Genomic DNA, 56850 nt, shown 5'->3' on the forward strand with positions numbered 1-56850 from the left:
CGCCGCCCTGGCGGGCGCGGTGGGGCAGGGGGTGGTCTACCTGGTCGCGCTGGCCGTACTGGTCTCCCTGGTACTGCGCTGGTGGCGTGCCGACGTCGCGGGGCGCCGCGTGCTCCGCTGGATGATCGCCGGGCTCACGGGCACCCTGGGTGGGTTCCTGCTGATCACGTTCTTCGGGCCCAGCGATTACGGCGCCGGCCTGGGGCTGGGGCTGTTCACCTCCATCGCCGCGCTGCCCATCGTGATCACCATGACCGTGTTCAGGCACCAGCTCCTCGACATCAGGATCGGCATCAGGGGACACCGGATCTTCCTGGTCTTCGACCTCAGGCCGACGGTCGACGAGCTGCTGACCGAACTCGGCCCGTCGCTTGAGGAGACCGAGCCGGTCGAGCAGCTGGGCAGGCTGGCGGGGGCCGTACGGGCGGGGCTGGAGACCAGCTGGGCGGCCGTGGAGCTGGCGGACGGCACGCGGGTCGTCGCGGGAGAGGAGGACGGCGAGGCCGCGCTCACGGTTCCCGCCGGGCTCGGGCGCATCGTGTGCGGCCCGAAGACGGTGGGGCGGCTGACCTCGGAGGACCGCAGGCTGCTCGGGGCGCTGGCGGTGCCGGTCGGCCTGGCGATCCAGAGCGTGGGGCTGGCCGCCAGGCTGGTCAACGCCCAGGAGGCCGAGCGGCGGCGGATCGAGCGCAACATCCACGACGGGGTGCAGCAGCAGCTCGTCGCGCTGATCGCGGGCCTGGAGCTGGCGCGGGCGACCGGCGGGGACGCGCGGACCATGACCCTGCTGCGCGAGGAGGCCAGGCAGACCCTGACCGACCTGCGGGAGCTGGCGGCGGGCATCCATCCGTCCGTGCTCAGCCAGGGCGGGCTGGTCGAGGCGGTCGAGGAGCGCTGCTCACGGCTGCCGACGACCACCACGGTGATCGCGGACCCCGGGCTGCGCGCGCGCCGCTTCCCCGACGAGGTCGAGGGCGCGCTGTACTTCACGGTGAGCGAGTCCATCGCCAACGCGCTCAAACACGCCTCCGCCTCCAGGATCGAGGTACGGCTGTCGCTGGAGGAGGGGAGGCTGCAGGCCGTGGTCTCCGACGACGGCAGAGGGTTCGAACCGGCCACGGCGGACCGCGGGGGACTGGCCGCGCTCGCGGACCGGATGAACGCCCTCGGCGGTGGGCTGAGGCTGACCAGCGCCCCGGGGGAGGGCACGGCGGTACGGGCCTGGGTGCCCGCCTGAGTTCTCCGGCCGAAGGCCCCGGCCGACGGTCTCAGCCGAAGACCTCGGGCGGCGGCACCGGCACGACCACCGGGTCGCCGTCACGCAACGGCCTCGCCCCGGCGACGAACCTGGTCAGCTCCTCCCCGGACAGGCAGCGGGCCACGGTCAGGCCGCTCGCGGCCCTGCGGGTCAGGTCGGCGTACGGCAACGCGACGCGGGAGGCGGCGACGATGAGGTTGCCGAAACGCCGCCCCCGCATGATGCCGGGCTCACCGAGCAGGGCGACATGACCGAAGGAACCGCCGATCGTGGCCAGCACCCTGCGCGCGAAGGCGAGCCCCTTGCCGTCGGCGACGTTGACGACCAGCGTCCCCGCGGGCCGCAGGACGCGCGCGACCTCGGCCATGTACTCGACGCTCGCCAGGTCGAGCGGCATCGTGGCGCCGCTGAACGCGTCGAGCACGAGCAGGTCGGCCGAGGTGTCGGGCAGGGCGGCGGTGGCCGTACGGCCGTCGAGGATCCTGACCTTGAGCCGGGGCACCGACTTGAGCCGGAGCTGGTCCCTGACCAGCTGGACCAGACCGGCGTCCGGTTCCACGACGATCTGCCGAGACCCGGGCCTGGTCGCCGCCACGTAGCGGGGCAGGGTGCACGCGCAGCCTCCCACGTGCACGGCGTCGAGAGGTCCCTCGGGAAGCAGGTCGACCACGACGGCCATCAGCTGGACGTACTCGAAGTCGAGGTAGGTGGGGTCCTCCAGGTCGACGTAGGACTGGGGCACGCCCTCCTTGGAGACGACCCACCCCGAGGGCCTGTCCAGGTCCTCCAGCAGGTCGACCTCGCCGAAGCTCACCGGATAGCGGCCGGGCATCGGCCCCTCCGGTTTCCGCCTGATCACTTTTGCCCCACTTTCCACTTCTGTTCCTGTACAACCGAGAGGACACATCTGGGAGAAACCGTATGCGTACTCGACCGGTCCTCGTGCTCGTCGCCGTCGTGCTCATCATGATCGGCGCGGGCGTCTACGTGCTGCTGCGGCCGACCGGCGCGCAGGTGCGCGCCGTGGGCCCGGGGCCCGAGGAGACGGGCCGCGCCTACCTGGCCTCCTGGCAGGACGGCGACCTCAGCGAGATGGGCCGGATGGTCGTCTCGCCGCCCGCCGACTTCGCCCAGCGGCACCTGGACTTCGCCCAGGACCTGGACATCGAGTCGGTGAGACTCGTCCCGGGCACGCTGGTGCGCGGGGACGGCCTGCACGCGGAGTTACCCTTCCACGGCGTCAGGAAGGTCAGGAACCTCGGCGACTGGCCGTTCGAGTCGACGCTGCGGATGGTCCTGCGCGAGGGCCGCTGGAGGGTGGTGTGGCTGCCGGAGACGCTCCACCCGGCGCTGGCGGGCGGCGGCAGGATCGCCTTCAAGGAGATCCCCGCGCCGGAGACCGAACCGGTCACCGGTTCGGGGGCGCCGCTGCCGCAAGACAGCGGGGCGGAGGGCTACCGCGGGCTGTTCGGCGCGGGAGCCGAGGAGACCACCGGCTACGCCCTTGAGGCGACGGCGGCGGACGGGAGCAAGAGGGAACTGGCCGTCTTCCGGCCGCCGCACGTCAAAAAGCTCAGGACGAGCCTGTCCCGCCCCGTCCAGGCCGCCGCGGCGCGGGCGCTCGACGGTGTCGGCCACCCCGCCGCCATCGTCGCGGTACGGCCAGGCACCGGGGAGGTCCTGGCGGTGGCCGACCGGCTGGGCGAGGGCAACGGCGGGCAGAGCGCCTTCCGCGGGCTGTATCCCCCCGGCCCCGCGTTCAAGGTGGTCACCGCGACCGCCCTGCTCTCCGAGGGGCTCACCCCGGCGACACGGGTCGGCTGCCCGCGGACCTACACGCCCCCCAAGGGCAGGATCTTCCGCAACGCCGCCGACCACCCGGCCTCGGAGGCGGTCACCCTGACGACGGCCTTCGCGCTGTCGTGCGACACGGCCTTCGTCGAGCAGGCGGCGGCCCACCTGCCCTCGAACGGCCGGGGCCTGGTGCGGGCGGCCGAGCTGTTCGGTTTCAACGCGGAGGTGCCCGGCCTCGGCGAGTCCTGCGGCAGGATCACGCCGCCCGGCGACGTCGACGAACTGGCCTCGGACGCCATCGGGCAGGGCTCGGTCGTGGCGAGCCCGCTGTGCATGGCGCTGGTCGCGGCGGCCGTACAGGACGGTTCCTGGCACGGGCCGGTGCTGGTCCCCAGCCGGTCGTCGCGGGTGCGGCAGGTCTCCCGGCGGGCCTCGTTACCGGAGGCCACGGTCACCGCCCTGCGGTCCATGATGCGGGCGGCCGTCGCCGACACCACCGGGACCTCCGACGGCGCCGTGTCCGCCGACGGAACCCGCGGCCTCCCTCCGGGTACGGCGGGCAAGGCGGGCACCGCGCGGGCGGCGGACGGGCGGGAACACGCCTGGTTCGTCGGCTACCGGGGCGACCTGGCCTTCGCCGTCCTCGTCGAGAACGGCGGGGAGGCGGCGGTCCCCGTCGCGGCCAGGTTCCTCAGAGCCCTGTGACGATGTCGGGCAGATCACAACCTACGGAGACGTAACCTACGCTAGCGTAGGTTCATGGTCACGACCACCGCCGAGGGCCTCGCTCTCCCCGGGGCCGCCAAGCCCCGCCTGCGGGGCTGGTTGCACGCCGGAGCCCTGCCCGTCTCCCTCATCGCCGGATTCGTTCTCGTCGCCCTGGGGCCGACCCTCCAGGCCCGGCTGGCGGCGGCCGTCTACGCCGTCACCTCCGGCCTGCTCTTCGGCGTCTCGGCCACCTACCACCGGAGCACCCTCTCCCCGCGCCTGGCCGGGGTGCTGCGCCGCCTCGACCACGCCAACATCTTCCTGATCATCGCGGGCACCCACACGCCCTTCGCGATGCTCGCCCTCGACGGCCCGGCCAGGACCGCGGTCCTGGCCGTGGTCTGGACGGGAGCCCTCGCGGGCGTGCTGTTCAAGGTGCTGTGGACCTCGGCCCCCCGCTGGCTGTCCACGGCGCTCTACATCGCCCTCGGCTGGACGGCCGCCCTCGTCCTCCCCCAACTGCTCGCGGGCGCCGGGGCCGTCGCGGTCGCCCTCATCCTGACCGGCGGCCTGCTCTACACCGCGGGCGGAGTCGTGTACGGCACACGCCGCCCCGACCCCTCGCCCCGCTGGTTCGGCTTCCACGAGGTCTTCCACGCCCTCACCGTCGCCGCCTACCTCGTGCAGTACGCCGCGGTCTTCCTGGTGGTCTACACAGCGGCGTAGGGTGCCGTACATGACGACGATCAAGGAGCTCGCGGCCGAGCGCTATGTCTCCGTGACGACCTTCAGGAGGAACGGGGCCGCGGTTCCCACCCCCGTGTGGGTCGCGCCGGACGGTGAGGGGCTGGTCGTCTGGACGGTCGCCTCCTCGGGCAAGGTCAGACGCCTGAACGCCGATCCCCGCGTCGTCCTGGCGGCCTGCGACGTGCGGGGCAACACGCGGGGCGAGCAGGTCGAGGGACGGGCCTCGGTGCTGCCCGCGGAGGAGACCGAGCGGGTGCGCCGGCTGATCCTGCGGAAGTACGGCCTGTTCGCCAGGGTCCTGATGATCGTCAGCAGGTTCCGCAGGGGCGAGCACGGAACGGTCGGTGTCCGGATCGTCGGCGAGGCCTGAACCGGTCACAAGAAGGCGGCCGGTCCAGGCCACTGTTTGAGCCGCTGCTCAGACCGTGGCACCGGCCAGGCGGCGCGCCGCGAGTTCGGCGTAGAGCGCGGCCCCGTCGGGCAGCACCGCGTCGTCGAACTCCGCGTCCGGGGCGTGGTTGTAGGCGGCCCGCTCCGGATCACGGTCGGCCGGGCACGCGCCGAGCGCGACGAACGCCGAGGGGATCTGGTCGCAGACGTAGGAGAAGTCCTCGGAGCCGGTGAACGGGTTCGCCGCCTGCCGGAAGCGCTGCTCGCCGTAGACCTCCCTGACGGTCTCGGCGACGAAGCAGGCCTCGCCGGCGTCGTTGACCGTGACCGGATAGATCCCCTGGTAGTCGGCCTCGACGTCCAGCCCGTGGGCCGCGGCGATGCCCCTGACCAGAGTGACCGTCCGTTCCTGGAGCCGCTCCCGCGCGGACGGGGAGAACGACCTGATCGTCACCGCGAAGCGGGCCTCCTCGGGAATCACGTTGCTGACCGTGCCCGCGTGGAAGCTGCCGACGGTGACCACCACCGGGTCGAAGACGTCGAAGCTCCGCGTCACCATGGACTGCAGCGCCAGGACCATCTCGCACGCGGCGGGGACGGGGTCCTTGGCGCGGTGCGGCGTCGAGCCGTGACCGCCCGCGCCGCGCACGGTCACCGTCAGCTCGTCGATGGCCGACATCATCGGGCCACCCTTGGTGAGGAACGTCCCCTGCGGAAGCATCGCGCTGGTCACGTGCAGGGCGTAGGCCGAGACAGGACGTTCGCCCGCCGCGTCGAGCGTTCCCTCCTCGATCATGAGTTTGGCCCCGTCGTGCCCCTCCTCGCCGGGCTGGAACATGAAGACCACGTTCCCGGCGAGCCGGTCGCGCCCCGCGGACAGCAGGTGCGCGGCCCCGGCCAGCATGGTGGTGTGCAGGTCGTGACCGCAGGCGTGCATCCTGCCCTCGAACCGCGAGGCCGTCACCCCGTCCGCCCCGGGGCGTTCGGAGACCGGCAGGGCGTCCATGTCACCCCGCAGCAGGACGGTCGGGCCGGGAAGGGCTCCGCGCAGCACCGCGGTGACGGAGCTGAGCCGTTCGCCGAGCCGTACCTCCAGAGGGAGACCGGAGATCGCCTCCAGCACCTTCTCCTGGGTGCGCGGCAGGTCGAGGCCCAGCTCGGGCTCCCGGTGCAGGGAGTGCCTGAGGCGGACCAGCTCGTCCCGCATGTCGGCGGCGGATTCACGAAACGACATCGATCATTCCTTCTGGCGGCTCGACGAATTGATCGCACGATAACCCGATTTAACCGGCCGGTGGTCTCGTCTTGTCCTGTTGCCGGATAGGAATCCCCGAGGAACGGGGAGGTCACATGGAAGAGCTGGCACGCACCTGGTGGGTGTATCTGGTCCGTGGTGTCTGCGCGATCCTGTTCGGCGTGCTGGCGCTGATCTGGCCCGCCATCACCGTCCTCACCCTGGTCGTCGTCTTCGGCGCCTACGCCATCGTGGACGGTGTCTTCGCCCTGTTCGGCGCGGGCAGGGGAGCGGGCCTCGGTTCCCGGGGATGGATGATCTTCTACGGCGTCGTCAGCATCCTGACGGGCGTCGCGGTCTTCGTCTGGCCGGGCATCACGGCCCTGGTCCTGCTGTTCTTCATCGCGGCCTGGGCGGTCGTCACCGGCGTCCTGGAGATCGTGGCGGGGATCAGGCTGCGCGGGACCGCGGCGAACGAGTGGATGTTCGTCATCAGCGGCGCGCTCTCGGTGCTGTTCGGCGTCCTGCTGTTCATCCGGCCGGCTCCTGGCGCGCTGGCCCTCGTCTGGCTCATCGGCATCATGGCCATCCTGTACGGCATCGCCCTGGTGGCGCTGTCCTTCCGGATCAAGGGGCTCGCCTCCCGGTGGCGAGGGCCCTCGGGCACCCCTCGCGTCGTGTGATCCAGGACAATCTCCCGAAAAATCGGCTTCTCCGCGTAATGTCTCCATATAGAAGTGTCATTTACGGGGAATAATCCCTTCGAATCGCTATGGGGGAGACCTGTGGAGGGGACATGGACGTGCACGACCGCCTCGCTCGACATCTACTCGTGGACGGCTACCGGCTGGTCCTCGACCTCGACCGGAGCAAGGGCTCCCGGCTCGTCGACGCCCGGACGGATCGCCGCTACCTGGACTTCTACACCTTCTTCGCCTCGGCGCCGCTGGGCCTGAACCCCTTCGACGACGACCCCGAGTTCCTGGCCCTGCTCGGCAGGATCGCCGCCAACAAACCCGCCAACTCCGACCTCTACACCGGCCACCTCGCCGACTTCGTCGAAACGTTCGACCGCGTGCTCGGCGACCCGGAACTCCCGCACCTGTTCTTCGTCGAAGGCGGGGCCCTGGCCGTGGAGAACGCGCTGAAGTGCGCCTTCGACTGGAAGAGCCGGCGCAACGAGGCGGCGGGCCGTCCCAGGAGCCTCGGCACCAGGGTGCTCCACCTCACCCGCGCCTTCCACGGCCGCAGCGGCTACACCCTCTCCCTGACCAACACCGACCCGGTCAAGACCGACCGCTTCCCGATGTTCGACTGGCCCAGGATCGAGGTGCCCGCCATCCACTTCGGGAACGTCGAGGCGGCCGAGGCGCGGGCACTGGCCCAGGCGCGGGCCGCCTTCGAACGGCACCCGCACGACATCGCCTGCTTCATCGCCGAGCCCATCCAGGGCGAGGGCGGCGACAACCACATGCGCCCCGAGTTCCTGCAGGCCATGGAACGCATGTGTCACGAGTACGACGCCCTGTTCGTCATGGACGAGGTGCAGACGGGCGCCGGGATCACCGGGACCCCGTGGGCGCACCAGCAACTCGGCCTGCGCCCCGACATCGTGGCCTTCGCCAAGAAGATCCAGGTCGGCGGGATCATGGCCGGCCGCAGGGTCGACCAGGTGCCCGACAACGTGTTCCGCGTCAGCGGCCGGATCAACTCGACCTGGGGTGGCGGCCTGGTCGACATGGTCCGTTCCCGCAGGATGCTGGAGATCATCGAACGCGACGACCTGATCACCCGCGCGGGCGAACTCGGTCAGGACCTGCTCACCTCGCTGCAGAAGATCCAGGCCCGCTTCCCCGGCCTGGTCCGCAACTCCAGGGGGCGCGGCCTCATGTGCGCCTTCGACCTGCCGGACACGACCGCCCGCGACCGCCTGGTCGCCAGGCTCAGGCGCGAGGAGGGCGTGCTGGTCCTGCCCTGCGGCGACCAGTCGGTACGGCTGCGCCCCGCCCTCTCGGTGACCGCCGAGGAACTCGCCGAGGGCACGAACGCCCTCACCAGAGCCCTGGAGGCCTCCCAGGACCTTCGCCTCTCCGCGTGATGGTGTCTCTTTGCGCCCTGCCTCTTTGCGACGCCTTCGGCGTCGCGGGCTTGGACGCTTCGGGTCGGCGCTTTCCCTCGTCACTCCGTCGCTGCGCTCCTGCGTTCCTCAGTCCAAGCGCCGACGCGCCCAAGCCGTGTCTCTTTGCGACGCCTTCGGCGTCGCGGGCTTGGGCGCGTCGGTGTCTTCCCTCGTGTTCGTCCGCTGCGCTCCCTCACTCCTCAGTCCAGACACCGACGCGCCCAAGCCGAAGCCCTTCACGCACGGCACCGGGAAAGCACAAGATCAAACCCTCACTCCGGGCGTCGAAAAGGTCGGACCGGCCCCTCGGCCCCAAGCGTGAGGAGTTTCGGCTTGGGCCTTACCGGTGCCGTGCGTGAGGAGTGTCCGGCTTGGGCGCGCCGACGCTTGGACTGAGGAGCGAAGGAGCGAAGCGGATGAGCGACGAGGGAAAGCGTCGGCTCAGGGCGCCCAAGCCCGCGACGCCGCCAGGCGTCGCAAAGAGACACAGCGCGACCTAGTCCTGGGAGGTACGGCTGCGCCACAGTCCTATGGCCGTCATCCGGGAGTCGGCGCCGAGTTTGGCGTAGATCCGGTTGACGTGGTTCTTCACCGTCTTCTCGCTGAGGAACAGGTGCTGGGCGATCTGTGAGTTGGAGCAGCCGGTGGCGATCAGCTCCATGACCTCGGTCTCACGCCTGCTCAAGCTCGCCGCGACTGTGGGTTCGGCGTCGAACGGTGCGTCGTCGACTCTCATACGGCCTCCGTTGCAGCAACACGTTCAGGTCGCCGAAACCCCCCGTCTAACGGCGTAGCGATAGCAGCGAGCATAACCCGCGACATCCGTCTTTGGTGGACAAGTCCGGAGTGATGAAAAACGCAGAACGGCCGGTCCCCAAGGACCGGCCGTTCTCATGGGGTGAGCGAAGGGACTTGAACCCTCGACATCCAGGACCACAACCTGGCGCTCTGCCAACTGAGCTACGCCCACCATGTCTGCCGCAGCAGCACATGAAAAGTGTAGCGGTCTTTGGGAGTCGTTTCGCCCCTGGTTTTCGCGCGTCGCTCAGGTGGCGGTGGCCGAGATCGTCTCCGCGAGCTCACGGGCCGTCGCGGAGTCGGGTCCCGGCTGGGGCACGAAGACCGCCGCGCGGTAGTAGCGCAGCTCGCGGATGCTCTCGGTGATGTCGGCCAGCGCGCGATGACCGCCCTGCTTCTCCGGCGAGGCGAAGTAGACGCGGGGGTACCACCGCCGGGCGAGCTCCTTGATCGAGGACACGTCGATCATCCGGTAGTGCAGGAACGTGTCGACGGCCGGCATGTCGCGCGAGATGAACGAACGGTCGGTGGCGATGGAGTTGCCGCACAGCGGGGCCCGCTTGGGCTCGGGGATGTGCCCCTTGATGTAGTCAAGGACCATGGCCTCCGCCTCGGCCAGCGTGACGCCCGTGCTCAGCGTCTCCAGCAGACCCGAGGCGGTGTGCATCTCACGGACGATCTGCGACATCTGCTCCAGAGCCTCGGGCGGAGGCTTGATGACCACGTCAACGCCCTCGTCGAGCTGGTTCAGCTCACCGTCCGTGACCACACAGGCCACCTCGATCAGCGCGTCTCGGCCGAGGTCGAGCCCGGTCATCTCACAGTCGATCCAGACCAGCAGGTCACTCATAGCCTTCAGGGTAGTACTCCCGTCAGGAGACCTTGAGCGACTTGACCACCCGGTCGGCGAGAGAAGTGTCCAGATTGTCGGGGATGGAAAGGTACATAAGCGCGGGCCTCCTGCCCTCGCCCCGGTCCACGATCACGAAGGCGGCCCGTTCCTTCTTCCACTTCCAGCCGTTGGCCTTGGACTGGGCGGAGAAGTCGAGGTCGAACATGAACAGCCAGCCGTCCCGGCCGCTCACCTTGATCGCCTCGTCCTTGACGACCTTCCGATCGTGTTCGGGGCTGTAGTAGGCCGCCTCGGTCGCGTGCAGCAGTGTCGCGGCGATCCCGCGCATGCTGGGGATCCCGTCATAGCCGTATTTGTCGGGGAGCTCACCGGTGAGGATGTTGCCGAGCCACCTGCCGCCCTTGCCGTCGTAGTCGTCCTGGGCGACCGCCAGGGTCCCGCTGTTCCAGGTGAAACCGAGCGGGTCGGTGCCCGCGTTCGCGGGGATCTGCCAGGGGGAGCCGGGGAAGGCGTAGGACATGCCGCTCACCGGGTCCTGGATGCGCCCGTTCTGCGGCCGGGGGAAATCGGACGCCTCCGGCGCGGGAGTCTCCTGCGGAGGCTCGGTGGTCTCGGGCTCGGTCGGGAACGGGGTGGGCTCCTGCGTGGGTACGGCGGGCGGCAGGGTCGGGTCGTCCGCGGTCGGCCTGGACGTGGGGTTCGCCAGGAACATGACCGCGGCCACGACGACGGCCACCAGGATCACGACTCCGCCGCCTCCGAGGATCCAGGGCCACGGGCTGCTCTTACGCGGAGTGGTCCCCGGCGGGAGGCTGTACCCCCCGGCGGGCAGCTGCATCGTGTTACCGCCCCCGGGCCCGCCGCCCCAGGAGGGCTGCCCCTGCGGTGCCTGGCTCTGCGCCCCGTTCCACTGCGCGGTCTGGCCCACCCCCTCAGGGGGTCCCGAGGGGGGTCCCGAGGGGGGTCCCGAGGGGGGTGAGAAGGAGGGCGTCTGGCCGGGCGGCGTCGCGAAGGGGCTGGTCTGCGGCCCGGTGGGCCCGGCCGCGGGACCGGTGGGCCCGCCGGGAACGGGGGGACCGGCAGGCGGTCCTGCGGGCTGGGCGGCGGCGCCGGTCTGCGGGTGCGTGGGCTGGGGGAACGGGCCGGTCTGCCCCGTCGGCTGGGCGAGGGGCGCGGCCTGCCCCTGGGGAGAGGTGTCCCTGGGGTGCGTGGCGTCGGTCCACTGGTTGCCGTCCCACCACCGCAACAGCGGTGAACCGTAGGGGTCGGGGTACCAGCCGGCAGGGGTCTGCGTGGTCATGGCCGTCAGAGTAGTAAGAACCGGTTAGCAGTGCATTGCGGTGGCTTGGGAGGCTTAGGGGCACTTGTAGGTGAAACTTGCCTTGTCCTGGACCTTCTGCCCCCCGGCCAGCGGGGAGAGCAGCCGCAGCGTCGCCGTTCCACGGAAGCGGCCCTCGCCCTTGACCGTCCACTCCAGGCTCACCTCGTGCGAGGCCGCCCCGGAGGGAACGGTGTCGGTCTGCTCGATCGGGGTCTTGCGGTCGCTGCGCCGCCACTCGTAGCGGATCTCCCCGCCGGAGCCGTTCGTGGCGAAGACGCCCGTGATCCTGACCGTCGCGTCGCACGCCTGCTGCTTCTTCGGCGCGCTCACCTCGACGCCGGTGACCGCGAGCGGGGTCGCCGAACCGCGCAGCAGCCAGACCGCCAGGACACCGACGACCATCAGCGCGAGGACCACGGTGGCCAGCGCCGTACGGCGGCGCCTGCGTCTGGCGGCGGTCCCGAGCGCCCGCAACCCGTCGGAGGGCTGTTCGGTCCGTTGCCGGTCACGGCCCGCCCGCCAGATCTGCGCCGCCGTGGTCTCCGGCGGCACGCCGGGACCGAAGCGCATGACGACGTTCTCCTGGGCGGCGGTCGGCACGTCGGCCCGCAGCAGCGTGACGACCTCGCCCTCGTCGGGGACGGGCACCGGCGGAACGTTCGCGGGTAGGAGGCCGGGAGCGGGGCGCAGCCGTACGGCCTGGGCGAGACCGTTCCTGGTCAGAGAGCCTGCGGGCAGCGTGTCCTGCCCGGAGAGCAGCACGTCACGGGCCCGGCCGAGCCCGTCCGCGTCGGCGACGGCCGCGGCCCGCTCGAACAGGGCGGCGGCTCCGGGGTCGGCGGCGCCCCAGTTCGCGGCCAGGCCACGGGCGAGCGCGGCCCAGGCGGCCGCGTCACGGCCGGGGTGGGCCGGGCGTCCGTGCAGCGCGTCGGCCAGCCCCCGTTCGGCGAGCAGGGCGGACCCGTCGGCGGAGATCACCACGGTGTCCGGGCGCAGCGCCCCGTGGGCGAGCCCCGCGGCGTGCAGGGCGAGCAGGGTCCGCGCGGTCTCCAGCAGCACGACGGCCGCCTCACCCGCACCGGGACCAGGAGCGCCCGCGGGCACGACGAGCAGGTCGGCGAGGGTGGGGCTGACCGCCTCGCCGGTGAGCAGCCAGACCTCCCGCCCGGCCGAGACCAGGTCGGTGACCGGGACCAGCCCGGTCAGGCCCGCCTGGATCAGCGCGCGTTCGGCGAGCACCGCGGCGACCAGCCGTTCCCGCGCCGCCGGGTCCGAGGTGAAACGCGGGTCGAGCCTGAGCGCGCCCGCCTGCCGTCCGCCGGGCGCGGTCGCCGACGACCACGTTCCCGGTTCACCGGTACGGCTCTCGCCGGTCAGCAGGAACCCTGCGACGTTCCCCCGTTCGATGTCCATGACCTGTTCCGCCGTTCTCTAGCGCCCGCGCCGCCTCCGGTGGCGACCGGCCATCCCGCGCCTCACCGCCAGTGTGATGGGCACGGTGCCGCTCGTCACCAGGCCGAACGCCAGCAGCGTCACCGGGGAGGTCTCGGGAGGCGTCGGAGACGCGCTCAGGCTCGGAGGCGTCCCCCCGTCTGTCGAGGTCTCCGTCGGCGACGGGCTGCTCGGCGTCGGCGTCGGGGTCGGAGTCCTGGTGGGCCTGGGGGACGGCGACGACGGGGAGGCCGTCTTGGTCGGCGTGGGGGTCGGCGTCGGGGACTTGGACGGGGCCTTGGTCGGAGTGTCCGAGGTGTCGATGGAGGAGGTCTCCTCCTCCTCGGAGGCGGTTGGCGTGGGCTTCGGAGCCGGGCTCTTGGTCGGCTTCCTGGTACGGGTCGCCGACGGCTTCGGCGTGGGTTTGGGCGACTTGGACGGGACGGCCGCCTGGGTCGGCTGGACCGGTGGGGGAGGCGCGGCGGTCGTCGCGGCCGGAGTCGGAGTGGGGGCGGGGCTTGAGGCCTTGTGCGTGGGTTTCTTCGACGGCGTCGGAGTGGGGTCGTCGGGCTGGTTCTCGGGAAGCAGCGACTCGTCCGTCTCGGGGGGCGCCGAGTAGACCAGGCTCTGCGGCGTGATCGCGGTGCTGCTCGCGGAGTTGACCAGCACGGCGGTCACCCCGCCGATCACCGCGACGCACCCGACGCCGACCAGGATCTTGACGCCCATCTTGCCCAGGGACGACGACGCCCTGCGGCGCGCGCCGCCGCTTCTGAGGTTCGTCTCGGCGACGGAGGAGGAACCGGTGCCGGTCTTGGGGGCCTCGACAGGGAACAGGGCGGGCAGGAGCGCGGCGAGACCGGCCAGGCGGCGGCGCCCCTTCTCCTGCCAGTCGCTCCCGTAGGCGTCGGCGGCGACGGCCTCCAGTTCGGTGATGAAGGCGGCGGCGGTCGGCGGCCGGTCCGCGGGGTGCTTGGCGAGTCCCCGCTCGACCAGGCCCTGCAGCGCGGGCGGCACCTCCTCGATCGGCGGCGGCGTGACCTGGTGCTGCCTGGCCAGCGCGGCGACGTTCGACGCCCGGAACGGCCGGGCGCCCGTCAGGCACTCGAAGAACACGGCCGTCGCGGCGTAGACGTCGGTCGAGGGGCCGGAGGGGGAGCCCGTCCACTGTTCGGGGGCCATGTAGGGAGGCGTGCCCGCGGGGGTGTCCCCGTCGCCCGAGCGGATCGCGATGCCGAAGTCGACGAGCTTGCTCGTCCCGTCCGCCTCGACCATCACGTTTTCCGGCTTGAAGTCGCGGTGCACGACGCCCGCCATGTGCGCGGTCGACAGGCCGAGGAGGGCTCCCTTGAGCACGACCAGCGCCGCCTCAGGCCCGGTCGGCCCCTCCGATCGGAGGATCGCCCGCAGCGGGACGCCGTTGACCAGCTCCATGACGATGGCGGCGCCCTCACCGGTCTCCACGTAGTCGTAGAGCCGTACGGCGTGCGGGCTGTCCAGGGTGTTGAGCACCCTGGCCTCGTGCCGGAAACGCGCGACGAACCCGACGTCACCCCTGAGTTCGTCGGACAGGTACTTGATCGCGACCTGCATGCCGTCGACCTCGTGCCGCGCCATCACCACGCGTCCGCCGGCACCGGCTCCCAGCTCGCGTATCTCGGTGTATCCGGGGACTCGCCAGCCTGATGACGTGCCGTACATGCGGTCTCCTCAGTTGCTTGGGCCCCCACCCACAACAGGCGAACCGTAGCTTAGCCGGAGATCGCGAAAATTTACTCATGAATCACAAATCAGTCTCGGAAGGCTGGGAGACCCGGTAGGTCGCGGCGAACGGCCCCCGTTCGCCCGCCTTCCTACCGTCCCGGCGCGGGCCGGGAGGAGACATGCTCGGGCACCTCGACCTCGGACGTCATGGCCGGATCGGTCTCCGGCGCGCCCCACGACAGGCGCAGCGGCAGCACCCCGGCCCAGACCGGCAGCGCGTAGTCCTCGGGCTCGTCGCTCGGCGGGCCCTGCCGTACCTTGACCGACGCCTCGGTCAGGGAGAGGGCCACCACGGCGGTCGCGGCGAGCTCCTTCCTGGTCGGCGTGCGAGCCGCGTCCCACTGGCCGGGGGCGAGCTGCTCGGTGATCGCGCGCAGGGCCGCGAGGCGCTCGTCCTCGTCGAGCACGAGACGCGGGCGGCCGTAGATCATCGCGGACCGGTAGTTCATCGAGTGGTTGAAGACCGACCTGGCCAGCACCACGCCGTCCACGTGCGTCACCGTCACACAGACCTCGCCGGTGCCGCGCAGGGAGACCGAACCGGTCGAGCCGTGCAGGTAGAGGGTGTCGCCGACGCGCCCGTAGCCGGTCGGCACCACCCGGGGAGCTCCGTCGACCACGACCCCCAGGTGACAGATGAGCCCGGCGTCGAGCACGGCGTAGAGATCCTCGCGGGAGGTACGGCCCCGCTCCTTGGAACGGTTGAGCGTGGTGCGTGAGGTCGTGGAGAGCATGCCCTCTACCCTAGGAAGAAGTGGATATCGAAACCACGTCCACTTCGTGTCGCCTCTGGGAGACCACTTTGCCGCGCATCCCCGTTGACCTGCCCCTGTCGGTTGACCGCCAGGCTCCCGCCGCACTCATGACCCAGCTCGGCGACCTGCTGCGCACCGCGATGCGCGACGGCACGCTCAAGTCCGGGGAGCGGCTGCCCTCCTCCCGGGCCCTGGCCCGCCAGCTCTCGGTCAGCAGGACCGTCGTGACCGAGGCCTACCAGCAGCTCTACGCGGAGGGCTGGCTCGAAGGCCGCCACGGCTCCGGAACCTACGTGGTCGATCTGGCCCCGCGCGAGCCGGAGGTCCCGGTGGACCCCTCGCCCGTCTCCGCCCCCACGCGGGAGGCCCCCGCCGGGCCCGTGATCGACCTGCGCCCGGGCAAGCCGTGGGTGCGTGACTACGACCGGGCGGCCTGGCGCAGGGCGTGGCGCGCCGCCGCCGACCTGCCGCCGGGGAGCAACCCCGACCCGTACGGCCTGCCCAGGCTCCGCCGGGCGCTGGTCGAGCATCTGCGCAGGACCAGGGCGGTCGCGGCCGGTCCCGAGAACGTCATGGTCACCCGGGGGACGGGCAACGGCCTCGACCTCGTCGCGGCGACCCTGCTGCGGCCCGGCGACCGGGCGGGTGTCGAGGACCCCGGCTACCGGGTCGCCAGGAACGTCTTCGCCGCGCGGGGCGCCGACGTCGTGTCGTGCCCGGTCGACGAGGACGGCGTCATCGTCGAGGCCCTCCCCGACGACCTGCGCGTGCTGTACACCACCCCGGCCCACCAGTACCCCCTCGGCGGTCGTCTGCCCGTCCCGCGCAGGGAACGCCTGCTCGCCTGGGCCCGCCGTACCGGGGCGGTCGTGGTCGAGGACGACTACGACGCCGAGTTCCGCTACGACGTCGCCCCGCTGCCCGCCCTGTACGGCCTCGGACCGGAGCGGGTCGTGCTGCTCGGCACGCTGTCGAAGTCGCTGGCCCCCGACGTCGGCGTCGGCTGGCTGGTCGCCTCGCCGGGCCTGCTCGCGGCGGTCGCCGAGGTCCGGGCCGACCTGGGAGACCGCACCAGCGGCCCGACCCAGCAGGCGATGGCCGTACTGCTCGAACGCGGAGACCTCGACAGGCACCTGCGCCGGATGCGGCTCGAATACGCCCGCCGCCGGGCGGAGGTCGTCGCCGGCCTCGGCACGCTGGTGACGGGCGACACCGCGGGGCTGCACGTCATGGTCGGGCTGCCCGAGCACGTGGTCGGGCCGCTGGTCGCCGCCGCGGCCGAGCGTGGGGTCCTGCTCAAGGGGATGAACCGCGACGACCACGGCGCCGCCGACAGGCACGGTCTGGTGATCGGCTACGGCTCCGCCTCGCTGCCCGAGGTCAGGCGGGGGGTAGCGGTGATCGCGGAGCTGATCGGGGAGCTGCGGCTCGCGGAGGAGGGGGCGGCGCCGGAGCGAGTTCCCTGACCACGGGCAGCGCGCGGCGGGCCTGGAGCGGATCGACGGGCAGCGCGTGCCGCCCCCACCACCGCGCGACCCCCGGATCGTCGGAGGGCTCCACGAGGCCGGGCAGATAGTCGTCGTAGGGCGGGTCGTAGAGGTAGCCGGTGGCCACCCCGCGCCGCTCCAGTGCCGCGATGGCCGCGTCCCGGTCGGCGACCAGCAGCGGCACCCGGAACAGCGGCTGGTCGAGGTGGGCGAGCACGCCCGCGGCGACCGTGGGCAACTCGGCGAGCGCGCGCACCCCGGCGATCCGCCGGGCCCGCTGCCCGGGCAGCCCGCGCAGCCGTCTCACCTGGTAGCGACGGGAGAGCGGCCCCCGTCTGGTCCGGTAGTCGTGCAGGTCGGCCCTGACCCAGGAGTCGAACGGCGGCAGGTCGGGCACCCGCTTCATGGCCTCGGCGAGTTCCTCCGGGCGCGTGGCGATCCGCAGGCCCTCGCGCTTCTCCTCCAGGCCGAGCGCGCGCATCGCCCACAGCGCGGGCCTGACCAGGCCGAGCCGGACCGTCGAGTGCCTGGCGGCCGAGGTCAGCACCGACCGCGCCTCGGCCACCGGCCGGTACGGCCGCAGCAGCAGATCACGGGCGATCTCAAGGGGACGCAGGTCGGCCTCGTCCTTGACCGCGATCACCCCGCCGGAACCCGCCCCCGCGTGCTTGGACATGCTGAAGACCCCGGCCACCCCGAACGTGCCGAGCGGCCTGCCCCCGACCGTCGTCTCCATGGCGTGGGCGACGTCCTCGATCAGCGTCTTGCCCGCGAACGCGGCCACCCGGTCGGGCAGGCCGTACAGGTTGGTGGTCAGCACGGCGTCGACGGTGCCGAGATCGACGGAGCCGACGTCGATGTTGCCGTCACGCGGTGAGAGCGGCGCGATGACGGGACGCAGCCCGGCGGCCAGCACCAGGAAGAGGATCTCGTCGGCGGAGATCGGCGACATCAGCAGCCGCTGCCCGGGAAGGCACCAGTGCCGCAGCGCGAGATAGAGGCCGAGCCGGTTGGACGGTACGGCTAAGCAGTGACGCCCCGTTCGCGTGGCCACCAGGCCCTCGGGGGTCACCGGGCGCTCACGACGACAAGGAGGTACGCAGGCGGCCGAAGGTCTTCAGTGCCCGGTCGGCCGTGGTCCGCAGGACCGGGTTGGCCAGGACGGTTCCCCGTGCCTTACGGACCGGCACGCTGAGCGCCCAGTGGATGCCCGCCCCGGCGCTCGGCCTGGCGATGCGGCCCTCCATCACTTCGTACTCCCCGTTCTTGAGCTTCTCCTTGTACTCCTTCTCGCCGCGTCCCAGGTCGATGACCTCGATGCCCGCGGCGGCCGCCTTCTCCGCCATGGCGAGGTGGTGGATCAGGCCGGGGGAGTACTTGGCGTAGGCGATGTCGTAGGCGGGGAACCAGCCCGCGAGGGTGGTGGCGGTGCGCAGGCCGAAGTGGCCCGCGACCGGCTGTCCGTCGACCCGTAGCACGTCGAAGACCCCCCCGAAGCGTTCGGTGTCGGTGGCGAGCAGCCGTTCGACCAGCTTGACGATCCACGGCCGGGCGAAACGGTCGGTCCTGCCGGTGCGGCGGTACTGGTCGGTCTTCCAGCCGAGCAGCGTCCGCAGCGCCGCACGGTCGGTCGTGGCGTAGTCGTGTTGGATCGCTCCATGGTCCCGTTGAAGCTTACGCGCCTTGTATGCCGTGGAGCGGTAGGTCTTGCCCGAGTCGCGTTTCACCGTCTCGACGTAGGAGTCGTAGCCGTCGCGCAGGTCGATGATCGGTGACGGGTGACGGGTGTGCCGTCCGGACAGCAGCGGCTGCCCGGCCACCAGGTGGTCGAACTCGAAGACCCCCAGGCCGCATGACCTGATCAGCTCTCGTGGGTCGAGTTCGAGGTCCTTGACGTGGACCAGCCCCTGGGCGTCGGTCAGCCCCGCGGCGACCGGTTTGCCGATGCCCATCGCGTGGCGCTCGAAGGGGAGGAAGCCGACCGTCTCCCGGCCATCCTGCAGGACCGCCACCCGGACCTGTTCCTGCAGCTCGCCGACGATGATCGTGAACTCGGGGGACAGGAAGGGGCTGTCGAAGGCGGGATCCGCGTCCTGAAGGGTCCGCCATCGCTCGATGTCGGACTCCGCCAGTTCGCGAGGATGAACGATAGAGACGTGCATGGGCTCCTACTGGGGTTGCGACTTCCCCGATGCGCCTTCGGGCATGAATGCGCACAGGATATGCGTACTCACAGCGTGCGGCACGGTGCGTAATGTAGCGGTAAAGGATCGGGTCGTAGGTGGTTTTCCCAGGGTTCTCCCAGGATGTAACGTTCCGGGGCTCCATGGGAGAAGGCGCTCCGTACCACCCGTGATGATCACCGTGGGTTACCGGTCAGGTGCCAATCTGCGATAGAAGTTTCAAGTGTTCTGCAAGTCGCGTGGATAGCCTGACGATGCGGCCGATAACGCTTGGCTGTGAGCCGCGTCCTCTCACGGTCACGTCCGCCGTCGCTGTGGAACGCTTCATTGGACCGTGCCCAGGATCGAGGACGAGCGGTGATACCGACTGACGGACCGCGCCGGCGGATTCCGAACTGGCTGATCGCGACGGGAGCGGGAGTCGTCGCTCTCGCGCTCCTGGTCGGGATCGTCGTCATGTCGACCGGGCACGGCAAGCCGAGAGGGCGGGCCGTCGCGATCCCGCCCCCGCAGCCCGCGCCCGCCGTCGAGCAGCCCCCGGACTTCGGCGCCTGGCCTCGCTGGGGCGTCACCCACACCGAGTTCAGCGGCGACGCGGAGCGGGAGGAGGTCACCGAGACGGCCTCGCACCTCCTGGCCCGGGTCCCGCTGGTGCAGAACCAGCACATCATGGGCTGGGGCGCGGACAATCCCGAGCCCGTACGCGGCAAGTACGACTTCCGCAACCTCGACCGCCGGGTGCAGTTCATGGGCCGCTCACAGGCCCTGCCCGTCATCACCCTGTGCTGCGCCCCCGACTGGATGAAGGGCGGCACCGACGGGCGTACCGACTGGAACACCCTGGAGTCGCCGCCGAACCGCGAGAACTTCGACGACTTCGCCAAGCTCGCCGCCACGGTCGCCAGGCGTTACCCCACCGTCGAGCACTTCATGGTGTGGAACGAGTTCAAGGGATTCTGGAACTCGGCCACCAACCGCTGGGACGCCGAGGCCTACACCGAGCTGTACAACAAGGTCTACACGGCGCTGAAGGAGGTGAACGCCGACATCAAGGTCGGCGGTCCCTACATCCCGATCGTCAGCGACAAGAACGGCCGGGGCTCCGAACTCCAGGGCCCCTGGGGCGTGGTCGACCAGCGCGACCTCGACGCCGTCGAGTACTGGATCCGCAACAAGAAGGGCGCCGACTTCATCGTGGTCGACGGCGCCTCCATGACCAGGGACGCCGGGGCCCACCCCGACGACTTCGGCGCGCTCGCCAAGTTCGGCGCCGTCACCACCTGGCTCAAACAAAGGAGCGGCGGCCTGCCGGTCTGGTGGGCCGAATGGTACGTCGCGCCTGACAACGCCGACTGGACGGAGGAACGCAGGACCGCCGTGCAGACCGTCGCCATGATGGAGTTCGCCACCAGCGGCGCGTCCACCGCCCTCTACTGGAACCCGCAACGCAAACCGGGCGAGGACTGCCCCGGCTGCCTGTGGCGTCCGGGCACGGGGGAGGAACTGCCGATGGCGGGGGTGCTGAGCGGGTTCACCAAGTGGTTCCCCGAGGGCGTCCCCCTGGTACCGCTCACCTCGGCCAATCCCGCGGTGCGGGTGCTGGCCCAGGAACGCCAGTTCGTGATGGTCAACACCACCGACGCCGCCGCGATCACGACGATCGACGGCAAACAGTTCGAGCTGGGACCGTACGAGGTCAGGTGGAGCGGGCGGGATGGAGCCTGACGGCGGGTCTGCGCCAGTTGGTGAACCAGCGCAGCAGCCATTCGACGGGACCGTACCGGTGGCTGCGCAGCCACATCCCGCTGGCGGCCGCCTGGAACGCGAAGATCGCCACGGCGATCGAGGAGACGGCGAGTGGGCTGAGCCGGTCGATCAGGGCGAACCCGTAGCCGGTGAAGATCAGCGAGCAGATCAGCGACTGGCTCAGATAGTTGGTCAGCGCCGTCCGTCCCGGCGGCACCAGCACGGAGGTCAGGCGCGGGGCACGGGGAAACACCCGCAGCAGGGTCGCGACGTACGCCGCGGCCAGCAGCGGCGCGGTGATCAGGTCGACCGCCTGGCCGAGCATGTGGTGGACGCTCGTGCCGCCCGACCAGGTCGAGTGCGCGTAGAAGATCGCCCCCAGGATGCCGACCGGGAATCCCACCCACTGGATCTGGCGCAGCGTGGCGGTGTGCCGATCGGAGTCGGCGAGCAGCCGCCGCTTGCCGACGGCCAGCCCCACCAGGCAGGCGGCGAGCACCGCGGGCCCCTGGAAGAGCACCCGGAGCACCACGATCCTGCCGAGCTTGTGCAGGTGATCCGAGATGATCATGGGCACCGAGCTCTGCAGGGCCGCGTCCGACTTGGCCGCCTGCGCGGCACCCCCGGCCACGGTGCCCGAGAGGTCCGTCCCCAGCAAAGCGAGCCCGGCCATCAGGACGAACCCCGTCGCGAGCAGCAGGGTCAGCGCCACCGCGAAGAGCACCGCGGTTCGCGGCTTGATCCTCCGTACGGCCAGCAGCACCAGCCCCACCACCGCGTAGGTGGCCAGGATGTCCCCGGGGAACAGCAGTACGGCGTGGGCCAGGCCGAGCAGGAACAGCCCGGTCAGACGGCGCAGGAAACGCGGCACGAAGGCGGTCCCCGAGGCCGCGGCCGAGTCGAGCTGAAGGGTGAAGCTGTAGCCGAACAGGAACGAGAACAGCAGATAGAACTTGTTCTCGAAGAACACCGTGACGACCCAGCGCACCTCCCAGTCGAGCGGCGCGGAGAAGGCCGGTTCGGCCAGGCCCGCCATACGGTACCCCGAGGCCAGGTAGGCGATGTTGACGACCACGATGCCGAACAGCGCGAACCCGCGCAGGGCGTCCACGGCCGCGATCCTGCGATCCTGGACGGCCATGGTCATGGCCACGACAGGTTTCACCAGGCGATGATGCTCTCCCATGACCATCGAACCGTCCTTCAACGTGCCGCGCGCGTCACGCGCCCCCGGCGATAGTTGGTCGATATACCGGGGGACCCCGGAGGCTCACGCCTATTGGATCTGGTTGAACCCGATGACGATGAAGCGTTCGACAATCACCGCGACCGCCAGCAGGAATGCGGGAACCGCGACAAACAGGATGCGTCGTCCCCTCTTCGAAACACGGCCGGGATCGCGCAGCTTTTGCATCTCATAGACAAACAGTGCAATCCAGGTGACTCCGAGGGCACCGAGGCCGATCGGGGTCATAGGGGACCCACGGTCGCCGAAGCCCGTAAGAGGACGTGGCTGGGGGATCTCGGCGTTCTTCGGATACGTCTTCAGCGTGTACACGGCGGCGTCGGGGCTGTCGAAGACCCGCTTGAGCTCCGGTGACGCGTCGAGGGCGGCCCGGAAACGCTTGCTCCAGTCGGTCGGGAAACCATGGTTGAGCTGCAGGTAGGCGGCCTGGCCACGGCTCGCGACCAGGTAGGTGTTCGGTGGGGAGACACGGAACTTGTCGATCACGGAGGACAGCTGCTCCGGGTTCTTGTCCACGAGCACCTGCTGATACTCGATCTTGTCGAAGTCGCGCTCGCCCCACGGGATGGTCGGCGTGACCTCGGGCCCGATGATCGGGACCAGGAACAGCACCCTGCCGCTGGGCTTGTCGTGCCCGTAGACGTAGTGCATCGCCTGGACCTCGTCGCTGGAGACCCGCTCGAACTGCTCGTTGCCGTAGCGGGCGATCAGGAAGGACATCGACAGCGCCATCGCGCACGCGGCGGCGAGCAGCAGTGAGATCCTGCGGGTCAGCAGCGGGTCGAGCCTGATGACGCGTCTGCGGGCCGGAACCGCCTCCTCGGGGGCGTCGGCCGTACCGGCGGGCAGGTTCGGGAAGAAGGCGTAGGCGGCGAGGATGCACGCCCCGGGCAGCGCGAACAGGTAGATGCGCAGGCCGATCTCGCCGCCGTAGCTCTGCAGCGCGAGGGCGAGCACCGGAACGCACAGCAGGAGCAGGGCGGCCCGGTCGCCGACCCCCCGGCGCAGACGGCGCAGCAGGCCGACCGCGGCCAGCAGCAGGATGACCGCGCAGATGCCCAGACGGGCCAGCAGCACCAGCGTGTGCCTGCTGTCGCTGCCCTCGATCCGGTCGCCGGTGTTGCGCTGGAGGTTCTCCAGGATCCGGCCGAGACCGCCGAACAGCTCCTCGATGTGGCCGCTCCAGAAGGTGACCGTCTGGTAGCTGATCCACGACAGCACGATCAGCCCGAGGAGGAACGGCAGGGCCCAGCTCAGCGAGGAACGCCGCAGCAGGATCAGGCCGGTCAGCGCGCCGAGCATCATGAACGGCGTGATCTGGTGCGAGGCCGTCGCCGTCGCGAACAGGACGATCAGCAGGATGAGCATGATCGAGCGGTCGTAGACGCTGGTCGAGTGGGTCAGCTCGCCCGGGGCCAGCCCGTCCAGCCTGGCCAGCAGCCGCCGGATGCGGCCCTTGGGCGGCGCGGCCGCGTCACGGACCTCCACCTTGCCGAACCAGCGCAGCACGATCGCCACGAAGGCCAGGTAGATCGCGTAGGTGAAGCCCTGCGGCGAGAAGTAGTCCTGGCCGATCCACTGCACGAGGATGAACAGCAGCGCCGCGAACCAGCGGGCCCGGGTCGTCGCGACCACCTGGCGCAGGATCAGCACGAACGGCAGCAGGTAGAGCAGGTTGGACAGCAGTGGCGTCCAGCGCAGGACCAGCGTCAGGTCGGTGACTCCGGCGGCCTTCGTGACGAACGCGACCAGCGCGAAGAACCCTGGCCACGCGAAACGGGCGTCGAGGATCGGTGAGGACGTCCCGGTGCGGTTGATGAACTCGACGAAGCCCGCGTGGACGTAGGCCGTGTGGAAGCGCGGTGTGTCCTCGATGAGCGCGGCGGCGCCGTGCAACGCGAAGGTGATCACCGCCAGCTGGAAGAGCAGCAGGAACTTGCGGTCGGTGTTCTGCGCGATCGTGACGAAGAACGCCGTGATCATCAGCAGGATCGCGACGAACGAGGTGGCGGGCAGCGCGGAGATCAGCCCGAGACCGTCGATGTGCGACAGGTCGACACCTCGCAGCGGGCCCGGCGTGGCACGCAGGGCCAGCACGTACATGATCAGGCCCTCGACGGTCAGCAGCGGCGGGAGCCACGCCATCGCCGAGCGCGCCAGCCGCTCCGTCAACGGGACGCGGGGCCGGAGCGTGGGCACCGATATGGACGCCGACACCCTGACGTTTCTGGTGGCGTCCAGGTCGGCCTTCTGGGCGGAGCCGGGGAGTCCGGCACGCCGGGCGGCGGGCAGCCGTACCTCGGCGGTCGCCTCCACGTCCTCGCCGTCGGCGCCCTCACCGTCACCGTCTTCGCCTGACCCGGAGCCCGGCTCGGGGCCCGGTTCGGGATCCGGCTCGGGCTCGGGATCCGCCTCGCTCTCGGGGTCGTCGTCGGCGACCCCCGGCAGGTCGACGACCGAGAAGTCGACGACGGAGGAGTCCGTGACCGAGGAACCGAGGACCGAGGTGCCCATGATCGAGGCGATCGCGTCCTCGGAGGACTCCTCGTGCGTGTGGCCGGGGATGCGGAGGACCGCGGTCGGCGAGGGGTCGTCGTCGCCGGAGGCGTCCGGCTTCTCCTGATCCCCGGGCCCCACGTTCTCCTCGGCGTCCTCCAGGTCTCCGAAGCTCCCAGAGCCCTCGAAGTCCTTGGAGTCGCGGTCCTCAAGGCTCTCGGGAGCGGCCGGGGGAGTGGGACTGTCCTCGGGTCCGGCGTGCGTCTCCTCGGAGGCGGGGGAATGCTCCCCCGCCTCTGCGGCCTCCGATTTCACGTCATCACCTGAGCGTTGTCTCACGTCTACATCATGGGGGTTATACGGACCCGGCCGTGACGACCGTATTTGATCTTTTCCCACCGTTGAGCATTTTGCGAAGGTCGGGGAAGATCAGCGCGGCGATCAGCAGCTCACTCAGCAGCAGCGCGTAGCCAACGGCCTCGATCCCCGCAGAGGGGAACAGCACCAGGGTGGTGGTGAGCACGAGTACGGCCAGGGAGACCTGGACGAACGCGAGCCTGCGAGCCTTCCCCAGGGCCCGCAGGCCGCTCAGATAGATCTCGATCAGCACCCTGGGCAGCACAGCCAGGGCCATCAGCTGCAGCAGCAGTGTTCCCCGGTCGGCGAAGTCCGGGCCGAAGACGCGCAGGATCAGGGGCGCCGCGAGGATCGTCACGACAACGATCGGGACAATGATCATGAAGGCCCGGCGCAGCGCCCTGCGGGAGTTCGACGCGAACCGGTCCCGGTCGAAGGATCCCTCGACGGTCAGCGAGGTGGCCATGTTCATCGCCAGCAGCTCGATCAGCGAGCCCAGCGTGTGGGCCATGGAGAAGAGGCCGAAGGTGACCTCGTCCACCCTGGCCGCGATCAGGACCGGGATCAGGTAGACGCTCGCCAGGATCGACAACGTGCCCGGGTAGTCTCCGGCGAGGAAGCGGCCCACCTCGCCGAAGGCGAGCGGCCTGGCCGTACCCTCCGTGCGCGCGACGTGCCGGGGGATGACCTTCCTGAACAGCAGGAGGTTGATCGGGATCAGGGCCATCGCGGCCGGGATGATCCATGAGACGAAGATGCCGTCGCGGGGCAGCGCGAACGCCAGGCCCACCAGCATGGCCATCTTGACCAGGCCGTAGCACAGGCTGCTCACCGGCACCCACGTGGCCTTGCGCAGCCCGGCCAGCGTCACGTCCTCCAGCGTGAACACCGACCAGACCAGCGTCGAGGCCAGGAAGAACAGCCCGGGGCCGAGGCCGTCGAGCGAGGCGTAGGTCGGTCCCCACCACGGCAACGTGAGCAGGAACCCGAGCGCGGCGACCACGCCGGTCGCCCCGGCGACCGCGTACGCCCTGACGATGAGTGCGGGCGTGCGCCGTCCGGCCACCGGGATGAAGCGTGCCAGTGCCCCGACGAACCCCAGCGCGGTCAGCGAGGCGAACAGCCGCATGGCGGTGATCAGCGCCTGGCCCCTGCCGAAGTCCGCGGGGCCGTACAGCTGGGCGGCGAGCCACCAGTAGCCCATGCCGAGCACCGCGGTGATCGCGGTGTTGGCCATGAGCGCGTAGCCGTTGCGGAAGAGCGGGTTGCGCAGATCGCGCATCACCCGCTGCCGCAACCCGGCGAGCCGCCCCTGCGGCTCGTCCGTCGTCGCGCTCATGTGTCGCCTCCCCCCACGTCCGAGGACGTGTTCCTCACGCCAGACCGCGCACCCGGCGCAGGCCGTAGCGGGTCCTCCTGACGACGGCGTAACCCTTCGTCAGGACGCGTTGCCTCATGTAGATCAGCGGGACCTGGCTGCCCTCGACGGCCCGGCTGAACATCCCCATCGAGGTGCCCTCTGCCACGGTCAGGCGTGGCAGGGCGAGCACGTCGTGCCTGTCGGCGGCGATGGCGTTGCTCACCGCGCAGGCGGCCCAGTAGCCGGCGCGCCGCACCTCACGCCTGACCCGCCCGCTTGAGTAGCCGTACGGGTAGGCCATGGTCGCGACCGGGGCCCCGATCCTGTCTTCGAGCAGTGCCTTGTTGCGGCGCAGCTCCTGGCGGAGCCGGTCGTCGGGTAACTGGTCGAGCTGGGGGTGGCTGTGGCTGTGGCCGCCGATCTCGATGCCGCACGAGGCGGCCTCCCGGGCCTGGCTCCAGGTCAGCATCGTGTCCAGCGGCCTGCCCGCCGCGTCCTCGCCCGCGTCCCTGACCCACCCGCTGGTCAGGAAGACCGTCGCGGGGAAGCCGAGGCGTTCGAGCACCGGCAGCGCGTGGCTGTGGAAGTCGGCGTAGCCGTCGTCGAAGGTCACCACGACCGGCCGCTCGGGCAGGGAACGCCCGTTGTTCCTGTGCAGCGAGGCGACCATGTCGGCCACGGTCAACGGGGTGAAGCCGTGCTCCTTCAGGTAGGTGAGCTGGTCGGCGAACACCGAGGGCCGTACGGCCAGCGGTTTCGTCTCCTGGTTCGGCCGGTCGGAGATGGAGTGATACATCAGAATCGGCACGCGGATCACGATTTCGCCACCTTCAACCGGAGAGATCCGACGATGTAACCCCAGGTCGTCCAGGTGAGTCCGACCACGATCGCCACAGCCCTGCCGAACCCTGACAAATCGCCACGCAGTACGTCTCCCAGGCCCCGCAGCGCGCCGAGTGGCAGCGCCTTCAGCGCGTGCGCCCGCTCACTCGCCAGTCCGTCCCCGGCGCCGACGTTGTGCGTGACCAGCGCCTTCGACAGGCCCTCCGCGTAACACCTGGACCGGAAGTAGGCGAACCTGGCCCGTGCCTCGGGCACCTTGTGGCCGATCACCGCCGCGGGTTCGAACAGCATCACCGCGCCGGGCATCCGCTGGGAGAGCCGGATGCAGAACTCGGTCTCCTCGCACCCCAGGGGCCTGGGCTTGCGCCCCTGCACACTGCGGCCGATGCCGGTGTGGAATCCGCCGACCCGCCCGACGAGTTCCCTGCGGAAGGCGGCGTTGCCGCCCATGACGTTGCGGATCGGTGACCGCCGGGTGGGCATGCCCCGGTAGGAGCACCCGACGGTCCAGTCGAACTCGCGGGGGAACCAGCCGGGACGGCGTCCCGTCGCCCACAGTGGGTTGGTCAGCCCGCCGACGCCGACGACGGCCGGATCCTGGAAGCCCTCCTCCAGTGCCTCCAGCCACCCCGCCTCCGCCACCGCGTCGTCGTCGAGATAGGCCACGATGTCGCCCGAGGCCGTAGCCGCGCCGGTGTTCTTGCCCCCGGACAGCCCCTTCTCCTGCGTGTTCTCCACCACGATCACATCGGGATACTCCCGCTTGAGCCTCAGTAGCAGGTCCGCGTTGTAGTCGACCACCAGGATGATCTCGTACGGCCTGCGCCGCTGGTTCTCGACCGACGCGACGGCGGCCCGGATGTCCTCCCAGCGCTCCTCGGTGTAGACGCAGATGACGACACTGGTTCTCATGACTACGCGGCGCCCTGGTCCGCCGCCGGGGTGGTGGCCGCAGGCTCGGGAGCGGCGGTGACGGGGTTGCTCCGCCACTCCCTGATGATGGTTCTCAGCACCCGGATCCCGTCCCTTACCGCGTGCAGGTTGCTCTCGCCGTGAATACGGCAGCGCTCGTGGCTGGGAACCTCATGCACCTTGAGCCCGGCCTTGGCCGCCCTGATGTTCATCAGGGTCTCGACCTCGAAACCATCGCAGTCCAGGTTGAGCACGTCCAGGTGACGCGCCCAGAAGGCGTTGTAGCCGTAGCACAGGTCGCTGTAGCTGGTGCCGTAGATCCGGTTGACCAGGCCGGTGAGCACCTTGTTGCCGAACTTGCGGTTGAAGGTCAGGTCGTCGCTGCCCCCGCCGGATGCGTAGCGCGACCCCTTGACGAAGTCGGCCCCGGTGACCAGCGCGCCGACGAACTGGATGATCTCCCGGCCGTCGGTCGAGCCGTCGGCGTCGATCATCACGATGATGTCGCCGGTGCAGGCGGCGAATCCCGCGGCCAGGGCGTCGCCCTTGCCCTTGCCGGTCTGGGTGACGATGCGGACGTTGGGCCGCAGCCGCTTGGCGACGGCCACGGTGTCGTCGACGGAGTTGCCGTCGACGAGGACGATCTCGTCGATCCACTGGGGCAGGGTCGCGAAGACGTGCGGAAGGTTCTCCGCCTCGTTCATCGCGGGGACCACGACGCTGACCGTGGGAGAGATGGCCATGTGAGGGGTGATAGGGGTGAACCGCTCAATCGGTGGCATCGCTCGCAGCGGCGGTTTGGCATTGTGCTTGACGATGTCGGGACTCATGAAACATGTCCTTCCGGTTCGGCGGTCGTCATGACGACTGACGGGAGGACCCGGAGCCAGACACAGCCTGAGAGGGCGGCGGGAATGGCGAATGCGGTGAGGGATGCATGGAAGGGTCCTGGCGGGAGTGTTCGCTGTTACCGGGGGTCGGCCTAGCCGACTCCCCATGGTTCCTTGACGACCGCGGAGGCCGATTGGTTCTGCGCTGAGGTGCGCATACGGCCGAAACCTTTCAGCACGCGATCGGCAAACCGATACAGATGGGGTCGATCGAGGACGATGGTGCGGGCCTTGTTGACCGGCGTGCGGCCCATCCAGTGGACCGCGGCCGCGGGGGAGGGGCGGGAGACCCGGCCCTCGGCGACGTACAGGTCGCCGCTCTTCAGCCAGGACTTGTACTCGCGGCCGCCCTTGCCCATGTCCACCTGGCGCAGCCCCGAGCCGGCCGCGTGCTCCGCCATGTGGAGGTGGTGCGTGATGCCCGGGGAGTAACGGGCGTACTCGGTGTCGTAGGCGGGGAACCAGCCGACCAGGGTGTGCGCCGTACGCAGGCCGAAGTGCCCGGCCACGGGGGTGTCACCGGCGTAGAACATGGTCAGCACGCCCGAGAAGCTCTCCGAGCGCATCGCGTGCATCTCGTCGAGCAACCGGACGATCCACGGCTGGGCGAAGCGGTCCACCCGCCCGGTGCGGCGGTACTGGTCCGACTTCCAGTTCAGCAGGGTGCGCAGGGTCGCGGGGTCCGTCGAGTCCCATTCGAAGCGGATCTCGCCCTGCTCACGGCCGAGCTTGCGCTCCTTGTAGCGGACGGTCTTGTAGTTCTTCGGTGAGTTCTGCTTCACCTGATCGATATAGGAGTCGAAACCCGAGCTCAGGTCCATGACCGGCGCGGGCCGTACGTCCGACTGGTGTTCGGCGAAGGTCGGCTGACCGGCGACGAGGTGGTCGAAGTCGAAGACGGAGAGCTTGCAGGCGCGCAACAGCTGTTTGGCGTCCAGGACCAGGTCGGGAACCGAGATCAGGCCGTGGCAGGTGGTGAGGAAACCGCCCAGGGGCTTGCCGATGCCGAAGTTGTGGCGCTCGTAGGGAAAGAATCCGACCGTCCGGCCACCGTCCTGGATGACGGCGACCCGGACGTAGTCGCGGAGACGGCCCATGGCCAGGGCGAACTCCACGGAGAGGAAGGGGTTGTCGAGGGACGGATCGGCCCCCTGCAACTCCCGCCATCGGGATATCTCGGACTCCCCGAGGTCACCGGGGCGAACGACGACGATGTTCACCTTGACCTGGCCCCCTGTTCGGTCTGCAAGCTTGCGCTCCCCCGGTACAACACGCGTAACACGTATATGAACCCACCGAGCACCGCGATCGTCGCCACCCCGGCGCGAGGCGACCACTTGTCAAAGGACAGCATGGCCACGGCAAGGAGTACGTTCACGACCAGGCTTGCCGCCGCACCCACTGATAGTGCCGCAAGAGGGTCACGATCACGCAACAGTCCCATCGCCGCGGCACCCGGAGTGACCAAGAGGAACAGCGGAGTGAGGACGATCCGGAGGGGAGTGTCGATTCCGGCCAGCGCGATCACGGCCCCCGCCACGCACGCAAGAGTGAGTGCCCACCCGAGCACCCTGCGATTGGTCGACATCTCCTGACTCCTGGTCGTAGTGGCATGATCGATCACCTATTCATGGGATCAATCACTGCGGACGAACGTCAATGCCGACGTTTGACCTCAGTCCATGGTTTACCGGATCGCAAAGCGATGCGTTGGCGTTATCCAGCGCGGAGTCAAGTGATCATACGATATCCGGTCAGGATTCGGATGTCTCCCTTGGGCCTTTCGCCACGCCGGGAGAGTCTCACGCGCAACCACCGAAGCCCTATGGTGCAGGGCTTTTCGACCAGATCGGGTGAGCTGGGACAGTTGTGGCAAAGGTGGTTCGGGCGTGTCGGGGGCCGCGCGAGCCGGGGGTGAGAGAAGTGACTCAAATCACGCCCTCCTCGGAGGGTCACCATCCATGTCGATCGTGTGATATGCCCGTCGTACGGTGGTGCCCTCGGAGAGGGGTCAGCAGTGCGGCGCGCAGAGGCGGCGCCGCATTCCCTCAAGGAAGAACGTGCGAACCTGTCCGATGTCCTTGGCGATGTAGGCCTCGCCGCCGGTGGCCCTGGCCAGTGCCTCCATCTGGCGCCTGCCCTTCGGCGCGTCCGGCCCGAAGGCGATGATCAGGATGCTGACCGGCCGCTCCGGGTCGTACTCCCGCTTCAGCCTCCTGAGGATCTCCCGGTCGCCGATGCCGCCCTCGGGGTCGTCGTTGCCCGCGCCGTCCGTCAGGACCACCAAGGTGTTGATCTTGTCGCCCTGGTACTCCTCGTTCATCCGCCGGTAGGCGGCGGCGAGGGTGTCGTTGAGCCCGGTGTCGCCGGTCGCCCTGGCCCTGGTCGCGGCCAGTTTCCGGTTGATCAGGTCCCGACGCAGGACACCGTCCAGGTTCTCGGTCAGCGGGCCGACCGGGACCGTCTCGCGGTAGTCGACGCCTCGGCCGTCCAGGTTCGTGGAGAACTCCCACACCCCGATCTCGCTCTTGACCGGGAACAGCTTGATGCCCTCGGTGGCGATCCTGGTGATGGCCCGCATCCGGGTCAGGCCCGTCCCCGGCACGGGGAGCGCCATCGTGCCCGAGACGTCCAGCAGGGTGAGCAGCCTGGTGCCGAGGTTCAGCCGGGACCACGAGCGTGACAGCCCGGCGACGGTCGCGGCGTCCGGGAGCGGCAGCGACTTCGGCGCCTGGGCGCGGAAGCCGGAGACACCCAGGAGCGCGGTGCCCGCCCGGCCGTCGGGGGTGCGGAAACCCCGGTCCTGGAGGTCCTTCCCGGCGGCCTCGGTGGTGAGGTCGCGCAGGAACGCCTCGGCCGCGGCGCGCACGGCGGCGTCCCGGGTGGTGACGACCGCCGGGTAGTCGAGGTCGACCGTCCCCTCGGCCGGATACAGCGGGACGGCGGGGACCTGCGGCTTCCTGCCGGTGTCGAAGGCCCACACGCCCTGCTCCGAGGCGACGCCGATCGGGGTCCTGCGGCCCTTGACGCCGAGACTGGCCAGCAGCGCGTCCTGGTCGCGGACGGTGGAGCCGGACAGTGTCTTGAGCGCGCCGACCAGTTCCTCCTGGCCCACACCCGAGGCCGTCGCCGTACCCGAGGCGGCCAGCAGCGCGCCGAGCCCGGCCGCGTTGAGCGAGGGGTCGAGCGCGAGCACCCGCACCCTGCGGCCCGGGCCGTTGGGGTCCGTCACGTTCGCGGCGCCGAGCATGCCCTTCCAGCTCGCCTCGCCGAGGTCGTCCCGCAGTTCCTGGACCGCGGTGCCCGGAGCGGCCAGTACGACGGGGGAGCGGGCGACGGAGGCGCCGGGGGCGGGGAAGGCCGGATCCTTGGCGCGCAGGCCGTTCACCCACAGGGAGGAGTCGGGAATCCACAGGTCCATCGCACCGACCTCGCCTCCGCTGCCCTCCAGGCCGGAGGCCACGGCGGCGGAGGCGGCCCCGGTCACCGTGACGGTCGCGCATCCGCCGCCGGAGTCGCGGGAGGTCCTGGTGAAGCGCCCGGCGATCTCGGAGAGGGCGGGCTGGATGTCGGGGGAGGCGGTCACCCGCAGCGTGACGGGAGTCTGCGCACACCCGCGGTCCCGGTTGACGATCACGAAGGCGGCGACGCCGAGCAGCACCGCGAGGGCGACGGAGCCCGCCAACGGCACGAGCACCGCGCCCCGTCCACTTCTGCGCCGCCGCGGCAGGTTGTAGGAGGCGTAGCCGTCGTCGAGCTCATCCGTCCTGTGACGTCCGCTCACGATGCCCTCTTCGCGTTCGATGTCCGGAAACTAGCGGGTCACCTTATACGGAGGTTCTCCACAATGTTCACGGAACTGTACTGGGAACGCTTAAAGTGGCAAAACACCCTTTTTGCTGTGTAAATCCCCCTGCGCGATAGAAAACGATCTCTGTGCTGTATGAGAACGGGCTGCTCAGTGGTGGCAGACGTGCCCGCGCCAGGCTTTGCGCCCCTCGTGCGCGGCCACCGCGGCCAGCAGCGTCGCCACGACCGGGTCGGCCCACCGGAACCCGAGGCCGTTCAGCGCGATCCCGGCCAGCACACCCACGGCCTGCGAGGCGCACAGCAGGTTCTGGGTGCCCTCTCCCGAGGTCGCGGCCGAGCCGAGCCGCGCGCCCAGCCGTCGCTTGGCCACCCCGAGGAACGGCATGGCGAACAGGCTGACCGCCGTGACCACCGCGCCGAGCACGCTGGGCCTGGCCGTGTGCCCCGCCCACAGGTCGTAGACCACGTGAAGCGCCAGGTAGGGGGCCAGCAGCCAGAAACTGATCGCCACCGCCCTGCCCGCCCTGGCCTCGGCGTCCGCCGAATGGGTCCGCGACCCGGTGAAGCGCCACACGACGATGAGACTGGCCGCGGCCTCGACCAGTGAGAACATGCCCCAGCCGATCAGCGCGACCGAGTGCGCGGCGAATCCGGCGGCGATGCCGAGAGCGCTCTCGGCCCCGAGCCAGACGAGCGTCGCCAGCGAGAGGGCGCGTGCGGTACGGGCGTCGCGCAGCCAGCGTGCGCTCTCGGGCGCGGGGGGTGTGCTCCGGCAGGCCGTGGTGGTTCCTGAATCCCCAAATATCACGCCAGGTAACATACACGCCACTCCCTGTGGTTTCAGGGTGGATTCGTGAGTCGCTCGGTGGCGGACGTGGCGCCATAGTCTCCTGGGGAAGAACGAATCACCGGATCTCAGGAGAAAGCTTCGTGCCGTTCACGCCCAGCCATGTCGCCGCAGTGCTGCCGTTCATCGCCTCGGCGCGGGCCCGCAAGGTCCTCGACCCCTGGGCGCTCGCGCTGGGCACGATGGCACCCGACCTGCCGATCTTTCTGCCCTTCCTGCCGAACTACGGGATCTGGCACTCCATACCCGGCGCCTTCACCCTCGACCTGCTCGCCGTCCTGGTGATGTTCGCCGTCTTCCACGGGCTGCTCCGTGACCCGCTGACCGCGCTGCTGCCCGCCGGTCTTGCGGGAAGGGCGGCCTCGCTGGCCCCGAAACACGACATCGGCCGGCTGCTGCCCGTGGTCGCGGGTGGCGTCGTCGGCTCCCTCACCCACCTGCTGTGGGACTCCTTCACCCACTCCTACAGCATCCGGATCTGGGGCTGGTCCTGGCTGGTCGACCCCCTCGTCGGCCAGATGCCCACCTTCCGTGCGCTGCAGTACCTCTCAAGCGTGGTCGGGCTGAGCCTGGTGCTGTGGTGGTCCTGGCGCGGCCTGGCCCGGATGACCCCGGTCGCGGTGCCCGACCGGCTGAGGCTCTCCACCCCGGTACGGCTCGGCGTGATCCTGGCGGCGGTGGCCGCGACCCTGGGGGGAGCGGCGGTGTGGCCCGTGATCTTCCCGCCGAGGGACGGCACCGAGCTGATCACCAGGCTGGGTGCGGGAACACTGGCCGGACTGAGCGTGCTGCTGGTCGTCTACGCCGCGGTGTGGCAGCTCAGAAAGGCCGTGGCAGTATTCCAGGATGCCTGAAGCAGCCGATTCCCACCCCGATCTTCACCGGGACCCCCGCCTGGCCGACTACGCGAACCTGCGTGACGTCGAACTGCGCAAGAGCCTTGAGGCCGAACACGGCCTGTTCATCGCCGAAGGGGAGAAGGTGATCCGCAGGGCCGTCGCCGCCGGGTATCCGGTGCGCTCGGTGCTGCTGACCCGCCGCTGGGCCGACTCCCTGGCCGACCTGCTCGACGGTCTCGGCGACCGGGTCCACGTGGTCGAGGACCGGGAGATGGAGGAGATCGCCGGGTTCCCGGTCCACCGGGGCGCCCTGGCCGCCATGGACCGCAAGCCCCTGCCCACGGTCGCCGAGACGCTGCGCGGCGGCCCCCGGCGCGTCCTCGTCCTGGAGGACCTGGTGGACCACGGCAACGTGGGTGCGATCTTCCGCTGCGCCGCCGCGCTCGGCGTCCACGCCGTGATCCTGTCGCCCCGCTGCGCCGACCCGCTGTACCGCAGGGCGGTGAAGGTGTCGATGGGTGCCGTCTTCGCGATCCCGTACGCGCGGATGACCAACTGGTACGACGGCCTCGCCGAACTTCGCGCGGCGGGTTTCCTGACCCTGGCACTCACCCCCGACCAGGGCGCGACCCCGATCGACACGGCCGGTACGGCGGACCGGGTCGCCCTCCTGCTCGGCTCGGAGGGCGACGGTCTGTCCTCCCACTGGCTGCACGAGGCCGACCAGCCGGTGTGCATCCCCATGAGCTCAGCCGCGATGAGCCTGGGCGTCGACTCCCTCAACGTGGTCGCGGCGGCGGCCATCGCCTGTCACGGCCTGATGCGCGGCGTCCTCGTCACAGGAACCGGAGACACCCTGGGCTAGGCGTCGCCGCTGAGGGTCCCGCCGTCCTCGCCCTGGTCGTCGCCCGTGCCGGAGACCTGCTCGCCGGCCCAGTCCAGGAGCCGGTTGGCGGTCTGGAAACGGCGCTCGGACTTCGCGTCGCCGAGAATCACCCCGACGAACCGGTGGCCGTCCTGGTCGGCGGCGAACGACAGGCAGTAACCCGCGGCACGGGTGTAACCCGTCTTCACACCCAGCGCGCCGGGCGTCTTGCCGAGCAGCTTGTTGCTGTTGGTCCAGGTGTGAGCCCGGTGCAGCTTGGAGGCGGCCACGGTGTAGCGCCTGGTCGAGGTGATGCCCAGCAGTACCGGGTCACCCAGCGCGATCTGGGCCAGCTTGGCCTGGTCCTGGGCGGTCGAGTAGCCGCCGGACGGCTTGGGCAGCCCGTCGGTGTTGGTGTAGCGAGTGCCGGTCAGGCCGAGCGAGCGGGCCGCGGCGTTCATCTTGGCCACGAACTTCTTCTCGCCGGGACCGTAGACGCGGGCCAGCGCGTGGGAGGCGTCCGCCCCCGAGGGGAGCATCACCCCGTGCAGCAGGTCCCGGACGGTCAGGCGCTCACCGGCGCGCAGCGAGGCGCTGGTCGCGTCGTTCGTCGCGGCGTGCCGTACGTCGTCGGCGTTGATCCGCACGACGTCGTCGAGACCGGCCTCGCGCAGCACGACGTAGGCCGTCATGACCTTGGTCAGGCTGGCGATCGGCACCCGCTTGGTGGCCTGCTTGGCGAACAGCGGCTTGCCCGTGGTCACGTCGAGCAGGTAGGCGACCTTCGCGGCCACCGCGGGAGCGGTCGAGGCCGCGACCGTCCTCGTCGTGGCCTGTGACACGACCGGCGCCGCGGCGTGCGCGGGCACGACGAACCCGGTTGTCACAGCGGCCACCGTGGTCACGGTGGCCAGAGCGGTACAGGCGAGAAGACGAATTCCCCCGGTTTGCATGGGGAACATGGTGGCAGAAACCACGCGGAGGTGTGACACAAGCCGTACGGCGCGGCATCACCCGACGGTGACTTCCTCCTTGGCCCGCCGCGCGTTCCTGCGGTGACGCACGAACAGCGTGACCGCCACGGCCGCCACGAGAAGAGCCGTGCCCGCGAGCAGCGGAGACTCGGCCGCGAGCTTGAGCCAGCCCCACAACAGCGAGTACAGGCCGAAGGACGCGATGGGGACCCAGGTCAGGCAGCCGAGGGCGCTGGCCACGACGTACCACGGGTAGGAGACACGCAGCACCCCCGCGGCCCAGGGCAGCGTGTGCCGCAGGCCGGGAACCCAGAAACAGCCGTAGACGGCCAGCGCGCCCCACCTGCTGACGGCGTTCTCGACCTTGCGGATGCCGTCCTGGCTGATCCGCCTGCCCACCCGGGTGGCGTAGAGCCTCGGGCCGAGCTTCCTGCCGATCCAGTAGTAGGCCTGGAAGGCGCCGAACAGCGCGACCCCTCCGATGAGCACCCAGAGCCACAGGGGCATCCCCAGCACGGAGGCCGAGGTCGGGTCGGGGATGCCTGCCGCGAACGACCGCATTGTGAACATCACCGCCCCGCTGGTTTCCCTGCCGTATGCCGATATTAGGGCAGGCTTACCTGACCTTGTCCAGGGGGTCGGGTGGGAGCCCGTTCAGCCACCGTTGACGCTGCAACCGGACGTCAAGCGGAGATCAACCACCCCGGGCTACAAGTAAGGGGCAGAAACAGGGAGGGAACAGTCATGAGTCCGCGAGGCAGTCTCACGCCGGTGGTGGCCAGTGGAACCGCGAGCGTCGTGAAACTGCTGGTCGCCACGCTCGCCTTCGTCGGAGCCTACGCCGGGATCGAGGTGCCGCGCACCCCCGCGACCACGGTGCGGGCGGTCAGCGCGGACGACGCGTCGGTGGAGACCGTGGAGTTGTCGTCCAAGTCCATGCAGGAGACCACGGCACAGGTCCAGGTGGAGACCACCCTGGCGGAGGGCACGGTCACCGTCACCCCGGCGACCGAGGGCGGCCCGTGCGACAGGCCGTACGAGGCGCGCAGTGTCATCGGCAACCCGCACCCGGAAAGAACCGTCACCTACGGCTGGCGCCTGCAGCGCTGGAGCGAGTCGTCCCGCGGCTGGCGCACCTACCTGAGCGGCGGCTCCGGCTTCACCGGAGAGCGTCAGAGCGTCGAATGGCAGCCGAGGATCGCCGGCAACCCCGGCCTGTACCGCGTCACGCTCTCCGTCCCCGGCCGTCCGACCGCGCACAGCGCCAGGTTCCGCGTCAGCTGCTGAGCGAACGCTGCGCCGCCTCGACCCAGCGGGTCACCCCGACCCGCCGGGCGACGGCCAGGGCGTCCTCGTAGTGCGGGCGCACCGCGTCGGAGAAGCCCAGCCTGAGCGCCAGGTCACCCAGGGTCAGCGAGACCGGCCACAACGCGACCACACCCGTCCCCGCGCCCGCGATCCGCTCGGCGAACGGCTTGAGCGTGTCGTAGGCCTCGGTCATCCGCTCCCGGTCGTCCAGCAGCATCCCGGCCAGCGCCCGCCAGATCATCGCCAGCTCGTAGAGGAAGTCAGGGCGGACCGGAGTCTTGACCGCGATGACCGCCCTGGCGTCCCGTGTGTGCCCGGCCGAGGCCAGGGCCACGGCGTAGGCGTCGAGAGTCCACTTGGCCCCCCGCTGATGGGCCTCGGCCAGCGGCTCGACCATGTCGGCGGCCCTGCCGTTGACCAGGTGCAGGCAGAAGGTGGTGATCAGCGGAAGGTCCTGGCGGCCTTCGAGCATGCCGGCCTTCGCGGTCAGCCGCGCGGCGTCCCGGTAGGCGAGCGCCGCCCCCGAGAAGTCACCGGCGATCATCAGGCGCTGCCCGGCGTACCACGCGCCCACGGCGGCGGGGGCGGGCAGGCCGTACTGCCTGGCGAGTCGTTCAGAGGCGGCCACGTGCGCGTCGGCCTCGGCGAACGCTCCGGAGGCCGCGGCGCACTCCATCAGCACCAGATGCGCCAGGGCCTGGACCGAGACCTGGCCGGTCGTCTTGCCGACCTCAAGCAGCTCCCTGCCGATGACCTCGCGCTCCCCGACGGGGGTGATGCCGTACGACTGACGCAGCCGCCCGCTCAGCGCGGTCGCCAGCAGCGCCGGATCACCACTGCGCCTGGCCAGCTCCTCCGCCTCAAGGGAGGCCTGCTCTCCCCTGGAGGTCGCCGACCCCTCAAGTTCGAGCGCCAGGGTGGCCAGCAGGCTCGCCCGCAGCGACTGCTCACCCGCGGGCAGCTCGACCAGCGCCTGCTCGGCGACGTCCACGATCTCCCACGCCGTACGGGTGAAGTCACGGGCCATGCCCTTGTGCGGCACGGCGAGGGAGGCGGCGACCCTGGCGGTCAGCTCCAGGTTGCCCAGCGGCAGGGCGGTGTCCATCGCCTCGCGCCGCCGCCTGCGGGCCGCGGCCATGTCCCCGCACAACGCCAGCGCCTTGATCAGGTTCAGGGTCAGCAGCAGACGCTCACGGGTGCTCTCCGGAGTCGAGGCGGCACCGGACCTGTCGAAGGCGGCGATCGCCTTCTCCCACAGCGAGGCCGCCTCACGGTGGGCGAAACGCCGTTCGGCCTGCTCGGCGGCCAGCCCCGCGTAACGCACCGCCTTGGCCGCGGTCTCCGCGGTGCCCGCCGCGTCGTAGTGGTGGGCGAGCGCGGCCACGTCCCCGGGATGCCTGCGCTCGATCGCCGAGGCGACGGCGGCGTGCAGCCGGGAACGGCGCAGCCTGGAGGCGTCCGAGTAGACGGTGTCCCGGACCAGGTCGTGATCGAAACGCAGCATGCCGGGGCCCGGTTCGGTGACCAGCCCGGCCAGCAGCGCCGCCTCGACGGCGTCGACCACCGCGTCCTCGTCACCCGCGACGTCGACCAGCACGTCCACATCGACGTCACGGCCGATCACCGCCGCCTGCAACAGGATCTGCTGGGCGGTGGCGGGCAGCCTGGCGATCCGGCGCCGCAGCACGTCACGGACACCGGACGGCACACCGGAGATCACCTCGGCCGCCGTCGCGCGGTCGCTCACCGCCTCGGCGTCCAGCAGGCGTACGGTCTCACGGACGAAGAACGGGTTGCCGCCGGTCCGTTCGACGATGCTGTTGACCGCGTCCTCGTCGACCGCGCGCACACAGGTGGCCCTGACCAGCTCGGCGACCGCCTCGGCGTCCAGACCCGTCAGGCCGACCCGCACAGGACCGAGCCTGGCCAACGCGGCGAGCACGTCCGCCTGCTGGTCGCTCAGCTCACTGTCCCTGCAGGTCACCACGAGCAGCACCCGGCTGGTCGCCAGCAGGCTCGGCAGCGCCCGCAGCAGCGCGAGCGTCTGGTCGTCGGCCCAGTGCAGGTCCTCCAGCGTCAGCAGGATCGGCCGCTCCTTGGCGACGGCCGCCAGGTAACCGCCGACCGCCCGGTGCAGCCGGAACCCGCCGGAGGCCTGGTCCTCGTCGGGCTCGGCCGCGGTGTCGTCCAGCAACGGGGCCAGCAGCGGGGCGTACTCACCCGCCCCGGTGACGTCCACCAGGGTGCGCAGGATCTCCACCCACGCCCAGACGGGCGGGGTGGCGCTGCTGTCGGGGCACGCGCCCGAGGAGGTGCCCCAGCCGTCGTCGGCGAGCTGCCTGGCGAGCCTGCGGACCAGCATCGTCTTGCCCGCGCCCGCGTCACCGCTGATCACGGCCGCGGTGAAACGGCCCGTCCTGGCCGCCGCGGTCATCAGCCTGCTCAGCTCCGCCTCCCGCCCGACGAACGGCTCGGGCTCCAGGGGCGGCAGTTCGGCGGGGGCCGCCGCCGGACGGGGCGGCCAGGTGTCGGCGGGCACCGCCGTACGCTGCCTCGCCGGTGGGACGGCGAGCTGGAGACCGGGGTCCTGGGCCAGGATGTCCGACTCAAGCTTGCGCAGCGCGGGGCCCGGGTCGATGCCCAGCTCGTCGGCGAGGATCGTGCGCGCCCTGCGCAGCGCGGCCAGCGCGTCGGCCTGCCGTCCGCACCGGTAGAGGCCGAGGGCGAGCAGCCGCCAGCCCTCCTCACGCAGCGGATGCTCGGCGGTCAACGCCTCCAGGTCGGGTACGGCCTCCGCGGGCAGCCCCAGACGCAGACTGCTGTCGGCGTGCCGCTCACGGGCCACCAGTCTCAGCTCGGTCAGGCGGTTCACCTCCGCCTCCGCCCACGGCTGGTCGGCGAAGTCGGAGTACGGCGTGCCACGCCACAACCCCAGCGCCTTCTCAAGACGCGCCCGCGCCGAGGCGGGGTCGTCGCCTTCGAGCTGCTCACCGGCGGCGCGGACCATGGCCTCGAACCGCAACGCGTCCACCTGGTCGGGCGCGACACGCAACGCGTAACCCGAGGCGACGGTCACCAGCAGCCGGTTCGGCCCCCCACGCGGACGGCCGGGTTCCAGGACCCGCCGCAGCCGGGAGATGTAGACCTGCAACCCCGACTGCGCGCCCTTGGCCGCGTCGTCATCCCACAGGTCGTAGAGCAGGGAGTCAACGGGGACGACCTGCCCCCGCGCCACCAGAAGCCGGGCGAGGACGGCACGCTGGCGTAACCCGCCCAGATCGAGCTCGTCGTCACCGGAGTGCGCCTCGACCGGGCCGAGGACCCGGAACGCTACGATTTCACCCGCCATGTCAGCCGCCACGCTATGCGGGCCTTCGAATCACGCACAAGGTTTTTCCCAATCTAGCGGCTGATCGGCTCTTTCTCGGGGGCCTGGACCGTGCTCTCACGCCTGCGCAGGAGCGCCCACGCGCCGAGTGCCAGGCCGCCGAAGGGGATTTCGACAGTGTAGGTCCAGAAGCCGAAAAGCAACGCAGCGGCCGTGGCCGAATCGAGCGGGGCCCCGAAGAAGACCAGCGCGCCGACGGTCCCGGCCTCCATGATGCCGGTCCCGCTCGGGGTGACGACGGCGGTGGTCAGCACCCTGGACAGGGCGAAGACCGCGATCGACTGCGCCAGGCCCGGATAGGAGCCGGTCGCCTGGAGACAGCAGACGAGGATCAGCCACTGCAGGCCGAGGAAGAAGATCATGCCCAGGGTGAGTCCCGGCCAGCGGTGCCGTACGACCTCGGAGGTGTCGGCGCGCAACCGGTCGAGGGAGTGGGAGGGGCCGTGACCCGTCGGACGCCACCGGCGGGGAAGCAGCCGGGCGGCTGCGTCGAGAACCCGGCCGAGCAGCGCGGCGGCGGCGTCCCAGTACAGCGCGGCGGCGACCACGACGACCAGCACCAGGATGGACAGCGCACCGATCCAGCCCGCGCTGGTCACCGCCGGGCTGAGCCGCTGCCCGCTGAGCAGCAGCGCCAGGATGCCGACCGCGGGCAGGATGAACCGGAACAGGGTGTTCCAGATGCCGCTGGCCAGCGTCGAGACCACCACGGGCCGTAGCGGGAAACCCCACCCCTTGGTCATCCCGATCGTCATCGCGACCCCGGCGGCGCCGCCGAACGGCAGCAGATTGCTCACCGCGCTGCCGGCCGCGTTCAACGTGAGAGCCTGCAGGTGGGTCAGACCGGGCAGGGAGGCCGTCAGCACGAACGTGTAGGCCAGCAGGCTCGCCAGCCAGACGACGGCCATCAGCGCGATCGTCTGCCAGCTCAACCCGGAGAACTGGGCGCCGATCTGCGACCACGAGACGTGCTTGCCGGTCATCGCCTCGACGATCTGCGGCAGGAAACGCACGAGCGTCGCGGCCAGTGCCAGCGACACGACCGACAGTCCGATCTGAACCCACTTGTTCTTCATGAAACCCCCTCGACCAAGTGTGCCGGTCCGGGGCTCATCCTTTGGGAGGAGCTTCGAACGGATGCCTCAGCCTGGCGCCCTGCGGCAGATCCCGGCGGACGTACCACTCGGTGCCGAAGATGAGCCGGTAGAGCGGCAGAGGCACCTTCAGCATCACCCCGAGCGTCCGGGTGTCCGCCCCCGTCGCCTGGGAGGCGTGCGCCGCCATGCTCGCCCGCTTCTGCCGGGCGAAACGCCGTACCCCGACCCGATGGGTGATCACCGACCCGGGGGAGTAGGCCCGCTCGAAGGAACGGACGTCGAGCTGCGGGAAGAACCGGCTGATCAGACGCAGCCCCTTCAGCAGCGGATCACGGTTGACCGTCGCCTCAAGCACGATCGGGGTGCCCGCGATCTCGGCAGCCCGCGCGCCCACCCGGTTCACCTGAACATGGTCGGGATGCCCGTAGCCCCCCGCCGGGTCGTAGGTCGTCAGCAGGTCGGCCCCCTCCTCGGTGAGGATCTCGGCCAGCCGCCCCGCGGCCTCCTCGACGTCGGCGTCGATGAAGGCGTTCCCCGCGCGCCCCTCGGCGACGCCGCCGTCCGGGGCCAGCCCCGAGTCGCCGTAGCCGAGGTTCACCACCCTGGCGCAGCCGAGCGCGGCGGCCGACCTGTACAGCTCGGCCATTCTGGCGGCCCCCAGGGCCTCACCGGGTCCGAGATCGGCCTGACCGAGCTCCCCCGAGGTCGCGACGACCAGGATCACCCGGTGCCCCTGGGCGGCGAGCATCGCCATGGTCCCCGCGGTCAGCAGGGCCTCGTCGTCGGGGTGGGCATGGAAGAACACGGCTGTGTTTCTTTTGCTCCGCCTGGCGGCGCTGTGTCTCTTTGCGCCGCCTTCGGCGTCGCGGGCTTGGGCGCTTTCGAGTCGGCGCTTTCCCTCGTCGCTCATCCGCTTCGCTCCTTCGCTCCTCAGTCCAAGCACCGACGCGCCCAAGCCGAAACTCCTCACACACGGCACCGGGAAAGCACAAGCCGTGTTGTCCCGCGTCGCGGGCTTGGGCGCTTCGGGTCGGTGTCTTTTCCCTTGTCACTGCGTCGCTTCGCTCCTGCGTTCCTCGGTCCAAGCACCGACGCGCCCGAGCCGTAACCCCTCGTGTGGCACCGGTACCCCCGGACAAAACCTTAGAGGGAGTGACGGGATCCGAGGCATCGGCAGGGTCTTGGGGAGTTCGTGGGGTCCGGGTCGTCGCGGGCGTGGGCGGATGGTGGCCTGAACGGGGGTTCTTCCGTGGGGTCCCGGGGGCGCGGGGTGGGGTGGGGCGGACGCTTTAGGCTGGCACGGTGAGGATCCTCCACGTCAGTGACTGTTACCTGCCGCGTCTGGGTGGGATAGAGGTGCAGGTGGCCGATCTGGTCCGGATGGAGCGGGAGGCGGGCCACGAGGTCGAGGTCGCGACCGCGACGCCGGGGGAGACACTGCGGGGCGTGTATCGGATCGTTGCGAAACTCCCCTTCGACCTGCCTGTTCACCCGTTCGGCGTCGGTCACCTGTTGCGTCTGGTGAAGGCACGACGGCCCGACGTGGTGCACGTTCACATGGGCGCGGTCTCACCGTTCGCCTGGATGGGGGTCCGCGCCGCCGTACGGGCAGGGCTGCCCGTCGTGGTGACCGTGCACAGCATGTGGGATCCGGTGACCCGTGCCCTCTACCGGGGGCTGCGGCTGCTGTTCGAATGGCACCGCTGGGGGCTGGTCGGCACCGCGGTGAGTGAGGCCGCGGCCCGGCCGATCCGCTCGGTCGCGGGGCGCAGGGTGCCGGTCCACGTGGTCTCCAACGGCCTGGACGTCTCGGCCTGGCGCCAGGCCGTTCCCGGCTCCGGCGGCGAAGCCGATCAGGACGCTCCCGTGCACGTCGTGGCGGTCGGACGGCTCGCACCCCGCAAGCAGCCGGTCAGATTGCTCAGGCTCCTCAAGGAGGCCCGCGCCCTGGTGCCCGCCGAGACGCGGATGCGGGCGACCGTCGTGGGTGACGGCCCGGCGCGCTCCCAGATGGAGCGCTATCTACGGGCGAACGAGATGACGGAATGGGTCTCGCTCCCCGGCCGCTACAGCCGTGAGCGAATCCGTGAGCTGCTCGCCTCCGCCGACGTCTTCGTCGCCCCCGCTCCCAGGGAGTCCTTCGGACTTGCGGCGCTTGAGGCCAGGGTGGCCGGGGTGCCGGTGGTGGCGCGGGCCCAGAGCGGAGTGGCCGACTTCGTCCGTCCCGGCAAGGAGGGACTGCTCGGCGAGAGCTTCGAGGGCCTGGTCGCCTCGGTGGCCAAGCTGGTACGCGACCGCGGTCTGCGCGAGTCGATCGCGGCCCACAACCGTGAGACGGAACCGGTGCGCTGCTCGTGGCCCGCCGTGCTTGAGGGCTTCGAGCAGTGCTACGCCGAGGCCCGTGCTCTGCGGGGCTGACAACGGGCTGACACCCGGTAAAGAACCCCCTGGATCAGCCTCACTGTCTGGCGCGTGATGCATGTTTATGGCACGCGGCGCACGGTCGGCAGGAGCCTGCCGGACGACGAAGCCCCCACCGGACGGCGGGGGCTTACAGGACACGGCATGAACTCGGCTCGGCCGAGCTCAGGTTCCCGGCCCGGTCGAACTCAGGCTGGGGAAACGCCCTGGGCGCCGACCCGGGCTCACCCGACCCCCAGAGCCATCGGTTCGGACGCCGATCTCTCAACGGTCCCAACCCGGGTGTCCGACACCAGAGCGTCGTTCTCCGCGTGGGCGTCCCCGTAACGCGCCTCAACCCAGGGCGCCCGGTACTGGAAACGAAGAGTTCGCCCCGTCTTTCCCGGCGCCAAGCGCGAGGAGCTCGGCTTTTGTGCTTCCTCGGTGCCAAGTGTGGAGAGCGCCGGTTTGGGCGCGTCCTCGGATCTGGACTGCGGAGCGAGGGGGCGTATCGGACGAACGATGAGGGAAGACGCCGACTCGAAGCGCCCAAACCCGCGCCGCCGAAGGAGCCGCAAAGCAGCACATCTTGTGCTTTACCGGCCCCAAGTGTGAGGAGTGTTGGCTTGGGCGCGTCGGTGCTTGGACTGAGGAACGCAGGAGCGAAGCGACGGAGTGACGAGGGAAAGCGCCGACTCGGAGGCGCCCAAGCCCGCGACGCCGAAGGCGGAGCAAAGGGGACACAGCGACGAGGGAAAGCGCCGACTCGGAGGCGCCCAAGCCCGCGACGCCGTCAGGCGGAGCAAGGAGACACAGCGCCGCCCCGCGCTGCCCCCCGCAGGCGGAGCGGCGCTGTGTCCCTCGGGTGTGCCTCCCTGGGAGCGGGAGGCACGGGGTGGAGAGGTCAGATCAGGAGGAGCAGGCCTTGCCCAGCTTGACGGTGGCTTCCTGGGCGCTCTTGGCCATGTTCTGCACGGTGGCGCCGGCTCCGGCCAGGTCCTTGGGGTCGATCTTGAAGTCACCCCAGGTCTTGGCGAGGTCGTTGAGCGCGGAGGCGAGGTCTCCGTCGGTCTTGCCGGCGAGCTCCTTCAGGTCGGCCGACAGCTTCTGGCTGGCGTCGTTGAACTTGCTGAAGTCGGTGCCGGCGCTGGCGGTGGCGGTGGTGTAGTCCGTGAAGGCCTTGGTCCAGGGCGCCTGGGCGCAGAACTCGGCGTTACCGGACCCGCCACAGGCGGCGGTCAAGGAGAGAAGTGCGGCTCCCGCGACGGTGGCGGCGATACGACGGGAGGAGAGGACGGAGAACATTTCTGCCTTTCATTACTTCTTGTGACAGAGAGAACAGTAGGGGATCTCCTTGCGGCGCACTTTCATGACGCTTACAGGTGGTGCCCGAGTGACGGTGGGTGAGATCCGCCAGAGTGCGGGTAGGAGCGCGGCATGGCTGAGGCGGTGATCGATTCCGGCGCGGCCCAGCACTCGCTCAAGCGGGTGATCGGGCGCCGGGTCCTGTTGCTCTTCGTGGTCGGCGACATCCTCGGTGCGGGGATATACGCCCTGGTGGGGAAGGTCGCCGGATATGTCGGCGGCGCTCTGTGGCTGCCGTTCCTGGTGGCCTTCGTGCTGGCCGCACTGACCGCGACGGCCTACGCCGAACTCGTCGGGAAGTATCCCCAGGCCGCCGGGGCCGCGCTGTACACGAACAAGGCGTTCAACATCCCCTTCCTGACCTTCGTCGTGGCCTTCGCGGTGCTGATGAGCGGGATCACCTCGGCGAGCGCGGCGGCGCGCGCGTTCGGCGGCAAGTACCTCGGGGAGTTCGTCACCCTGCCGGTGATGACCGGGGCGTTCGTCTTCCTGGGGCTGGTGACGCTGGTGAACTTCGCGGGCATCTCCGAGTCCATCAAGGTCAACGTGGTCCTGACCGTCATCGAGGCGTTCGGGCTCGTGGTGATCATCGTGATCGGGATCTACGCGTTGCTGTCCGGGGAGGGCGAGCCCGCCCGGGCCCTGGAGTTCCACCCGGCGAACGGCGCCTTCCTCGGTGTCCTCGGCGGTACGGCGCTCGCCTTCTACGCGTTGCTCGGCTTCGAGGACTCGGTCAACCTGGCCGAGGAGTCGAAGAATCCGCAGCGCGACTACCCCAGGGCGCTCTTCGGTGGTCTGGCGGTCGCGGCGCTGATCTATCTGGCGGTGGCGTTCACCGCGACGATGCTGGTGGACGCCAAGACCCTGACCAGTTCGACGGGCCCGCTCCTTGAGGTCGTCAAGGTCGCGGGCCTGGCGTTCCCGCCCAAGCTGTTCGCGCTGATCGCGCTGCTGGCGGTCGGCAACACCGCGCTGATCAACATGATCATGGCCTCACGCCTGGTGTACGGCATGGCCCGAGAGGGCATCGTGCCGAAGGTCTTCGCCTCGGTGCACTCGACCAGGGCGACGCCCTGGGTGGCCGTCCTGTTCACCACCGCGATCGCGGCGGTGCTGGTCGCGACCGGCGATGTCGGCGATCTGGCCGACACGACGGTGCTGCTGCTGTTGCTGGTCTTCGCGCTGGTCAACGTGGCCGTGCTCGTGCTGCGCAAGGATCCCGTGGGCCACGACCACTACCGGGCGCCCAGTTGGATGCCGGCGCTCGGCGCGGTTGTCTGCCTTGTGCTCGCGCTGCCGATCACGGGGCGCGGCGCCGACGTCTACGTGCGGGCGGGTCTGCTGCTCGTCGTCGGGGTGGTGCTCTGGTTCGTCAACAGGTTGTTCCTGTCAGAACGGGAGCGCTCGTCCTGAGGGGGTGCGCAGGTCGAGAGAGACGGGCTGACGTGGCGGCCGAGGCCTTTGGGTGATTCTTATACGTTTCATGTCAGACTCCCTCTTTATTGGAGTTTGGGAGAGAGTACGACATTCCAAGGGCGATTTGGGGTGTCCATGGGTGATCGAATTTGTTTCGAGCTGCCCGGAGAGTGAAAACGGAGCATTCTCCGGATCGTGGACGGGCCGGGAAGTCCGATGGGGCAGGGGATGCGCACGCCGGTCCCCGGTCTGAAGATCACGGCGAGGCGACAGGTAAAACTTGAAGCCGGAAGGAACGGACTCAGCGTCTGAGGACGAAATCGTCCTCGTCGTCACCGACGCCGACCGAGCCGACCGCCCACAGCGTGGCCGTACCGGGCACCCGGGTGACACCCGTCCTGGTGACGTGGTCACTGTCCTCGTACTGCTGGTCGGGACGGCGGGGACGCAGGAGCGGGCCGTACTCGCGTGTCCACGCCGTGCCGTCGAAGCGGAGCATGAGCGCCTGCCCCGGATGGTCGGCGTCCACCCCGCTGATCCACACCTCGCCGGGACCGGAGGCGGTGACGCCCTGCAGGGCACCGCGGGCGACCGGCACCTCGGCCCTGGCCCACCGGGTCCCGTCCCAGTGCAGGACCAGCGGCTGCCCCTGCCTGATCCGGGCTCCGTCCCGTACGGCCCCGGCGGGCGCGACCTCGCCGACCGCCCACACGTCGGACGGGGAGACCTGCCAGACCCGCCGCAGCGTGCCACCGGGGATGGCGGGTGTCCGCGACCGCTCCCAGCGGTCGGGGGAGCCGTGCCAGACCAGCGGTGTGCCGTCCTGGGCCGCTCCGACCGCCCAGACGTGCCCCTGCCTGGCGGTGACCGCCTCGAAGGTGCCGCCGCCGGTGGGCACGTTGCGGAAGGCCGTGCCGTCCCACCGGATCAGCACCCCGCCGGACGGGCCGTTCCCGGTGAACCACGCTGTGCTCCCTGTGCCGCCCGTGGCGGCGACGTCCGTCAGCCGGTAGTCCTCCGCGACGCCGAAGGGCCGCCGCGCCGTCCAGCGCCGCCCGTCCCAGCGCGCGGCGAACGCGTTCACCCCGTTGCCCGCGACCCAGACGTCCCGGGGACCGGCCACGCTGACGCCCGTCAGGTGGTTGACGTCGTGATCGTTCAGCCCGGTGACCTCGCGCCATCTCACACCGTCCCACCTGGTCACGGCGGGAGTGCCCTCCCGGTCCTCGGCGCCCCGCTGGTAGCCGACCGCCCACACCTCACGCGGCCCGGCCGCCGCCACGTCGAGCAGCGCGGAGCTCGCCGCCAGCTGGGCGGGCCTGACGGCCTTCCAGGCGGGGGAGACCGGCGACGGGTTCCGCTGCGCCGTACGGCTCGGCGGCGGTGCCTGGGACGCGGTGGGGGACGGCTCGGGGGGATGCGCGCCGCAGGAGGCCATCAGGGTCACCCCGGCGAGCACGAGCGTGACAGAGCGTAGACGTCCCATGCGGGCATCCTCCCTCAGAGTGCCCTCCGGACGGTGCCGATCCTGAATAGACCTGTCAGCCCTGGGCACCCTGACAGGGCGAGCGAGGACGCGTTCTCCGCCGCCTGGGCCGGGGGCGAGGCACGTCAGACGGGACGGTGGGGCAACAGGGGGGATGCGTCCGGCGGCATGGCCGCCGGGCTCACGGAGGGACCCGTTCCGTGTGAGACAGTTACACGGCTGGGAGAGGTTCGGTACAGAAGGTTGATGATGTTCGCGGGAAAAGAGCCGGAGCCGAGTTTCAGCGCCACGTCCGGGCTGCACGGTACGACGCTCGTGGTGCGGGTGAGCGGGGAGCTGGACCACTACCACACGCCGTTGCTGCGTGCGGAGCTCGGCAGGGCGTGGGAGCTCCTGCAGTCGCCGACCCTCATCCTCGACCTGTCGGCTCTGACGTTCTGCGACTCCTCCGGCATCGGTGAACTGCTCCAGGCCCGTCACCAGGGCCAGCTCGCGGGAGTACGGCTCATCCTCACCGGTGTCCAGGGAAACCTGGCCCGCAGGCTCAACCTGGCGGGCCTGACCCAGGTCTTCGAGGTCTTCCCCTCCGTCGCCGACGCCCTTGAGGCGGCCTGACCGGAGGTTCACGGTGTCCTGATCCGTCCGGTGCGAGGCCCGTACGGCCCTGCCGGGGCCGGGGTGACGGCCGGTAGCGTCGGCGTCGTGGCTGATGAGGGGACCGGAAGTACCGGCAGGGTCGTGGTGCTGGTCCTGCCCGAGGTGAACCTGCTCGACCTGGCGGGTCCGGTGCAGGTGTTCGACACCGCCGCGTTTCTCGGCGCGGGATACCGGATCGAGCACGTCGCCGACGCCGAGCGGGTGGCGACCGCCCAGGGGGTGAGCCTCGCGGGGCTCGGCGCCCTGCCGCAGGTCGCGGCCGGTGATCTGGTGCTGGTCCCGGGCCCCAGGCTGCGTGAGCACCGCGAGCCGTACGTCTCGGAGACCGTGGTCGGCTGGCTGCGTGCGGCGGCCGCCACGGGGGCGCGGCTGGCGTCGGTCTGCACCGGCGCGGTGGCGCTGGGCGAGGCGGGCCTGCTGGACGGGCGCCGCTGCACCACGCACTGGTCGCTGGTCGAGGCGATGCGCGCCAGATACCCGGCGGCGAGGGTGCAGGAGGCGGTGCTCTACGTCCACGACGGCCCGGTCAGCACCAGCGCGGGCGTCTCGGCAGGGGTCGATCTGGCGCTCTCGCTGGTCGAGCGGGACCACGGCCCGGCCCTGACCACGGCCGTCGCCCGCGAACTGGTGGTCTACCTGCGCAGGGACGGCGCGGGGGAGCAGATCAGCCAGTTCCTGAGGCACCGGTCGCACCTGGACTCCGCCGTCCACCGGGTGCAGGACCATCTCGCGGGGAGCATCGACGCCGCGCACACCCTGGCCGAACTGGCCGAGGTGGCGAACCTGTCCCCCCGGGGGCTCAGCCGGGCCTTCACCGCGGCGACCGGGATCACCCCGCTGGAGTACCGGCAGCGGCTGCGGCTCGAACGCGCCATGTCCCTGCTGCGCGAGACCAGCCTGCCGGTCGACGCCGTGGCCGTCCGGTGCGGCTTCCGCGAGGGACGGCACTTCCGCCGCCTGTTCAAGGCCAGGTACGGCGGGCCGCCCTCGGAGTTCCGGCGGGAAACCGGCTGACCGTCCGGGTTCTTCTCGTTCCCTTTCTTCCGCCGTCACGCGGCGTTCTCGTTCTTCTCGTTCCCGGTTCCCGATCGGGCCGGGACCCCTCACACCTCAGGAGTTTCCGCATGCCTCAACGCGCCAGATTGCTCGTACGGATAGTCCTTTTCATCGCCATCTGGGGTGTTCTCGTTGGTGGAACATGCGCGGCCGGGGTCGTGGTCTCCATGCGGGACAGCTACCCGGGGGCCCCGCGAGCCGTACCCGGGAAGCCTCCGGCGGGAGAGGCGCCGCAGGGACGGATCAAGGTCGCGGTCGTGGTCGGGACGAGCGGTTCGGTGACCACCGACGTGCTCGGGCCGTACGAGGTCTTCGCCCGCTCCGATCGGTTCCTCGTCCGCACGGTGGGCGCGCGCAGGGAGCCGGTCCCGTTGTCCGGCGGCCTGCGCCTGCTGCCCGACCGCACGCTTGAGGAGGCGGAGACCGGGGACGCGGTGCCCGACGTGGTCGTGGTTCCGGCCGTGGTCGACCCCGAGGGTGAGGCCGAGGCGCCGCTGCGCGCCTGGATCGCCCGTCGGGCCGCCGCGGGCGCCCGGATCCTGGGCGTCTGCGCGGGCTCCCGGCTGGTCGCGGCCGGTGGCCTGCTCAGGGGACGCGCCGCGACCTCGCACTGGGGGGTCATCGGCGCTCTCCGGAGTGACTATCCGGACACCCGCTGGGTTCAGGGCAGACGTTACGTCGAGGACGGCCCGGTCACCACGACCGCGGGTGTGACCTCCGGCGTCGTCGGCGCGTTGCGGCTGGTCGAACTGCTGGCGGGGGAGGCCGAGGCCCGGCGTGTCGGCGCCGAGGTCGGTTATCCCGGCTGGTCGCCCGGCGCCTCGACCGTGATCCCGGCCGACGAGCCGGCTCTGGCGGACCTGCCCTACGCGCTCAACGCGGCCTTCCCCTGGTTCCGGCCGGTCGTCGGCATCGGGCTGAACCCGGGGGCCGGTGAGATCGACGTCGCCGCGGCGTTCGAGATCTACGCGGGAGGCTCCTTCGCGGCCCACGCGGTCGCGCTCGCGGGCACCCCTGCGGTCACCACCCGGCACGGCGTGACCCTGGTGGCCGAACCGGCGGACGGTACGGCGCCGGCCCTCTCCCGGCTGGTCGTCCCCGGCGTCGGCGCGGCAGGGCAGGTCGATCCCGCGCTCACCCGTCTGGCCGCCGGGCGTGGGCTGGCCGTCGAACTGCCGCACGCGGGGCGCGCCGCCGCCGAGTCCGGCTTCGACCCGGTACTGCGCGACCTGGCCGTCCACACCGACGTGGCCACCGCCCGCGCGACCGCGAAGTACAACGAGTACCCCGTCGAGCACCTCGCGTTGACCGGTCCCGCCTGGTCGTGGCGGCCGACGCTGTTGTTCCTGCTGACCGTGGCCGGTGCCGGGCTCATCGCCCATGTCTCCCTCCGTTCCCTCCGTCGTCGCCGTACCGGGCCCTGACCGGAGGGCGGTCGTCACATCGGGGGGTCGCCGGGGGCGTCGCCGAAGACGTCCCGCTGGGCGATGGACAGTGCCGTGAACAGGGCGCCGTTGAGGATCGCGTTGCCCTCGACGGTGCCCGCGCGGACCTGGGTGGGGACCGGTGAGAGCGTGTCGAGGTGCTCGCCGACCCGCGCGGCCAGTTCCTCACCGCCGGAGCGGCCCGTCTCCCCGCCGAGGACCACGAGTCCCGGGTCGAGGACGGCGACCGCGGTGAAGGCCATCCGGGCGATCCTGGCGGCCAGGGTGTCCTGGTCGAGCCCGGCGGCGGCCTTGGCGTCCAGCAGGTCGCAGAAGGAACCCTCGGGGAAGCCGAGCGGCGTGATCTCACCCGCGCCACCTGAGGCGCCCCTGCGCAGCCTCCCGCCGAGGGTGACCGCCGCGCCCACGGCGTCGTCGAGCCAGAGCAGCACGAAGTCCTCGCGTCCCTGCGCGGAACCGGCGCGGTGCTCGGCGACGGCGGCGAGGTTGACGTCGTTCTCCAGGTCGATCCGCGCGTCGATCCTGCGGCGCAACGTCTGGAGCAGGTGCGGCTGCCAGCCGGGCACGCCGTTGTCCACGGCCAGTTCGCCGCTGTGCGGGTCGACCATCCCCGGCACGCCGAGGACGACGGCGTGCAGGCTCCGGGAACCGGCCGCCTCGGCGACGGCGTCGGCGACGACCCCGGCCAGGGGGGTGGCCGCCCTGGCGTGCTGGGGGTAGGTGGGCGAGGCGATCAGGGCTCCGTTCCCGGGGCCGATCTCGCGGCTCGCCGAGCCGACCGGGCTTCCGGTGATGTCGGAGACGGTCACGGTGACCGTGTCACGCCGTATGTCGGCTCCGGCCACGTGGGCACGGCCGGCCACGATGCCGTACAGGCGGGCGTTCGGCCCCCGGCGTTCGTCGCCGCTCTTGCCGACGACCTCGATGAGCCCGTTGGTCTGCAGGCGTTCGATGAGGTCGGACACGGTCGGGCGGGACAGCCCGGTGAGCGCCCGTAGCTGCGGGGCGGTCAGCGTTCCGTGTTCGAGCAGCAGGTCCAGGGCGAGGCGGTCGTTGATCGCCCTGGCCATCTGCGGAGTCGCGGTCCTCATTTATCCCCTTTTAATCAGGAAGCCTGCCTGTTAGTTTCTCACACCATGCGCAACGACAATCAACGCGCCCGCATCGCGGTCGCGGCGGTGTTCGCCGTCCACGGGGCGGTAGCGGGAAGCATGGCGACCCGCGTCCCGTGGCTGCAAGACCATCTGAGTCTCGATCCCGCCGCACTGGGGATCGCCCTGTTCTGTCCTGCGGTGGGGGCTTTCGTGGCGATGCCGATGGCCGGCCGCCTCGTCCACCGCATCGGCGGGCGCGCCGCCACGAGGATCCTGCTCGCCCTGTGGTGCGTCGCCCTCGCGATCCCCTCCCAGGCCCCCGGGTTCGTCTGGTTGTGCGCGATCTTCCTGGCGTACGGCGCGGCGGCGGGCACGTGCGACGTCACCATGAACGCCCAGGGGGTGATCATCGAGCGGCGCCTGGGACGTTCGATCATGTCGGGGCTGCACGGCATGTGGAGTGTGGGCAGCCTGGCCGGTGCCGGGATCGGGGTCGTCGCCGCCCAGGCCGGAATCGACGCGCGCCTGCACCACGGCGCCGTCGCGCTCGTCCTGCTGGTCGTCGGCCTCGTGGCGAGCCGCGGCCTGCCGGACGTCCGCCCTGAGCCGGGTGAGCAGGCACCGCCCCGCTTCGCCGTACCCTCGCGGGCCATCCTGGCGATCGGCGCGGTCGGGTTCTGCGCGACCTTCGCCGAGGGAGCGAGCATGAACTGGTCGGCCGTCTACGTCACGGACGTCACCGGGGCGGGGCCGGGCATGGCCGCCGCGGCCTACGCGACCTTCGCCCTGGCCATGGCCGTGACCAGGCTGCTGGGAGATCTGATCGTCCAGCGCCTCGGGCCGGTCGCCACCGTACGGGCCGGTGGCCTGCTCGCGGTCGCCGGAGGGACGGTCATCGTCACGGCGCGCGACCCACTGCCGGGCGTCGCCGGGTTCGCGCTGTTCGGCCTGGGAATAGCCGTGATCGTGCCGCTGACCTTCGCCGCCGGAGGCAGGGCGACCGCGGCGCCGAGCCAGGGCGTCGCGGGGGTGGCGACGATCACCTACCTGTCGGGGCTGCTGGCCCCCGCGGTGACCGGCTGGGTCGCCCACCTGACGTCGCTTCCCGTCACCTTCGCCGTGCTGTCGGTGATCGTCCTGACGGCCGTCGCCACCGCGGGCGCGCTACGCCCCCGGGCCCCTCTGGGAGGCCGGACGGAGGCGGGCGCCTGAGCTCTCAGTGGGCCGCCCGCTCGGCGTAGCCGTTGATCGCTCCGGTCGCCGTGCAGGTCTGGGCTCCGGCGTCGCCGTAGGGCAAGATCCGGTAGGGCGCCCAGGCCTTCGATCCTCCCCGCCAGACCCGCGCGTACATGCAGTTGCCGTCGGGCCCCTCCCTGAGCGCGATCCCGACTGTCCTCCCCTTCTCCGTCTCCCCCTCGGCGATCTCCCGGACGACCCGCGGGTCCAGGTCCAGCCGCTGTACGGCCTCCCGGGCCTTGGCCAGGTCCGGTCTGCCGGGGAGCGTCTCCTGCAACCGCTCATACATCCGGGGAGGAAACCTGGCGTGGGCCCTGAAGCCGAGGGGAGTGGTGGCCGGGCACGTGACCTCCTTGAGGGAGACGTCCGCGAAGAAGTCGGGAAAGGCGTTGCCGGAGGCGACGGCCTCGAAGCAGCCGACGACGTCGGGAACGGCACGGAGCGTCTCACGCCTGCCCTCCCAGACCTTGATCATTCCCTTGCCGGTCACCCTGACCACGGCACGGAACGGGTCCCGCCGGGTCCGCTCGGCGACGGACAGGACCTCGACACCCTCCCGCCGGGTGATGAGGAAGCCGAGATCCTCACTCTCCTTGAACCGGGTGCCCTTCAGAGTCTCGGTCAGGGTGCCGGCCTTCGCCCAGAAGTCCGCCCGTGCGGGGTCGTTCACGCCGCACCCCGTCAGCAGGAGCGCCAGCGCGGCCAGGGGGAGGAGAAGTCGGCGCACAAGATCATGTGTATCCCACGCGGGGAAACCGGTGCGAGACCTGTGCCGGAATAGTCCCGAGACGGTCAGGGTTGGCGGTGGCATGGAACCGGTTACACGTGGGCGTGTCCGTGTGGAGCGGAGCGCGAAGAGAGTGCGGGTCCTCTTCGGGGGCAGGGTGGCCGCCGACACCACCCGGGCACTGCTGGTCTGGGAGGTGCCCTACTACCCGACCTACTACTTCCCCCGGCGGGACGTCGCCGTCGAGCTGGAGCCCAACGGCGGGAGCGCGCACTCGCCGAGCCGCGGCGAGGCGGTGCTGTACGACGTGGCGGGAGTCGCCGACGCGGCCCTCGCCTATCCGGAATCGCCCATCGAGGAACTGCGCGACCACGTGCGGTTCGAGTGGGAGGCGGCCGACGCCTGGTTCGAGGAGGACGAGGAGGTCTACGTCCATCCCCGCGACCCCTACACCCGGGTCGACGTCCTGCCGTCCTCGCGGCACGTGCGTGTCGAGGTGGACGGCGTCGTCGTCGCCGACTCCCACCACCCCAGGATCCTGTTCGAGACGGGCCTGCCGCCGCGTTACTACCTGCCGAAGACCGACGTCCGGCTCGACCTTCTCGTTCCCACCGAGACCGTGACCCGCTGCCCGTACAAGGGGGTGGCGGAGTACTGGAGCGTCAACGGCCGGCCCGACCTGGCCTGGTCCTACCGGACCCCGCTTGAGGAGAGCGGGCGTGTCGCCGGGCTCGTCGCGTTCTACGACGAGAAGGTGGACGTCTACGTGGACGGCGTCCTGCAGGAACGCCCGAAGACGAAGTTCGCCTGATCAGGCGGGCGGCAGGTCGAACGGATCGACGAGCGAGACCCCCGTCCCCTCGAAGTCCTTGACGTTGCGGGTGACCAGCGTCCAGCCGTTCACCCTGGCCGTCGCGGCGATCAACCCGTCCTCCGTGGGAATCGGCCGCACGGCGTTCAGCCGTCCCCACTCCTCGGCGACCTCGGGGGTGATCGGGGCGATGCGGTCACCGAACTGCCGCAGCAGTTCGGTGAGCCAGCGTTCCAGTACGGCGGCCTGTGCGGGATCGCTGCGCCTGCGGAGTTCGACCCCACGGCGGATCTCGCCGACGGTCAGGCCGCTGAGGTGGAGGACAGGGCCGTGCGTGGCGGCGATCCACTCTCTGACCAGGGGATTCCCGCCATGGGTGCCTCCGCCGGGATCGACTGTCCAGTCTGTCTAGACGCACATATTGGCCGCTCGGGTCAGACGGAGGCGTGCTCGCGCCGGGGAGAGGCGGTGCGGCGGCGCTCGCGCAGGATGGTCCTGAGCACGCGCAGACCGTCCCGTACGGCGTGCAGGTTGCTGACGCCGTGGATGCGGCTGCGCTCGTGGCTGGGCACCTCGCGGATCACGAGCCCGGCCTTGGCGGCGCGCACGTTCATCAGCGTCTCGATCTCGAAGCCGTCGCAGTCGAGGTTCAGGACCTCCAGATGACGCGCCCAGAAGGCGTTGTAGCCGTAACACAGGTCGGTGTAGCGGGTGCCGTAGAGACGGTTGGTGATCATCGTGAGGACGCGGTTGCCCAGGGAGCGGGTCCGGCTGATGTCGTCGGAGCCGCCGCCGGGGATGTAGCGGGAGCCCTTGGCGAAGTCGGCGCCCTCGGTCAGGGCGGTCACGAAGGCGACGATCTCCCGCCCGTCCGTCGAACCGTCGGCGTCGATCATGACGATGATGTCGCCCTTCGCGGCGGCGAACCCCTCGGTGAGGGCGTTGCCCTTGCCCCTGCCGGTCTGCGTCACGACACGTAGCCCCGGACGGAGCCTCTCGGCGACGGCGACCGTGTCGTCGGTCGAGTTGCCGTCGACCAGTATGACCTCGTCCACCCACTCCGGCAGCGTCGCGAAGACGTGCGGCAGGTTGGCGGCCTCGTTCATGGCGGGGACCACCACGCTGACACTGACGGTGAAGAGAACGCTGCTCATGGCCGCAAGGATGGCCCAGGACCCCTGCAAAGTACTTGAAGTTACCTTGAAAGGGGGACTCAAAAAAGGAGAAATTTCCCTTGAAAGGGGCTCCTAAGGGGAGAGAGGCGACGCGCTCCGCGGCCGTGACCCGTCGCTGCGGCGCGGGGCGGCCGCCGGAGGGCGGCGGTCAGAAGGGGATGT

General features: G+C 70.6%; 49 protein-coding genes and 1 tRNA gene (1 of these 50 running past the window's edge). 18 read left to right on the forward strand and 32 right to left on the reverse strand.

Features of this window, described 5'->3' with window-relative positions; all coding sequences use genetic code 11:
• On the forward strand, positions 1–1237 hold the 3' portion of the coding sequence (locus ACIBVQ_RS16825) for an ATP-binding protein (RefSeq protein WP_399178340.1). The gene continues 527 nt to the left of window position 1, outside the view; the window shows 1237 of its 1764 coding nt (coding positions 528–1764); its start codon lies off the left edge, out of view; its stop codon occupies positions 1235–1237.
• 31 nt (positions 1238–1268) lie between these two features.
• Here the strand turns inward: ACIBVQ_RS16825 and ACIBVQ_RS16830 are convergent, their stop codons facing one another.
• Entirely contained in the window at positions 1269–2090 is an 822-nt protein-coding gene (locus ACIBVQ_RS16830; RefSeq protein ID WP_399178598.1) for a spermidine synthase, read from the reverse strand.
• Positions 2091–2179: 89 nt separating this feature from the next.
• Between ACIBVQ_RS16830 and ACIBVQ_RS16835 the strand changes: the two genes are divergently transcribed.
• From ACIBVQ_RS16835 to ACIBVQ_RS16845, 3 genes are read left to right on the forward strand one after another with little or no spacing between them, the layout of a single operon-like run.
• Complete coding sequence (locus tag ACIBVQ_RS16835; RefSeq protein WP_352010510.1) at positions 2180–3757, forward strand: penicillin-binding transpeptidase domain-containing protein; 1578 nt, start codon at positions 2180–2182, stop codon at positions 3755–3757.
• Between the two features lie 54 nt (positions 3758–3811).
• Positions 3812–4486 (forward strand): hemolysin III family protein, encoded by a 675-nt coding sequence (locus ACIBVQ_RS16840; protein ID WP_399178342.1) that lies wholly within the window; start codon positions 3812–3814, stop codon positions 4484–4486.
• 10 nt (positions 4487–4496) lie between these two features.
• Complete coding sequence (locus ACIBVQ_RS16845) at positions 4497–4877, forward strand: PPOX class F420-dependent oxidoreductase (protein WP_352010512.1); 381 nt, start codon at positions 4497–4499, stop codon at positions 4875–4877.
• A 48-nt stretch (positions 4878–4925) separates the two neighbouring features.
• Here ACIBVQ_RS16845 and ACIBVQ_RS16850 read toward each other — a convergent pair whose 3' ends face one another.
• Positions 4926–6131: a M20 family metallopeptidase gene (locus tag ACIBVQ_RS16850; RefSeq protein WP_399178344.1), complete on the reverse strand. Its 1206-nt coding sequence runs from the start codon at positions 6129–6131 to the stop codon at positions 4926–4928.
• Positions 6132–6247: 116 nt separating this feature from the next.
• On the opposite strand from ACIBVQ_RS16850, the gene ACIBVQ_RS16855 reads away from it, so the two are divergent.
• Together ACIBVQ_RS16855 and lat are read left to right on the forward strand one after the other, a co-directional pair.
• Positions 6248–6814, forward strand: coding sequence for an HdeD family acid-resistance protein (locus tag ACIBVQ_RS16855; RefSeq protein ID WP_399178345.1), 567 nt, complete (start codon positions 6248–6250; stop codon positions 6812–6814).
• Positions 6815–6927: 113 nt separating this feature from the next.
• The gene (gene lat, locus ACIBVQ_RS16860; RefSeq protein ID WP_399178347.1) at positions 6928–8229 is read left to right on the forward strand and encodes an L-lysine 6-transaminase; all 1302 of its coding nucleotides are present in this window, start codon (positions 6928–6930) and stop codon (positions 8227–8229) included.
• 517 nt (positions 8230–8746) lie between these two features.
• Here the strand turns inward: lat and ACIBVQ_RS16865 are convergent.
• From ACIBVQ_RS16865 to ACIBVQ_RS16895, 7 genes are all read right to left on the reverse strand, one after another.
• Positions 8747–8986 carry a LuxR C-terminal-related transcriptional regulator gene (locus ACIBVQ_RS16865; protein WP_390042855.1) on the reverse strand — a complete coding sequence of 80 codons (240 nt, stop codon included), beginning with the start codon at positions 8984–8986 and terminating at the stop codon, positions 8747–8749.
• Between the two features lie 158 nt (positions 8987–9144).
• Positions 9145–9220, reverse strand: a tRNA-His gene (locus ACIBVQ_RS16870).
• Between the two features lie 75 nt (positions 9221–9295).
• Positions 9296–9898 carry an oligoribonuclease gene (orn, locus tag ACIBVQ_RS16875; RefSeq protein ID WP_352010517.1) on the reverse strand — a complete coding sequence of 201 codons (603 nt, stop codon included), beginning with the start codon at positions 9896–9898 and terminating at the stop codon, positions 9296–9298.
• 22 nt (positions 9899–9920) lie between these two features.
• Complete coding sequence (locus ACIBVQ_RS16880) at positions 9921–11201, reverse strand: DUF2510 domain-containing protein (protein WP_399178350.1); 1281 nt, start codon at positions 11199–11201, stop codon at positions 9921–9923.
• A gap of 54 nt (positions 11202–11255) precedes the next feature.
• A complete protein-coding gene (locus tag ACIBVQ_RS16885) occupies positions 11256–12635 on the reverse strand; it encodes a hypothetical protein (RefSeq protein ID WP_399178352.1) in 1380 nt (459 codons plus the stop codon).
• An 18-nt stretch (positions 12636–12653) separates the two neighbouring features.
• Positions 12654–14354, reverse strand: a complete 1701-nt coding sequence (locus tag ACIBVQ_RS16890) for a protein kinase (protein WP_399178354.1) — start codon at positions 14352–14354, stop codon at positions 12654–12656.
• A gap of 152 nt (positions 14355–14506) precedes the next feature.
• Positions 14507–15151, reverse strand: coding sequence for a pyridoxamine 5'-phosphate oxidase family protein (locus ACIBVQ_RS16895; RefSeq protein WP_399178356.1), 645 nt, complete (start codon positions 15149–15151; stop codon positions 14507–14509).
• A 68-nt stretch (positions 15152–15219) separates the two neighbouring features.
• Between ACIBVQ_RS16895 and ACIBVQ_RS16900 the strand changes: the two genes are divergently transcribed.
• Positions 15220–16638 carry a PLP-dependent aminotransferase family protein gene (locus ACIBVQ_RS16900; RefSeq protein ID WP_399178358.1) on the forward strand — a complete coding sequence of 473 codons (1419 nt, stop codon included), beginning with the start codon at positions 15220–15222 and terminating at the stop codon, positions 16636–16638.
• Here ACIBVQ_RS16900 and ACIBVQ_RS16905 read toward each other — a convergent pair.
• Both ACIBVQ_RS16905 and ACIBVQ_RS16910 read right to left on the reverse strand, forming a co-directional pair.
• Positions 16553–17731, reverse strand: a complete 1179-nt coding sequence (locus ACIBVQ_RS16905) for a DegT/DnrJ/EryC1/StrS family aminotransferase (protein WP_399178360.1) — start codon at positions 17729–17731, stop codon at positions 16553–16555. The genes ACIBVQ_RS16900 and ACIBVQ_RS16905 overlap by 86 nt on opposite strands.
• Positions 17732–17738: 7 nt before the next feature.
• On the reverse strand, positions 17739–18821 hold the full coding sequence (locus ACIBVQ_RS16910; RefSeq protein WP_352010524.1) for a GNAT family N-acetyltransferase: 1083 nt from the start codon (positions 18819–18821) through the stop codon (positions 17739–17741).
• 378 nt (positions 18822–19199) lie between these two features.
• Between ACIBVQ_RS16910 and ACIBVQ_RS16915 the strand changes: the two genes are divergently transcribed.
• On the forward strand, positions 19200–20567 hold the full coding sequence (locus tag ACIBVQ_RS16915; protein ID WP_399178362.1) for a xylan 1,4-beta-xylosidase: 1368 nt from the start codon (positions 19200–19202) through the stop codon (positions 20565–20567).
• On the opposite strand, the gene ACIBVQ_RS16920 is transcribed toward ACIBVQ_RS16915, so the two are convergent.
• The 10 genes from ACIBVQ_RS16920 to ACIBVQ_RS16965 form a co-directional block, all read right to left on the reverse strand.
• Entirely contained in the window at positions 20539–21753 is a 1215-nt protein-coding gene (locus tag ACIBVQ_RS16920; protein ID WP_362773710.1) for a DUF418 domain-containing protein, read from the reverse strand. The two genes, ACIBVQ_RS16915 and ACIBVQ_RS16920, sit on opposite strands and share 29 nt — an antisense overlap.
• Positions 21754–21864: 111 nt before the next feature.
• On the reverse strand, positions 21865–24645 hold the full coding sequence (locus ACIBVQ_RS16925; RefSeq protein ID WP_399178365.1) for a hypothetical protein: 2781 nt from the start codon (positions 24643–24645) through the stop codon (positions 21865–21867).
• A gap of 40 nt (positions 24646–24685) precedes the next feature.
• Positions 24686–26026, reverse strand: a complete 1341-nt coding sequence (locus ACIBVQ_RS16930; RefSeq protein WP_399178367.1) for a lipopolysaccharide biosynthesis protein — start codon at positions 26024–26026, stop codon at positions 24686–24688.
• Between the two features lie 34 nt (positions 26027–26060).
• Positions 26061–26855 carry a polysaccharide deacetylase family protein gene (locus tag ACIBVQ_RS16935; RefSeq protein WP_399178369.1) on the reverse strand — a complete coding sequence of 265 codons (795 nt, stop codon included), beginning with the start codon at positions 26853–26855 and terminating at the stop codon, positions 26061–26063.
• Between the two features lie 5 nt (positions 26856–26860).
• Complete coding sequence (locus ACIBVQ_RS16940) at positions 26861–27802, reverse strand: glycosyltransferase family 2 protein (RefSeq protein WP_362918596.1); 942 nt, start codon at positions 27800–27802, stop codon at positions 26861–26863.
• Positions 27803–27804: 2 nt separating this feature from the next.
• Complete coding sequence (locus tag ACIBVQ_RS16945) at positions 27805–28545, reverse strand: glycosyltransferase family 2 protein (protein ID WP_399178370.1); 741 nt, start codon at positions 28543–28545, stop codon at positions 27805–27807.
• 239 nt (positions 28546–28784) lie between these two features.
• Positions 28785–29912, reverse strand: a complete 1128-nt coding sequence (locus ACIBVQ_RS16950) for a GNAT family N-acetyltransferase (RefSeq protein WP_352010532.1) — start codon at positions 29910–29912, stop codon at positions 28785–28787.
• Positions 29909–30280: a hypothetical protein gene (locus ACIBVQ_RS16955; RefSeq protein ID WP_352010533.1), complete on the reverse strand. Its 372-nt coding sequence runs from the start codon at positions 30278–30280 to the stop codon at positions 29909–29911. The genes ACIBVQ_RS16950 and ACIBVQ_RS16955 overlap by 4 nt, the downstream gene beginning before the upstream one ends.
• Positions 30281–30703: 423 nt before the next feature.
• Positions 30704–32476: a substrate-binding domain-containing protein gene (locus ACIBVQ_RS16960; protein WP_399178372.1), complete on the reverse strand. Its 1773-nt coding sequence runs from the start codon at positions 32474–32476 to the stop codon at positions 30704–30706.
• 174 nt (positions 32477–32650) lie between these two features.
• The gene (locus ACIBVQ_RS16965; protein WP_399178374.1) at positions 32651–33310 is read right to left on the reverse strand and encodes a cation transporter; all 660 of its coding nucleotides are present in this window, start codon (positions 33308–33310) and stop codon (positions 32651–32653) included.
• Between the two features lie 122 nt (positions 33311–33432).
• Between ACIBVQ_RS16965 and ACIBVQ_RS16970 the strand changes: the two genes are divergently transcribed.
• Both ACIBVQ_RS16970 and ACIBVQ_RS16975 read left to right on the forward strand, forming a co-directional pair.
• On the forward strand, positions 33433–34203 hold the full coding sequence (locus ACIBVQ_RS16970; protein ID WP_399178376.1) for a DUF4184 family protein: 771 nt from the start codon (positions 33433–33435) through the stop codon (positions 34201–34203).
• Positions 34196–35053, forward strand: coding sequence for a TrmH family RNA methyltransferase (locus tag ACIBVQ_RS16975; RefSeq protein ID WP_399178378.1), 858 nt, complete (start codon positions 34196–34198; stop codon positions 35051–35053). Before ACIBVQ_RS16970 ends, ACIBVQ_RS16975 begins: the two co-directional genes overlap by 8 nt.
• Here ACIBVQ_RS16975 and ACIBVQ_RS16980 read toward each other — a convergent pair.
• Positions 35050–35949 (reverse strand): D-alanyl-D-alanine carboxypeptidase family protein, encoded by a 900-nt coding sequence (locus ACIBVQ_RS16980; protein ID WP_399178380.1) that lies wholly within the window; start codon positions 35947–35949, stop codon positions 35050–35052. The genes ACIBVQ_RS16975 and ACIBVQ_RS16980 overlap by 4 nt on opposite strands.
• A 114-nt stretch (positions 35950–36063) precedes the next feature.
• Positions 36064–36597, reverse strand: a complete 534-nt coding sequence (locus ACIBVQ_RS16985) for a DedA family protein (RefSeq protein WP_386186883.1) — start codon at positions 36595–36597, stop codon at positions 36064–36066.
• Positions 36598–36771: 174 nt separating this feature from the next.
• Here ACIBVQ_RS16985 and ACIBVQ_RS16990 point away from each other — a divergent pair, with 174 nt between their 5' ends.
• Positions 36772–37314, forward strand: a complete 543-nt coding sequence (locus ACIBVQ_RS16990) for a hypothetical protein (protein ID WP_399178383.1) — start codon at positions 36772–36774, stop codon at positions 37312–37314.
• Here ACIBVQ_RS16990 and ACIBVQ_RS16995 read toward each other — a convergent pair.
• Genes ACIBVQ_RS16995 through ACIBVQ_RS17005 form a run of 3 tightly spaced genes read right to left on the reverse strand, consistent with a single transcriptional unit; the run spans position 37304 to position 42625 of the window.
• Entirely contained in the window at positions 37304–40684 is a 3381-nt protein-coding gene (locus ACIBVQ_RS16995) for a BTAD domain-containing putative transcriptional regulator (protein WP_399178385.1), read from the reverse strand. The two genes, ACIBVQ_RS16990 and ACIBVQ_RS16995, sit on opposite strands and share 11 nt — an antisense overlap.
• Positions 40685–40737: 53 nt before the next feature.
• On the reverse strand, positions 40738–41799 hold the full coding sequence (locus tag ACIBVQ_RS17000; protein ID WP_362918581.1) for a lysylphosphatidylglycerol synthase transmembrane domain-containing protein: 1062 nt from the start codon (positions 41797–41799) through the stop codon (positions 40738–40740).
• A gap of 34 nt (positions 41800–41833) precedes the next feature.
• Positions 41834–42625, reverse strand: coding sequence for a PIG-L family deacetylase (locus ACIBVQ_RS17005; RefSeq protein ID WP_362773676.1), 792 nt, complete (start codon positions 42623–42625; stop codon positions 41834–41836).
• A 497-nt stretch (positions 42626–43122) separates the two neighbouring features.
• On the opposite strand from ACIBVQ_RS17005, the gene ACIBVQ_RS17010 reads away from it, so the two are divergent.
• Positions 43123–44238 carry a glycosyltransferase family 4 protein gene (locus ACIBVQ_RS17010; RefSeq protein WP_399178387.1) on the forward strand — a complete coding sequence of 372 codons (1116 nt, stop codon included), beginning with the start codon at positions 43123–43125 and terminating at the stop codon, positions 44236–44238.
• A gap of 891 nt (positions 44239–45129) precedes the next feature.
• Here the strand turns inward: ACIBVQ_RS17010 and ACIBVQ_RS17015 are convergent.
• A complete protein-coding gene (locus ACIBVQ_RS17015; RefSeq protein WP_362909166.1) occupies positions 45130–45525 on the reverse strand; it encodes a hypothetical protein in 396 nt (131 codons plus the stop codon).
• A gap of 132 nt (positions 45526–45657) precedes the next feature.
• Between ACIBVQ_RS17015 and ACIBVQ_RS17020 the strand changes: the two genes are divergently transcribed.
• Entirely contained in the window at positions 45658–46998 is a 1341-nt protein-coding gene (locus ACIBVQ_RS17020; protein WP_399178390.1) for an APC family permease, read from the forward strand.
• A 304-nt stretch (positions 46999–47302) separates the two neighbouring features.
• Here ACIBVQ_RS17020 and ACIBVQ_RS17025 read toward each other — a convergent pair whose 3' ends face one another.
• On the reverse strand, positions 47303–48487 hold the full coding sequence (locus ACIBVQ_RS17025) for a hypothetical protein (RefSeq protein ID WP_399178391.1): 1185 nt from the start codon (positions 48485–48487) through the stop codon (positions 47303–47305).
• 246 nt (positions 48488–48733) lie between these two features.
• Here ACIBVQ_RS17025 and ACIBVQ_RS17030 point away from each other — a divergent pair, with 246 nt between their 5' ends.
• From ACIBVQ_RS17030 to ACIBVQ_RS17040, 3 genes are all read left to right on the forward strand, one after another.
• On the forward strand, positions 48734–49102 hold the full coding sequence (locus ACIBVQ_RS17030) for an STAS domain-containing protein (RefSeq protein ID WP_352010548.1): 369 nt from the start codon (positions 48734–48736) through the stop codon (positions 49100–49102).
• 87 nt (positions 49103–49189) lie between these two features.
• Positions 49190–50158: a helix-turn-helix domain-containing protein gene (locus ACIBVQ_RS17035; protein ID WP_352010549.1), complete on the forward strand. Its 969-nt coding sequence runs from the start codon at positions 49190–49192 to the stop codon at positions 50156–50158.
• 209 nt (positions 50159–50367) lie between these two features.
• Positions 50368–51624, forward strand: a complete 1257-nt coding sequence (locus ACIBVQ_RS17040) for a DJ-1/PfpI family protein (RefSeq protein ID WP_399178394.1) — start codon at positions 50368–50370, stop codon at positions 51622–51624.
• 14 nt (positions 51625–51638) lie between these two features.
• Here the strand turns inward: ACIBVQ_RS17040 and ACIBVQ_RS17045 are convergent, their stop codons facing one another.
• The gene (locus ACIBVQ_RS17045; protein ID WP_362909157.1) at positions 51639–52736 is read right to left on the reverse strand and encodes an ROK family transcriptional regulator; all 1098 of its coding nucleotides are present in this window, start codon (positions 52734–52736) and stop codon (positions 51639–51641) included.
• Positions 52737–52781: 45 nt separating this feature from the next.
• Here ACIBVQ_RS17045 and ACIBVQ_RS17050 point away from each other — a divergent pair, with 45 nt between their 5' ends.
• Complete coding sequence (locus tag ACIBVQ_RS17050; protein ID WP_399178396.1) at positions 52782–53951, forward strand: MFS transporter; 1170 nt, start codon at positions 52782–52784, stop codon at positions 53949–53951.
• Positions 53952–53955: 4 nt separating this feature from the next.
• On the opposite strand, the gene ACIBVQ_RS17055 is transcribed toward ACIBVQ_RS17050, so the two are convergent.
• Positions 53956–54702, reverse strand: coding sequence for a hypothetical protein (locus tag ACIBVQ_RS17055; protein WP_399178398.1), 747 nt, complete (start codon positions 54700–54702; stop codon positions 53956–53958).
• 133 nt (positions 54703–54835) lie between these two features.
• On the opposite strand from ACIBVQ_RS17055, the gene ACIBVQ_RS17060 reads away from it, so the two are divergent.
• Entirely contained in the window at positions 54836–55513 is a 678-nt protein-coding gene (locus tag ACIBVQ_RS17060) for a DUF427 domain-containing protein (RefSeq protein ID WP_352010554.1), read from the forward strand.
• Here ACIBVQ_RS17060 and ACIBVQ_RS17065 read toward each other — a convergent pair whose 3' ends face one another.
• Positions 55514–55873 carry a type II toxin-antitoxin system VapC family toxin gene (locus ACIBVQ_RS17065; protein ID WP_399178600.1) on the reverse strand — a complete coding sequence of 120 codons (360 nt, stop codon included), beginning with the start codon at positions 55871–55873 and terminating at the stop codon, positions 55514–55516.
• Positions 55874–55947: 74 nt separating this feature from the next.
• A complete protein-coding gene (locus ACIBVQ_RS17070) occupies positions 55948–56667 on the reverse strand; it encodes a glycosyltransferase family 2 protein (RefSeq protein WP_352010556.1) in 720 nt (239 codons plus the stop codon).
• Positions 56668–56850: the final 183 nt, after the last annotated feature.

The sequence above is a fragment of the Streptosporangium sp. NPDC049376 genome (assembly GCF_044466505.1).
Lineage (GTDB): Bacteria > Actinomycetota > Actinomycetes > Streptosporangiales > Streptosporangiaceae > Streptosporangium.

Coding starts and splice junctions, on each gene's coding strand:
- ACIBVQ_RS16830 (WP_399178598.1), bottom strand. CDS start 2,090: ATGCCCGGCCGCTATCCGGTGAGCTTCGGCGAGGTCGACCTGCTGGAG.
- ACIBVQ_RS16835 (WP_352010510.1), top strand. CDS start 2,180: ATGCGTACTCGACCGGTCCTCGTGCTCGTCGCCGTCGTGCTCATCATG.
- ACIBVQ_RS16840 (WP_399178342.1), top strand. CDS start 3,812: ATGGTCACGACCACCGCCGAGGGCCTCGCTCTCCCCGGGGCCGCCAAG.
- ACIBVQ_RS16845 (WP_352010512.1), top strand. CDS start 4,497: ATGACGACGATCAAGGAGCTCGCGGCCGAGCGCTATGTCTCCGTGACG.
- ACIBVQ_RS16850 (WP_399178344.1), bottom strand. CDS start 6,131: ATGTCGTTTCGTGAATCCGCCGCCGACATGCGGGACGAGCTGGTCCGC.
- ACIBVQ_RS16855 (WP_399178345.1), top strand. CDS start 6,248: ATGGAAGAGCTGGCACGCACCTGGTGGGTGTATCTGGTCCGTGGTGTC.
- lat (WP_399178347.1), top strand. CDS start 6,928: ATGGACGTGCACGACCGCCTCGCTCGACATCTACTCGTGGACGGCTAC.
- ACIBVQ_RS16865 (WP_390042855.1), bottom strand. CDS start 8,986: ATGAGAGTCGACGACGCACCGTTCGACGCCGAACCCACAGTCGCGGCG.
- orn (WP_352010517.1), bottom strand. CDS start 9,898: ATGAGTGACCTGCTGGTCTGGATCGACTGTGAGATGACCGGGCTCGAC.
- ACIBVQ_RS16880 (WP_399178350.1), bottom strand. CDS start 11,201: ATGACCACGCAGACCCCTGCCGGCTGGTACCCCGACCCCTACGGTTCA.
- ACIBVQ_RS16885 (WP_399178352.1), bottom strand. CDS start 12,635: ATGGACATCGAACGGGGGAACGTCGCAGGGTTCCTGCTGACCGGCGAG.
- ACIBVQ_RS16890 (WP_399178354.1), bottom strand. CDS start 14,354: ATGTACGGCACGTCATCAGGCTGGCGAGTCCCCGGATACACCGAGATA.
- ACIBVQ_RS16895 (WP_399178356.1), bottom strand. CDS start 15,151: ATGCTCTCCACGACCTCACGCACCACGCTCAACCGTTCCAAGGAGCGG.
- ACIBVQ_RS16910 (WP_352010524.1), bottom strand. CDS start 18,821: ATGCACGTCTCTATCGTTCATCCTCGCGAACTGGCGGAGTCCGACATC.
- ACIBVQ_RS16930 (WP_399178367.1), bottom strand. CDS start 26,026: ATGAGCGCGACGACGGACGAGCCGCAGGGGCGGCTCGCCGGGTTGCGG.
- ACIBVQ_RS16940 (WP_362918596.1), bottom strand. CDS start 27,802: ATGAGAACCAGTGTCGTCATCTGCGTCTACACCGAGGAGCGCTGGGAG.
- ACIBVQ_RS16945 (WP_399178370.1), bottom strand. CDS start 28,545: ATGGCCATCTCTCCCACGGTCAGCGTCGTGGTCCCCGCGATGAACGAG.
- ACIBVQ_RS16955 (WP_352010533.1), bottom strand. CDS start 30,280: ATGTCGACCAATCGCAGGGTGCTCGGGTGGGCACTCACTCTTGCGTGC.
- ACIBVQ_RS16975 (WP_399178378.1), top strand. CDS start 34,196: ATGCCTGAAGCAGCCGATTCCCACCCCGATCTTCACCGGGACCCCCGC.
- ACIBVQ_RS16985 (WP_386186883.1), bottom strand. CDS start 36,597: ATGTTCACAATGCGGTCGTTCGCGGCAGGCATCCCCGACCCGACCTCG.
- ACIBVQ_RS16990 (WP_399178383.1), top strand. CDS start 36,772: ATGAGTCCGCGAGGCAGTCTCACGCCGGTGGTGGCCAGTGGAACCGCG.
- ACIBVQ_RS16995 (WP_399178385.1), bottom strand. CDS start 40,684: ATGGCGGGTGAAATCGTAGCGTTCCGGGTCCTCGGCCCGGTCGAGGCG.
- ACIBVQ_RS17000 (WP_362918581.1), bottom strand. CDS start 41,799: ATGAAGAACAAGTGGGTTCAGATCGGACTGTCGGTCGTGTCGCTGGCA.
- ACIBVQ_RS17015 (WP_362909166.1), bottom strand. CDS start 45,525: ATGTTCTCCGTCCTCTCCTCCCGTCGTATCGCCGCCACCGTCGCGGGA.
- ACIBVQ_RS17020 (WP_399178390.1), top strand. CDS start 45,658: ATGGCTGAGGCGGTGATCGATTCCGGCGCGGCCCAGCACTCGCTCAAG.
- ACIBVQ_RS17025 (WP_399178391.1), bottom strand. CDS start 48,487: ATGGGACGTCTACGCTCTGTCACGCTCGTGCTCGCCGGGGTGACCCTG.
- ACIBVQ_RS17030 (WP_352010548.1), top strand. CDS start 48,734: ATGATGTTCGCGGGAAAAGAGCCGGAGCCGAGTTTCAGCGCCACGTCC.
- ACIBVQ_RS17040 (WP_399178394.1), top strand. CDS start 50,368: ATGCGGGACAGCTACCCGGGGGCCCCGCGAGCCGTACCCGGGAAGCCT.
- ACIBVQ_RS17045 (WP_362909157.1), bottom strand. CDS start 52,736: ATGAGGACCGCGACTCCGCAGATGGCCAGGGCGATCAACGACCGCCTC.
- ACIBVQ_RS17050 (WP_399178396.1), top strand. CDS start 52,782: ATGCGCAACGACAATCAACGCGCCCGCATCGCGGTCGCGGCGGTGTTC.
- ACIBVQ_RS17070 (WP_352010556.1), bottom strand. CDS start 56,667: ATGAGCAGCGTTCTCTTCACCGTCAGTGTCAGCGTGGTGGTCCCCGCC.